Source organism: Luteibacter sp. (genome assembly GCF_036499525.1).
Taxonomy (GTDB): domain Bacteria; phylum Pseudomonadota; class Gammaproteobacteria; order Xanthomonadales; family Rhodanobacteraceae; genus Luteibacter.
In genome coordinates this window covers 1-52,205 of sequence record NZ_DASYDO010000076.1, presented here as the reverse complement: position 1 = coordinate 52,205, position 52,205 = coordinate 1, and the positions used below count along the sequence as shown (strand labels likewise).

54 protein-coding genes and 4 pseudogenes are annotated in these 52,205 nt (G+C 64.3%); 25 read left to right on the top strand and 33 right to left on the bottom strand.

Going from position 1 to position 52,205, the window contains the following annotated elements; translation table 11 throughout:
• Together VGM71_RS16495 and VGM71_RS16490 are read right to left on the bottom strand one after the other, a co-directional pair.
• Positions 1 to 396 (bottom strand): annotated as a pseudogene (locus tag VGM71_RS16495) (IS30 family transposase); the annotation flags it as partial.
• A 92-nt stretch (positions 397 to 488) separates the two neighbouring features.
• Complete coding sequence (locus VGM71_RS16490) at positions 489 to 1,061, bottom strand: hypothetical protein (protein WP_331547160.1); 573 nt, start codon at positions 1,059 to 1,061, stop codon at positions 489 to 491.
• A gap of 643 nt (positions 1,062 to 1,704) precedes the next feature.
• On the opposite strand from VGM71_RS16490, the gene VGM71_RS16485 reads away from it, so the two are divergent.
• Positions 1,705 to 1,956 carry a glutathione binding-like protein gene (locus VGM71_RS16485; RefSeq protein ID WP_331547162.1) on the top strand — a complete coding sequence of 84 codons (252 nt, stop codon included), beginning with the start codon at positions 1,705 to 1,707 and terminating at the stop codon, positions 1,954 to 1,956.
• A 178-nt stretch (positions 1,957 to 2,134) separates the two neighbouring features.
• Here the strand turns inward: VGM71_RS16485 and VGM71_RS16480 are convergent, their stop codons facing one another.
• The 4 genes and pseudogenes from VGM71_RS16480 to VGM71_RS16470 all read right to left on the bottom strand — a co-directional run bounded on the left by VGM71_RS16480 (position 2,135) and on the right by VGM71_RS16470 (position 3,845).
• Positions 2,135 to 2,926, bottom strand: coding sequence for a thiamine pyrophosphate-dependent enzyme (locus VGM71_RS16480; protein WP_331547158.1), 792 nt, complete (start codon positions 2,924 to 2,926; stop codon positions 2,135 to 2,137).
• Positions 2,927 to 2,950: 24 nt separating this feature from the next.
• A pseudogene (locus tag VGM71_RS17720) lies at positions 2,951 to 3,106 on the bottom strand (thiamine pyrophosphate-binding protein); the annotation flags it as partial.
• Entirely contained in the window at positions 3,040 to 3,225 is a 186-nt protein-coding gene (locus tag VGM71_RS16475) for a hypothetical protein (RefSeq protein ID WP_331547156.1), read from the bottom strand. The gene VGM71_RS16475 and the pseudogene VGM71_RS17720, both read right to left, overlap by 67 nt.
• A gap of 278 nt (positions 3,226 to 3,503) precedes the next feature.
• The gene (locus VGM71_RS16470; RefSeq protein ID WP_331547154.1) at positions 3,504 to 3,845 is read right to left on the bottom strand and encodes a hypothetical protein; all 342 of its coding nucleotides are present in this window, start codon (positions 3,843 to 3,845) and stop codon (positions 3,504 to 3,506) included.
• A gap of 625 nt (positions 3,846 to 4,470) precedes the next feature.
• On the opposite strand from VGM71_RS16470, the gene VGM71_RS16465 reads away from it, so the two are divergent.
• Positions 4,471 to 4,767: a helix-turn-helix transcriptional regulator gene (locus VGM71_RS16465; protein WP_331547152.1), complete on the top strand. Its 297-nt coding sequence runs from the start codon at positions 4,471 to 4,473 to the stop codon at positions 4,765 to 4,767.
• On the opposite strand, the pseudogene VGM71_RS16460 reads toward VGM71_RS16465, so the two are convergent.
• From VGM71_RS16460 to folD, 4 genes and pseudogenes are all read right to left on the bottom strand, one after another.
• A pseudogene (locus VGM71_RS16460) lies at positions 4,721 to 5,623 on the bottom strand (site-specific integrase). The gene VGM71_RS16465 and the pseudogene VGM71_RS16460 overlap by 47 nt on opposite strands.
• A 292-nt stretch (positions 5,624 to 5,915) precedes the next feature.
• Positions 5,916 to 7,472, bottom strand: a complete 1,557-nt coding sequence (guaA, locus tag VGM71_RS16455; RefSeq protein ID WP_331547150.1) for a glutamine-hydrolyzing GMP synthase — start codon at positions 7,470 to 7,472, stop codon at positions 5,916 to 5,918.
• Positions 7,473 to 7,560: 88 nt separating this feature from the next.
• Positions 7,561 to 9,015: an IMP dehydrogenase gene (guaB, locus tag VGM71_RS16450; RefSeq protein ID WP_331547148.1), complete on the bottom strand. Its 1,455-nt coding sequence runs from the start codon at positions 9,013 to 9,015 to the stop codon at positions 7,561 to 7,563.
• A gap of 46 nt (positions 9,016 to 9,061) precedes the next feature.
• Positions 9,062 to 9,916 (bottom strand): bifunctional methylenetetrahydrofolate dehydrogenase/methenyltetrahydrofolate cyclohydrolase FolD, encoded by an 855-nt coding sequence (gene folD / locus VGM71_RS16445; RefSeq protein WP_331547146.1) that lies wholly within the window; start codon positions 9,914 to 9,916, stop codon positions 9,062 to 9,064.
• 54 nt (positions 9,917 to 9,970) lie between these two features.
• Here folD and VGM71_RS16440 point away from each other — a divergent pair, with 54 nt between their 5' ends.
• Entirely contained in the window at positions 9,971 to 10,570 is a 600-nt protein-coding gene (locus VGM71_RS16440) for a GNAT family protein (RefSeq protein ID WP_331547144.1), read from the top strand.
• Between the two features lie 110 nt (positions 10,571 to 10,680).
• Here the strand turns inward: VGM71_RS16440 and moeB are convergent, their stop codons facing one another.
• The 8 genes from moeB to ndk form a co-directional block, all read right to left on the bottom strand.
• On the bottom strand, positions 10,681 to 11,850 hold the full coding sequence (moeB, locus tag VGM71_RS16435; protein ID WP_331547142.1) for a molybdopterin-synthase adenylyltransferase MoeB: 1,170 nt from the start codon (positions 11,848 to 11,850) through the stop codon (positions 10,681 to 10,683).
• 25 nt (positions 11,851 to 11,875) lie between these two features.
• Positions 11,876 to 13,273, bottom strand: a complete 1,398-nt coding sequence (der, locus tag VGM71_RS16430; protein WP_331547140.1) for a ribosome biogenesis GTPase Der — start codon at positions 13,271 to 13,273, stop codon at positions 11,876 to 11,878.
• A gap of 21 nt (positions 13,274 to 13,294) precedes the next feature.
• Positions 13,295 to 14,494 (bottom strand): outer membrane protein assembly factor BamB, encoded by a 1,200-nt coding sequence (gene bamB / locus VGM71_RS16425; protein WP_331547138.1) that lies wholly within the window; start codon positions 14,492 to 14,494, stop codon positions 13,295 to 13,297.
• A complete protein-coding gene (locus VGM71_RS16420) occupies positions 14,491 to 15,141 on the bottom strand; it encodes a YfgM family protein (protein ID WP_331547136.1) in 651 nt (216 codons plus the stop codon). Before VGM71_RS16420 ends, bamB begins: the two co-directional genes overlap by 4 nt.
• A gap of 140 nt (positions 15,142 to 15,281) precedes the next feature.
• Positions 15,282 to 16,250 (bottom strand): helix-turn-helix domain-containing protein, encoded by a 969-nt coding sequence (locus tag VGM71_RS16415; protein WP_331547134.1) that lies wholly within the window; start codon positions 16,248 to 16,250, stop codon positions 15,282 to 15,284.
• An 89-nt stretch (positions 16,251 to 16,339) separates the two neighbouring features.
• Positions 16,340 to 17,110, bottom strand: coding sequence for a type IV pilus biogenesis/stability protein PilW (gene pilW, locus VGM71_RS16410; RefSeq protein WP_331547132.1), 771 nt, complete (start codon positions 17,108 to 17,110; stop codon positions 16,340 to 16,342).
• The gene (rlmN, locus tag VGM71_RS16405; protein ID WP_331547130.1) at positions 17,100 to 18,224 is read right to left on the bottom strand and encodes a 23S rRNA (adenine(2503)-C(2))-methyltransferase RlmN; all 1,125 of its coding nucleotides are present in this window, start codon (positions 18,222 to 18,224) and stop codon (positions 17,100 to 17,102) included. The genes pilW and rlmN overlap by 11 nt, the downstream gene beginning before the upstream one ends.
• An 8-nt stretch (positions 18,225 to 18,232) precedes the next feature.
• Positions 18,233 to 18,658 (bottom strand): nucleoside-diphosphate kinase, encoded by a 426-nt coding sequence (ndk, locus tag VGM71_RS16400; RefSeq protein WP_331547128.1) that lies wholly within the window; start codon positions 18,656 to 18,658, stop codon positions 18,233 to 18,235.
• 242 nt (positions 18,659 to 18,900) lie between these two features.
• Here ndk and VGM71_RS16395 point away from each other — a divergent pair, with 242 nt between their 5' ends.
• The 4 genes from VGM71_RS16395 to VGM71_RS16380 are packed head-to-tail and all read left to right on the top strand — an operon-like array spanning position 18,901 to position 24,196.
• Positions 18,901 to 19,563 carry a TetR/AcrR family transcriptional regulator gene (locus tag VGM71_RS16395; protein WP_331547126.1) on the top strand — a complete coding sequence of 221 codons (663 nt, stop codon included), beginning with the start codon at positions 18,901 to 18,903 and terminating at the stop codon, positions 19,561 to 19,563.
• A gap of 33 nt (positions 19,564 to 19,596) precedes the next feature.
• The gene (locus VGM71_RS16390) at positions 19,597 to 21,966 is read left to right on the top strand and encodes a 3-hydroxyacyl-CoA dehydrogenase/enoyl-CoA hydratase family protein (protein WP_331547124.1); all 2,370 of its coding nucleotides are present in this window, start codon (positions 19,597 to 19,599) and stop codon (positions 21,964 to 21,966) included.
• A gap of 53 nt (positions 21,967 to 22,019) precedes the next feature.
• On the top strand, positions 22,020 to 23,228 hold the full coding sequence (locus tag VGM71_RS16385) for an acetyl-CoA C-acyltransferase (RefSeq protein WP_331547122.1): 1,209 nt from the start codon (positions 22,020 to 22,022) through the stop codon (positions 23,226 to 23,228).
• 38 nt (positions 23,229 to 23,266) lie between these two features.
• The gene (locus VGM71_RS16380) at positions 23,267 to 24,196 is read left to right on the top strand and encodes an MBL fold metallo-hydrolase (protein WP_331547120.1); all 930 of its coding nucleotides are present in this window, start codon (positions 23,267 to 23,269) and stop codon (positions 24,194 to 24,196) included.
• A gap of 122 nt (positions 24,197 to 24,318) precedes the next feature.
• Here VGM71_RS16380 and VGM71_RS16375 read toward each other — a convergent pair whose 3' ends face one another.
• Together VGM71_RS16375 and VGM71_RS16370 are read right to left on the bottom strand one after the other, a co-directional pair.
• Positions 24,319 to 24,654 carry a tRNA-binding protein gene (locus VGM71_RS16375; RefSeq protein WP_331547118.1) on the bottom strand — a complete coding sequence of 112 codons (336 nt, stop codon included), beginning with the start codon at positions 24,652 to 24,654 and terminating at the stop codon, positions 24,319 to 24,321.
• A gap of 1 nt (position 24,655) precedes the next feature.
• Entirely contained in the window at positions 24,656 to 25,930 is a 1,275-nt protein-coding gene (locus VGM71_RS16370; RefSeq protein ID WP_331547117.1) for an FAD-binding oxidoreductase, read from the bottom strand.
• A gap of 107 nt (positions 25,931 to 26,037) precedes the next feature.
• Here VGM71_RS16370 and VGM71_RS16365 point away from each other — a divergent pair, with 107 nt between their 5' ends.
• On the top strand, positions 26,038 to 26,562 hold the full coding sequence (locus VGM71_RS16365) for a 3-hydroxyanthranilate 3,4-dioxygenase (protein ID WP_331547115.1): 525 nt from the start codon (positions 26,038 to 26,040) through the stop codon (positions 26,560 to 26,562).
• A gap of 93 nt (positions 26,563 to 26,655) precedes the next feature.
• Here VGM71_RS16365 and VGM71_RS16360 read toward each other — a convergent pair whose 3' ends face one another.
• Positions 26,656 to 27,204: an NUDIX hydrolase gene (locus tag VGM71_RS16360; RefSeq protein ID WP_331547113.1), complete on the bottom strand. Its 549-nt coding sequence runs from the start codon at positions 27,202 to 27,204 to the stop codon at positions 26,656 to 26,658.
• Between the two features lie 150 nt (positions 27,205 to 27,354).
• On the opposite strand from VGM71_RS16360, the gene VGM71_RS16355 reads away from it, so the two are divergent.
• The 3 genes from VGM71_RS16355 to VGM71_RS16345 all read left to right on the top strand — a co-directional run bounded on the left by VGM71_RS16355 (position 27,355) and on the right by VGM71_RS16345 (position 31,555).
• The gene (locus VGM71_RS16355; RefSeq protein WP_331547111.1) at positions 27,355 to 28,320 is read left to right on the top strand and encodes a transporter; all 966 of its coding nucleotides are present in this window, start codon (positions 27,355 to 27,357) and stop codon (positions 28,318 to 28,320) included.
• Positions 28,321 to 28,536: 216 nt separating this feature from the next.
• Complete coding sequence (locus VGM71_RS16350) at positions 28,537 to 30,027, top strand: amino acid permease (protein WP_331547109.1); 1,491 nt, start codon at positions 28,537 to 28,539, stop codon at positions 30,025 to 30,027.
• A gap of 88 nt (positions 30,028 to 30,115) precedes the next feature.
• Positions 30,116 to 31,555, top strand: a complete 1,440-nt coding sequence (locus VGM71_RS16345; protein WP_331547107.1) for an amino acid permease — start codon at positions 30,116 to 30,118, stop codon at positions 31,553 to 31,555.
• Between the two features lie 298 nt (positions 31,556 to 31,853).
• Here VGM71_RS16345 and VGM71_RS16340 read toward each other — a convergent pair whose 3' ends face one another.
• Positions 31,854 to 32,186: a high-potential iron-sulfur protein gene (locus VGM71_RS16340; RefSeq protein WP_331547105.1), complete on the bottom strand. Its 333-nt coding sequence runs from the start codon at positions 32,184 to 32,186 to the stop codon at positions 31,854 to 31,856.
• A 134-nt stretch (positions 32,187 to 32,320) separates the two neighbouring features.
• On the opposite strand from VGM71_RS16340, the gene VGM71_RS16335 reads away from it, so the two are divergent.
• Genes VGM71_RS16335 through VGM71_RS16320 form a run of 4 tightly spaced genes read left to right on the top strand, consistent with a single transcriptional unit; the run spans position 32,321 to position 35,292 of the window.
• Positions 32,321 to 32,965, top strand: a complete 645-nt coding sequence (locus tag VGM71_RS16335) for a methylthioribulose 1-phosphate dehydratase (RefSeq protein WP_331547103.1) — start codon at positions 32,321 to 32,323, stop codon at positions 32,963 to 32,965.
• Positions 32,962 to 33,531: an acireductone dioxygenase gene (locus tag VGM71_RS16330; RefSeq protein WP_331547101.1), complete on the top strand. Its 570-nt coding sequence runs from the start codon at positions 32,962 to 32,964 to the stop codon at positions 33,529 to 33,531. Before VGM71_RS16335 ends, VGM71_RS16330 begins: the two co-directional genes overlap by 4 nt.
• Before the next feature lie 53 nt (positions 33,532 to 33,584).
• The gene (gene mtnC, locus VGM71_RS16325; RefSeq protein ID WP_331547099.1) at positions 33,585 to 34,268 is read left to right on the top strand and encodes an acireductone synthase; all 684 of its coding nucleotides are present in this window, start codon (positions 33,585 to 33,587) and stop codon (positions 34,266 to 34,268) included.
• Positions 34,252 to 35,292, top strand: a complete 1,041-nt coding sequence (locus VGM71_RS16320) for a C13 family peptidase (RefSeq protein WP_331547097.1) — start codon at positions 34,252 to 34,254, stop codon at positions 35,290 to 35,292. The genes mtnC and VGM71_RS16320 overlap by 17 nt, the downstream gene beginning before the upstream one ends.
• A 35-nt stretch (positions 35,293 to 35,327) precedes the next feature.
• On the opposite strand, the gene VGM71_RS16315 is transcribed toward VGM71_RS16320, so the two are convergent.
• The 9 genes and pseudogenes from VGM71_RS16315 to VGM71_RS16275 all read right to left on the bottom strand — a co-directional run bounded on the left by VGM71_RS16315 (position 35,328) and on the right by VGM71_RS16275 (position 43,345).
• Positions 35,328 to 36,131, bottom strand: coding sequence for an amidohydrolase (locus VGM71_RS16315; RefSeq protein WP_331547095.1), 804 nt, complete (start codon positions 36,129 to 36,131; stop codon positions 35,328 to 35,330).
• Positions 36,119 to 37,264, bottom strand: coding sequence for a pyridoxal phosphate-dependent aminotransferase (locus VGM71_RS16310; protein WP_331547093.1), 1,146 nt, complete (start codon positions 37,262 to 37,264; stop codon positions 36,119 to 36,121). The genes VGM71_RS16315 and VGM71_RS16310 overlap by 13 nt, the downstream gene beginning before the upstream one ends.
• A 9-nt stretch (positions 37,265 to 37,273) precedes the next feature.
• On the bottom strand, positions 37,274 to 38,302 hold the full coding sequence (locus VGM71_RS16305) for a LysR substrate-binding domain-containing protein (RefSeq protein ID WP_331547091.1): 1,029 nt from the start codon (positions 38,300 to 38,302) through the stop codon (positions 37,274 to 37,276).
• 299 nt (positions 38,303 to 38,601) lie between these two features.
• The gene (locus VGM71_RS16300) at positions 38,602 to 38,760 is read right to left on the bottom strand and encodes a hypothetical protein (protein WP_331547089.1); all 159 of its coding nucleotides are present in this window, start codon (positions 38,758 to 38,760) and stop codon (positions 38,602 to 38,604) included.
• A gap of 47 nt (positions 38,761 to 38,807) precedes the next feature.
• Positions 38,808 to 39,620, bottom strand: a pseudogene (locus VGM71_RS16295) (ribonuclease H-like domain-containing protein); the annotation flags it as partial.
• Positions 39,621 to 39,787: 167 nt separating this feature from the next.
• Positions 39,788 to 42,208: a DEAD/DEAH box helicase gene (locus VGM71_RS16290; protein WP_331547085.1), complete on the bottom strand. Its 2,421-nt coding sequence runs from the start codon at positions 42,206 to 42,208 to the stop codon at positions 39,788 to 39,790.
• 66 nt (positions 42,209 to 42,274) lie between these two features.
• Positions 42,275 to 42,529, bottom strand: coding sequence for a hypothetical protein (locus VGM71_RS16285; protein WP_331547083.1), 255 nt, complete (start codon positions 42,527 to 42,529; stop codon positions 42,275 to 42,277).
• Between the two features lie 103 nt (positions 42,530 to 42,632).
• A complete protein-coding gene (locus VGM71_RS16280) occupies positions 42,633 to 42,872 on the bottom strand; it encodes a hypothetical protein (protein WP_331547081.1) in 240 nt (79 codons plus the stop codon).
• A gap of 68 nt (positions 42,873 to 42,940) precedes the next feature.
• Entirely contained in the window at positions 42,941 to 43,345 is a 405-nt protein-coding gene (locus tag VGM71_RS16275; RefSeq protein ID WP_331547079.1) for a hypothetical protein, read from the bottom strand.
• 116 nt (positions 43,346 to 43,461) lie between these two features.
• On the opposite strand from VGM71_RS16275, the gene VGM71_RS16270 reads away from it, so the two are divergent.
• Positions 43,462 to 43,851, top strand: coding sequence for a hypothetical protein (locus VGM71_RS16270; RefSeq protein WP_331547077.1), 390 nt, complete (start codon positions 43,462 to 43,464; stop codon positions 43,849 to 43,851).
• 13 nt (positions 43,852 to 43,864) lie between these two features.
• Here VGM71_RS16270 and VGM71_RS16265 read toward each other — a convergent pair whose 3' ends face one another.
• The gene (locus VGM71_RS16265) at positions 43,865 to 44,209 is read right to left on the bottom strand and encodes a hypothetical protein (protein ID WP_331547075.1); all 345 of its coding nucleotides are present in this window, start codon (positions 44,207 to 44,209) and stop codon (positions 43,865 to 43,867) included.
• Between the two features lie 55 nt (positions 44,210 to 44,264).
• Positions 44,265 to 44,987: a murein L,D-transpeptidase catalytic domain family protein gene (locus tag VGM71_RS16260; RefSeq protein WP_331547073.1), complete on the bottom strand. Its 723-nt coding sequence runs from the start codon at positions 44,985 to 44,987 to the stop codon at positions 44,265 to 44,267.
• A 121-nt stretch (positions 44,988 to 45,108) separates the two neighbouring features.
• On the opposite strand from VGM71_RS16260, the gene VGM71_RS16255 reads away from it, so the two are divergent.
• The 9 genes from VGM71_RS16255 to VGM71_RS16215 all read left to right on the top strand — a co-directional run bounded on the left by VGM71_RS16255 (position 45,109) and on the right by VGM71_RS16215 (position 51,850).
• The gene (locus VGM71_RS16255; RefSeq protein WP_331547071.1) at positions 45,109 to 46,824 is read left to right on the top strand and encodes a L,D-transpeptidase family protein; all 1,716 of its coding nucleotides are present in this window, start codon (positions 45,109 to 45,111) and stop codon (positions 46,822 to 46,824) included.
• 94 nt (positions 46,825 to 46,918) lie between these two features.
• A complete protein-coding gene (locus VGM71_RS16250) occupies positions 46,919 to 47,281 on the top strand; it encodes a hypothetical protein (protein ID WP_331547069.1) in 363 nt (120 codons plus the stop codon).
• Positions 47,282 to 47,409: 128 nt separating this feature from the next.
• A complete protein-coding gene (locus VGM71_RS16245) occupies positions 47,410 to 47,847 on the top strand; it encodes a low affinity iron permease family protein (protein WP_331547066.1) in 438 nt (145 codons plus the stop codon).
• Positions 47,848 to 47,887: 40 nt separating this feature from the next.
• The gene (locus tag VGM71_RS16240; RefSeq protein WP_331547064.1) at positions 47,888 to 48,628 is read left to right on the top strand and encodes a 2OG-Fe dioxygenase family protein; all 741 of its coding nucleotides are present in this window, start codon (positions 47,888 to 47,890) and stop codon (positions 48,626 to 48,628) included.
• A 100-nt stretch (positions 48,629 to 48,728) separates the two neighbouring features.
• Positions 48,729 to 49,247, top strand: coding sequence for a hypothetical protein (locus VGM71_RS16235; protein WP_331547062.1), 519 nt, complete (start codon positions 48,729 to 48,731; stop codon positions 49,245 to 49,247).
• 203 nt (positions 49,248 to 49,450) lie between these two features.
• The gene (locus tag VGM71_RS16230; protein WP_331547060.1) at positions 49,451 to 49,810 is read left to right on the top strand and encodes a 2-hydroxyacyl-CoA dehydratase; all 360 of its coding nucleotides are present in this window, start codon (positions 49,451 to 49,453) and stop codon (positions 49,808 to 49,810) included.
• A 53-nt stretch (positions 49,811 to 49,863) separates the two neighbouring features.
• Entirely contained in the window at positions 49,864 to 50,673 is an 810-nt protein-coding gene (locus VGM71_RS16225; RefSeq protein ID WP_331547058.1) for a CHAD domain-containing protein, read from the top strand.
• Positions 50,674 to 50,744: 71 nt separating this feature from the next.
• Complete coding sequence (locus VGM71_RS16220; RefSeq protein WP_331547056.1) at positions 50,745 to 51,467, top strand: DUF1080 domain-containing protein; 723 nt, start codon at positions 50,745 to 50,747, stop codon at positions 51,465 to 51,467.
• Between the two features lie 137 nt (positions 51,468 to 51,604).
• On the top strand, positions 51,605 to 51,850 hold the full coding sequence (locus VGM71_RS16215) for a hypothetical protein (RefSeq protein ID WP_331547054.1): 246 nt from the start codon (positions 51,605 to 51,607) through the stop codon (positions 51,848 to 51,850).
• Positions 51,851 to 52,205: the final 355 nt, after the last annotated feature.

The window sequence follows — 52,205 nt, the reverse complement described above, 5'->3', positions numbered from 1 at the left end:
GCCCTGCCGCAGCGAGGCGACCAGCTCCTTGCGCAGTTCACCACGTGGAATCAGATAGATCGCGTTGTAGATGGTTTCGTGAGACACACGCAACGCCTGGTCATCGGGAAAGGCAAACGACAGTATCGCGGCGATCTGCTGAGGCGACCAGCAGGCGCGCAACAGGTCCTGTACAACGTTCCACAACGCGGGATCATCCAGTTTACGAACGACGCGGGGTTTGCGCCGGCAGGTCTTTGTGTGGCGGTGCGCAGCCTGAGCGTGCTCGTCGTTTTCGATCGGCTCACTTCTATCCAGCTTCGCACCGGCGACGTACTCGAAATATTTCTCCCGAGCGCTTTGCAATGCGTCTGCCTCGAGAGAGAGCATGGTTTCTTTGATGATGTTCTTGTCCATCGTTACCTCATTGAGGGAGCTCATCCCTCTCGTTGCAATTCGAGCGGCAGGCCCTTTGGCCCGGTCTAGCTATCGCGCGGGAATCTGTCGCTTCATTCGTTGTCGGGGACTTCTGCGTCCTGATAGGGGATCCGGTTCAATCTCGAATCCCTCAGAATGCTGGTAACGAGCCATACGTAGCTCTGCTCGGCGGTATCGAAACCGAGGATCGAAAAAGACTGCCCGAATGGGCATTCGGGAAAGTCGGGAAATCCGATACGCAGGACATAGCGTTCGGGATCTTCATCGAACTCCCCCTTGTAGACCTTGCGGAGCCCGTAGCGGCTCGGGACATCGCTGTCGTCGACGGGGGTTGTCAGCCGGTTTTTCGAGAGCTGCTCGGACAGATCACGATTGCAGATCTCATCGAAAATGTCGAAGGCGTCGATCAACAGACCTTTGTGGCGAGTTTTTCGATCCGAAATTGCATAAATGTTGGAGGCGTCGCCCGCATCGGGTCCGCTTTCAAGGCGCAGAGCCGCGTCAACCTCGATATCGCTGGGGTTCATCGTCGAATTCAGCGCCAGATCGACGAGATGACCGTCCTTGATGCGGTATTCGCGGTCGTAGCCTTTCTTGACGAAATCTGAGACCGCTTCCACGACGTCCACTACTTCTAAACTCATCTGCGATTCCTCGGCTCGTTTTGGGGGGGCGGGTAGGTCTTCGACTTTCTCCGTGGAAATATCCCGCCGTTATGGATTCCATTCCCGTACGTTGACTTGGGCCGCGGCGGCGACGGCTGCCGCTCCCATCCCATCCATCCACATGCTGCGCAGGTGCTTCGCGGCTCAAGATGAAATCCGAGCGGACCGATCGCCGAAGTCTTCGGCGCGGAGCCAAGGAATGGAAACGATAACAACCTGACATTTCTAAAACGTGGCGGTCGAGAATAACCTCTCCCAGGCCCCCACCAGACGCGTCAGGCCGTCGCAAAACAAAGCAAAGATGAGTGCATGGCCTGGCCGTCTGAGTGCCCCACACGGTGAGTTCGGCTCCCCGCATGATCGACGCGTCTCACATTGTAACAAGCACATAGGAGCTGTGGCATGCCGTTCCGCGTTATTACCAGGACGATACACGCCTACCTGATAGACTACCCGACCGCGCTTCTTTTGATCATTGCGCCGTTCGTGCTGAATCTTGGTGCGGGCAACCCCGTGGCAATACGCGGCTCCAGCGGGGCTCGATTATGCCGTCAATCGTTACAGGCGGGAGGCGGAGCGTCACTATCAGGTCCTGAACGATCACTTGGAGGGCCGAACCTAGATCGTCGGAGATAGCTATACCATCGCTGACATGTCGGCGTGGGGATGGCTCGATCGCGCCTCGCGCGTGCGGAAAGACGCGGACGACCCCTTGGCCCCGTTTCCCAACCTGAAGCGCCTCTTCGAAACCGTCGACGCCCGTCCGGCCGTCGCTCGCGCTAGGGCGGTCGGGACAGGTCACGAGTTCAAGAAGATCAACGATGAGGAAACCAAGCGCGCGCTCTTCCCCTCAAACTATCCACCTGCGGCGTGAGCGGACCGAACGTCTTCGGAGATCGCCATGACAACTCCCGCTGAATATACGCCCCCGCGATTATAGACCTGGAACAAGCCGAGGGGCGGCTCCGAACTCAGTGCTGTCCATCCACCACCCTGCTCATTTCATGTGCCAGCGAGCTTGTCCGCAAATGAAGCGGCCGGTCGCGCGCGCCCTAACCGCCCGATACCGCGGCGATCGCTTCCTTGATTTTGGCAATTGCGTAACTCCCAACCTGCTCGAGCTCGACATGTGGCAAGTTTGGCATCTCGTCAGGTGCAACGCTGCAGGCAACGATCGCCGGACCCGGGCAGGCGAACGCCTCAATCAAAATCGCCTCGAGCAACGCTGGATCGCTCACTGTGAAACCCTGCGCGCCGCAGGCGCGCGCCAGCGCTGCGTAATCCGGATTCGAGAACTCGATTGCTTCGCGAAACGGGAGAATTCCTACGCTTTCCGCCTCGAGCGTGATAAGCCCGAACGCCGCGTTATCGAAGATCACGATTTTCACTGGCAGATGGTGGTGAACGGCCGTAAGGAATTCGCCCGTCAGCATGTTGAAACCGCCATCGCCGATAAGGGCAATGACTTGTCGCGACCGGTCTAGCGCCTGGATTCTGAATGACGTTCCCGTGCGCCGGCAAGAAATTCGAATGACGACCGATTCCGCCGCGTCTATTCGGCGCATAACCGCATCGATCTCGTGATCGTCCGGAGCGATCTCGGCCCGCGGATGCAGCGTCGCCACGCTCGGCACGGCATGCTCGACCTTGCTGGACAGCACATCCTGGGGAAGGGTCAGATGTGCAACCCTGGGACCCGCGTACGCAGACGCAATCGTTTGGTGAATCACGCCAGGCGCCTGCGCCGGCGCGGTGATCGTCTGTGTGTTGAGCGATACGTCCCGGAAAAGCAGATCAGGCTCTGTCGATTGGTGGTAGTCGATGCCTTTCAGGCGTCGCGGCATCTCACCCGACAATGCCAGGACAGGAGCGTGGTCGCGTGCGGCCTCGTAGAGACCTGCGACGAGGTGGGTGCTGCCGGGTCCGGTCGTCCCTGCGCATACCGCGAGACGGCCGGTCAGCTTCGCCTGGCCCGCCGCAGCCAGCGCGGCGCCTTCCTCGTGCCGGACACCGACCCACTCCAGCTTGCTCTGCCGGACGGCATCCCCAATGGGTTCAGCGAGTCGCCTATCAGGCCAAAGATCTGCTTGACGCCGATTTCCTCGAGCACATTGACGAGTGCCTCCGCGACGGTACGCGACATGTGCCGCCTCCTCGTTTGGCCCGCCTCCTCGAACTGACCGCCGGGTACGGGCGATTGCCACGGCGTCACTGCACATTCCATTTGGCCACGCCGTCGCCGACTCGGGGACGATCGGCGCTGTGCCTGCGATCATGGGGGCCTACCGCTCCGGCGGAACACCCTGGTTCGTCGTGATCGCCCCCGATGGCCGCGTCGTGGCTTCCTGGTCGCGGCCGATGGGCTCGCCCACGCGTTCCAGGCGCTCTTCGCCTAATGAGCAGCTGACGCGAAATGCCAGCTCACGCCGGTCCCAGTGTGTATCGACCATCGAATGTTGTTCCTTGGTTTGCGTCCGCGAACCTGATCCCGGTGGCATCGCCGTCAGGACCGCGGATCCATGAAACATCGTAGGTGGCGTAGTACGACGGCGGCCAGAACGACTGGAACCGCCCGTTATCGTCCACTTTCCATTCTCCAGGCGTCGGTGTCCCGTTCTCCGTGTAGACGGTGCGCCCATCGGGAGTGAACACCTGCGTCGCGCCGTCGTCGTAGGTGAACGGTGCTCGCGTCAGTGCGGCGGGGATGTCGGCCGGGTTGATACGGTCGCCGTCCGTGATGGATGGTCTTTCTTTGGTGGACATGTCCTTCACCTCCTTGAAATTAGTCGGGCACTCGCCCGCCAACCTCAGGACGCCAAAGCACAAGTGGCTCGCAGGATTGGCCAGGAAAGATGTTCGACGTTAGCAGAATGGATTGCCGTCGTCCATCTAACGGCGGGCATCGTTTTAATAGCGACAGGTAATTGGAAGTCGAACCGTGCCGCGCCCGATCTTGGCTTCTCGCGCGAGCCTGCTGCCGCCGTTGCTGACGCGATCGCTACCGGAACCTTCGACGTTATCCGCCACTTCAAATTTTTGGCAAAGACCTGAGACGAACAATCGTCTGGTCGTTTGGGACGGCCACGCTCAACGCGTGAAGGTTTGAGATGGTGCGGGCGGTCGGACTCGAACCGACATATCCGTGAAGATGGTGGATTTTGAAGGGAGTCGTGTTTATAAGAAGCGTTGCCGTTGCCGTAGTCGGTGCTTCATCAGATCCTGATTTCCGTGATCCACGCACCTGTGCGGCACCTAGTACAACGACGACGTCACCGTCCTATGTGTACGCCATAGCCCGCTATTTCCCGATTGATTGTCGTGAGGGCTTCCACCGTTCGCGACCTATTGCTTTCTATCTCCTCACCCGCACGTCAAGAGGAGTTGCAACATGAACGCGACGGCCAACCCACACATCGGAAAAACGATCAGACGACAGCAGTTGCGTGAGATAGTGCCGTTAGCTGACAGCACGATCTACGAAATGGAACAGCGGGGGGAATTTCCGCGACGCTTCGCTTTGACCCCACGATGCGTGGTTTGGGATCTGGGCGAGGTTCAGGCGTGGCTTGCGGCCCGTCGCTCAAAACCAATTCTCCGTGCGCCCGGCCCCGACGTGAAACAACGTCGAGCCCGCCCGGTCAAAGAGCAGGATCGGGCGCCAGGATCGGCATCGACGGCGGGATGAGCGTTGCCATCGACCCAGGCGTCCAAAATGTCCGACCACTCTTGCATCATGTGCCTTCGCTGTACCTCATACTCGGCTTTGTTGTAGACGCCGCGCGACGAGCGCCCGTCCCTTCGTCCCAAACTGCATCCTGCAGTTCGCTCTTCCGCACCATCATGAGGAGATAGAGCCGCATTCCCAGACGGATCGTGGGAAGCGTGGCGACGTGCTCGAGCTGCTTCAGCATCACCCGAATTTCAGAGGGCCAAAGCGAGCGGTCCTTCGGCACAAAAGTGGCGATTGACGCCGGCCCCACTTCGTCGGCTGGGTTGGCGACCTTCTCACCATGCAGGATGGCGAAGCCGTAGATCTGCTTCAGGATGTCTCGCACATGGATAGCCGTCGCCGGGGCACCACGTTCAACGATACCGCCGCAATGGGCTCTTAGATCGTCTGGCGTGATCTCAGTCAGGAGACGATTTCGCAGACGGGCAGAAGCTCTCTCTCGAAAATGGAACGCCGCATGGCACGCGTGCTGTCTGCCATCGGCGCGGTGGTGAGCCACTTCTCCCCGAACTCTCCGAAACTCTTGGCCTCTTTCCAGCGGCGCTTATCGCGCTGCTCCTCTATCGCCGGCGATCGCCCTTCGCCAACAGCGCCTAGCGTCGATGCACTTCTCGCGCGCTCGGGCAAGCGAGATGCCGTCTCGTCCGTACCTGCCCAGATAGACGGTCTCCCGGCGGCCGTTGAGCCTGTAGTCCAAGCGAAATGAGATCGCGCCACTGGGCATGACGCGCACATACATGCCGTCCCGGTCGGCGACTTTGTAAATCTTCTCTTTTGGTTTCAATGCCTTGAGGGTGGCGTCCGTCAGCATCACTACTGCCTCCTGAAAAGTACCGTCAGTACAAATTCGAGGCTCAGTGACGGATATTTACCATTTAATTCAATGGTTTAATACGAAAAAGTACCGTCACGAGCCTCATTGCCCCTGACGGTACTTTCAAAAATGCGGCTAAGCAATATGCCCGAGGTCCGTCAGGCGAACCGCCAGCGCCAAACTTTACCCACCGATAGCTGCCGATCGTTATCGGCAGAAATTATTTTTTATTTTCAGTGGCTTACGTCTTACCATGGCGTAAATTCGGCGAGGTTTGGATGGGCCTGAATCACTCCCACTCAATCGTAGCCGGCGGCTTCCCCGAAATATCATAAACAACACGAGAAATACCACGTAACTCATTGATAATACGAGTAGAACACTTATCAAGGAAATCATACGGCAAATGCGCCCAGTGCGCCGTCATGAAGTCGATCGTCTCCACGGCACGCAGCGCAATCACCCACTCATAGGCACGGCCGTCGCCAACGACGCCCACCGACCGCACCGGCAGGAACACAGCAAACGCCTGGCTCACCCGGTCGTAGAGACCGTGGGCACGAAGTTCCTCGATGAAGATCGCATCGGCACGCTGGAGCAGATCGACGTACTCCGGCTTTACCTCGCCAAGCACGCGCACGCCCAGGCCCGGGCCCGGGAACGGATGGCGGTACACCATCTCGCGCGGCAGGCCCAGTTCGACGCCGATACGCCGCACTTCGTCCTTGAACAGTTCGCGCAGCGGTTCGACCAGCTTGAGCTTCATATGCTCCGGCAGGCCGCCCACGTTGTGGTGGCTCTTGATAACGTGCGCCTTGCCCGTCTTGCTGCCGGCCGACTCGATGACGTCCGGATAAATGGTGCCCTGGGCCAGCCACTTCACGCCCTCCAGTTTCGTCGACTCCTCGTCGAACACCTCGACGAACAGCCGGCCGATCACCTTCCGCTTGGCCTCCGGATCTTCCACCTCGGCCAGCGCATCGAAGAACCGCTGCCTCGCATCCACGCGAATGACGTGCACACCCATGTGCTCGGCCATGGTCGCCATGACCTGGTCGCCTTCCTGGTAGCGCAGCAGACCCGTGTCGACGAAGACGCAGGTGAGCTGGTCACCGATGGCCTTCTCGAGCAGCGCCGCCACCACCGACGAATCGACGCCACCGCTGAGTCCCAGCAGCACGCGATCGTTGCCGACCTGGGCGCGCACGCGCTCCACGGCATCGCCGATGATGTGCGCGGCATCCCACAACGTGGCCGAGCCACAGATGTCCACGGCGAAGCGACGCAGCAGTTCCATGCCGCGCTTGGTATGGGTCACTTCCGGATGGAACTGCAGGCCGTAGAAGCGGCGGTTCTCGTCGGCCATGCCGGCCAGCGGCAAGCTCGACGTGGAAGCCGTCACGGTAAAGCCCTCGGGAATCGCGGTTACGCGGTCGCCATGCGACATCCACACGCCGAGCGAATCGCCGTCCTGCACCACGGTTTCGAACAGGGAGCAGCTGCCGAAGGTGATCGTCGCCGGGCCGAACTCGCGATGGTGTCCCGCTTCGACCTTGCCGCCGAGCTGCTCGGCCATGGTCTGCATGCCGTAGCAGATGCCCAGCACGGGCACGCCCAGTTCGAACACCACCTGCGGCGCGCGGGGGGATTCGTCCTCGGTGACCGATTCGGGGCCACCCGAGAGGATGACGCCGCGCGGCGCGAAGCCGCGGATGTCTTCCGGCGCATGATCCCACGCCCATACTTCGCAATAGACGCCGATCTCGCGAATGCGGCGGGCGATCAGCTGCGTGTACTGCGAACCGAAGTCGAGGATGAGGATCTTGTCGCTATGGATGTCTGTCATCGTGGCGGCCTGCGGTTGTGTAGCTGAAAAAGCAGAACGCCCACTTGCGGCGGGCGTCCTGGTCACCTGGAACGCGTGCCCGGAGGCATCAGTCCAGGCGGTAGTTCGGTGCTTCCTTCGTGATCTGGATATCGTGCGGGTGCGCCTCGCGCACACCGGCACCGGTCACCTTCACGAACTGGGCCTTGGCGTGGATCTCTTCAATCGTGGCGGCGCCCATATAGCCCATCGAGGCACGCAGGCCTCCGATCAGCTGGTGGATGATGTTACGCATCGGGCCGCGGTACGGCACACGTCCCTCGATGCCTTCCGGCACGAGCTTGTCGGCGTCCGCCTCGTCCTGGAAGTAGCGATCCTTCGAGCCCAGCTGCATGGCACCGATGGAACCCATGCCGCGGTAGCTCTTGTACGAACGACCCTGGAACAGCTCGACCTCGCCCGGCGCCTCTTCGGTACCGGCGAACATGGAGCCGAGCATCACCGAGGACGCACCGGCGGCGAGCGCCTTGGGGATGTCACCCGAGTAACGGATGCCGCCATCGGCGATGAGCGGAATTTCGCCCTTCAACGCGGTGGCCACCAGGTCGATCGAGGTGATCTGCGGCACGCCGATACCGGTGACGATACGCGTGGTGCAGATGGAGCCCGGACCGACGCCGACCTTCACCGCATCGACACCGGCGTCGAGCAGCGCACGCGCCGCCTCTCCCGTGACGATGTTGCCGGCGATGACCTGCACCTGCGGAAAGCGCTTCTTCACCCAGCCCGCACGGTCGATCACGGACTGCGAATGGCCATGGGCCGTGTCGACCACGATGACGTCCACGCCGGCTTCGACGAGTGCTTCGATGCGCTGCTCGGTGTCGCCGGACACGCCGACCGCGGCGCCGACCACGAGGCGCTCGTGCGAGTCCTTGGCGGCGTTCGGATTGTCGCGGGCCTTCTGGATGTCCTTCACCGTGATGAGGCCACGGAGCTGGAAGCCGTCGTTGACGACCAGGACTTTCTCGATGCGGTTCTTGTGCAGGAGCTGCAGCACTTCGTCGTGCGTCGCACCCTCTCCCACGGTGACCAGGCGGTCTTCGCGGGTCATGATGTTGCGGACGGGATCGTCATGCTTGCGCTCGAAACGCAGGTCGCGGCTGGTGACGATGCCGACGAGCTTCTCGCCGTCGACCACCGGCACGCCGGAGATGTTGTGCGCGCGGGTGAGCTGGAGCACTTCGCCGATGGAAGTATCGGGGCGCACGGTGATGGGGTTGCGGATGACGCCGGCTTCGAACTTCTTCACAAGGCGCACTTCGGCGGCCTGCTGCTCGAACGACATGTTCTTGTGGATGATGCCGATGCCGCCGTTCTGCGCCATCGTGATGGCGAGACGGGCCTCGGTGACGGTGTCCATGGCGGCGGACACGATGGGGATGTTCAGGCGGAGACCGCGCGTGAAGCGCGTCGAGGTGTCCACATCGCGCGGCATGACCGTGGAGTGACCGGGAACCAGAAACACGTCGTCGTAAGTGAGTGCCTCGGCAAGGATGCGCATAGCATTAGTCCCGCGAGTAAATCGCGACATTATAGCTTGCGTGTCGTTACCCGTCGATGGCTTCGGCGGCTTCGAAGGTGTTTTCCATCAGCGTCGCGACGGTCATCGGCCCGACGCCGCCCGGCACGGGCGTGATCCACGAGGCGCGTTCCGCGGCCGGTGCGAACTCCACGTCGCCCACGAGGCGGCCGTCCTCGAGCCGGTTGATACCGACGTCCACGACCACGGCGCCCGGCTTGATCCATTCGCCTTTCACGAGTCCCGGCTTGCCGGCTGCCACGACGAGGATGTCTGCCTGCCTCACGAAGCCTGCGAGATCCTGCGTGAACTTATGGCAGCAAGTTACTGTACTGCCTGCGATCAGGAGCTCGAGAATCAGCGGGCGGCCGACATGGTTGGACACGCCCACGATCACCGCGTGACGACCACGCACCGGTCGATCGGTATGGCCCAGCAACGTCATCACACCCTTGGGCGTGCACGGCCGCAGACCGAAGCGGCGCAGCGCGAGGCGGCCAACGTTCACCGCCTGGAAGCCGTCCACGTCCTTGCCGGGATCGATGCGATCGACGAGCGAGTCCTCGTCGATGTGCCGAGGCAGTGGCGACTGCACCAGGATGCCGTGCACGGCGGGATCCGCGTTGAGCTTGTCGATGAGGGCGAAAAGCTCCTCCTGCGAGGTCGACGCAGGCAGGTCATATCCGAAGGATTCGAAGGCCACCTGCTGGCACGCGCGGCGCTTGTTCTTGACATAGACCGCCGACGCGGGGTCGTCACCCACGAGGACCACGGCCAGTCCTGGCGCACGCCTGCCTTCTGCCACGCGCTTCTTTACGCGACGGGCGATGTGCTCCAGGAGTTCATTGGCGATGCGCTTGCCGTCGAGAATGCGTGCGGTCATGGAATATCGCCGTGCGGAAAGCAGCGCATTATCGCTGATCGGTAGAATGCCTGCATGACCATCGATACCCTTCCCTATCCGGCCGACCTGACCGACGGCGTGGTTTCGTTGCGCGCGCATCGCCGCGGGGATGCCGAAGCACTGGCCGAGGCCGTACGGGAATCCGTCGATACCGTGGGCCGGTGGCAGGACTGGTGCCATGCCGGTTACGCCATCGCCGATGCCGAAACCTGGATGGAGTCCGCCCGGAAGTCCTGGCTACTGGCCGATGGGTTCGAAATGCTGATCGTGGATGCCGCAAGCGACAGGGTCCTTGGCGGCATGGGTGTCAACCAGCGAAACAAAGAACAACGGTTTGCCAACCTCGAACAACGGTTTGCCAACCTCGGGTATTGGGTGAGGCAGTCGAAACAGGGCCGTGGCGTGGCGACCCGGGCCGGGCGCCTGGCGATCGGCTTTGCGTTCGCGGCGGTGAAGGTCGCCCGGCTGGAAATCGTGGTCGCGGAGCACAACCTGCCGAGTCGGCGGACAGCTGAACGGCTTGGAGCCTCTTTTGAAGGAATGCTTCGTAAGCGCTTGGTTGTTAAAGATGAATCGCTGGATGCAGCGATGTATTCGGTGGTTCGGGGCGACCCAGGGGTGAGCGCTTCGTAGGAGCGCGCACTGCGCGCGACAGATTTTGAGGCTATACCTCGGAGCTGGCGCGCAGGCTTGCGGACTGGGGCGAAAATCTGTCGCGCGCAGGGCGCGCTCCTACAAACGGCTTAGCCTGTCGCGGCGCACAGGCGCTCGAGGTCCGCATAACCATCGAACCGCGCCTCGGCGCCGCAGCCCGGGCAGTGCGGGTCGCGGTGAAGCGTGAATTCGCGGAAGCGCATTGCCAGGGCGTCATAAGTCAGCAGGCGCCCTACCAGCGGCTGGCCGATGCCGAGCAGCAGCTTCAGTGCTTCGGTCGCCTGCACCATACCGACCAGTCCCGGCAGCACGCCGAGCACACCTGCCTCGCTGCAATTGGGCGCATCGGCCGCCGAAGGCGGCTCCGGGAACAGACAGCGATAGCACGGCGAATCCTCGCGACGCGGATCGAATACGCTCGCCTGGCCAGTGAACCGTTCGATGGCCGCGTAAACCATCGGAATGCCAATCCGGCGCGTCGCCGCGGCCAGCAGGTAACGCGTGGCGAAGTTGTCCGCGCCGTCGATCACGACATCGTGGTCGCGAATCAGCGTCTCGACGTTCCCGGCCCGCAGGCGATCGGTGACCACCTCGACCCGAACGCGCGGATTCAAGGCGGCCAGTGTCATGCGGCTCGATTCCGCCTTGCCAAGCCCGACGCGCGAATCGGCATGGATCACCTGCCGGTGCAGGTTGGACCGCTCGACGCGATCGTCGTCTATCAGGGTGATGTGCCCCAGGCCCGCGGCGGCAAGATAAAGCAGCACCGGCGCGCCCAGACCACCGGCGCCGATAACGACCACCCGCGCGGCACCAAGCTTCGCCTGCCCCGCTTCGCCGACCTGCGGCAGTAAGACCTGCCGTGCGTATCGCTCTGCCGCATCCGAGTCGAGTACACCTGCGGTCACCGGCAATCCGGCAGCCTTCCAGGCGCCCATGCCCCCGGCGACGGACGACACCCGTCGATAGCCCATCCGCTGCAATGCCTCGGCGGCGAGTAGCGAGCGCTGCCCGCTACCGCACAGCACCAGGATCTCGCGCTGCCGGTCTGGCTCGGCCTGTTCGATGCGAAGTTCGAGGAAGCCGCGGGAAAGTCCCAACGCCCCGTCCGGCGTACCGGTGGCGCGCTCGCTGTCCTCGCGGACATCGATCAGCAAGGCGCCACCCCGTTGCCGGGTCGATGCCTCGCTAGCCGCCACCTCGCCCACCCTCGAGCGAATGTCGGCAAGCCAGCGATCGTGGTTGAGGTTCTCGGTCATGCCCGGCTCCTCGACGAAGCGACCTTTATTTCTCGCGGCGCTTCGCGTTACGGATCATGCGCTGGCGGCGACGCTGCTGCCCTTCCGTCAGGACGTTCTTGCGCCCGGCGAAGGGATTCTCGCCGTCGCGGAAATCGATGCGGACCGGCGTGCCCTCCAGGCGGAAGCGCTTCCGGAAGAAACCTTCCAGGTAGCGACGATACGCCGGCGCGATGTGCTTGGTGCGGCTACCGTGGATCACGATGGTGGGCGGGTTCGAGCCGCCCGGATGCGCATAGCGCAGCTTCGGCGCATGACCGCGGACCAAGGGCGGCTGGTAGGCCTCGTAGGCCTTCTCCAGCGTACGCGTGAGTTCGCTGGAGGAAAGCTCTTTCGTCGCTGCGGTATGGGCGCGGATCACGGCCTTCATGAGCTCGCGCAGACCCGACCCGTGCAATGCGGAGATGAACACCGTCTTCGCCCACTCGGCGAACTGCAGGCGGCGCTCGAGCGCCTTCTGCGTCTGCTCGCGCTGGTAGCTGTCCATGCCGTCCCACTTGTTGACGGCGATGACCAGCGCACGGCCTTCCTCGATGGCATGGCCGATAAGCGTGAGGTCCTGGTCGGCCAGGTTTTCCCGCGCATCGATCATCACGACGGTGACCTGGGAGGCAGCAATGGACTGCAACGTTTTGATAACGCTGAACTTCTCTACCGCCTCCTCCACGCGTGAGCGGCGCCGTACACCGGCGGTATCCACAAGCGTGTAACGGCGGCCGTCGCGCTCGAGCGAGACCCGGATCGGATCGCGGGTGGTTCCCGCCACGTCCGACACGATGAGGCGGTCTTCGCCTAGCAGGCGATTGATGAGCGTGGACTTGCCCGCATTCGGCCGGCCGACGATGGCCACGCGGATGCCCTGGTCTTCGAGGGCGGGATCGTCGTCGCGATCGTCGGGAAGGTACGGCAGCGCCTTCGCCACCAAGGTGTCGACGCCGCGGCTGTGCGCAGCCGACGCTGGCAAGGTTTCGGCGATGCCGAACGAGGCGAATTCACCCAGCGCGACGGCTTCGTCCACGCCGTCGGTCTTGTTGACCACGACGAGGATGGGCTTGCCGCTGCGGCGGAGTTCCGTGAGGATCGAGGCATCGAGCGGCAGGACGCCCTCGCGCGCATCGACGACGAATACGAGCAGGTTGGCTTCGGCGATCGCCGCGCGAACCTGCAGGGCGGTAAGTCCTTCCATACCTTCATCGCTGCCTGACAGGCCACCCGTGTCCACGACCACGAAGGGCCGGGGACCGAGGCGACAGACACCGTAGTGCCTGTCGCGGGTGACGCCGGGCATATCGGCGACGAGGGCGTCCCTGCTGCGCGTCAACGCGTTGAAGAGGGTCGACTTACCGACGTTGGGGCGGCCGACCAGGGCGACGACGGGCAACATGGGGGTACATCATTCCTTGGATCAGTTTGCCGGGATGCGGTAGGCGCCGATATGGCCCTCTACATCCTCGACGTAAACAGTGTCACCCACCACGAGGGGCTGGGCACGAATGGCTTTCCTGGACAGACGCTCACGGGCGACGATCTTGCCGTCGCTGCCGTTGAGCCAGTGGATGTGGCCGTCGAGGTCGCCGACCACCACGTAGTTGCCCTGCACCGCCGGACCGGTGATCCAGCGGTATTTCAGGGCGCCCTGCTTCCAGATGTTGGCGCCGCCGGACTTGTCGTAGGCAACGACCTGGGACACGTCATCCACGCCAAACACGGCGTTACCGTGAACGTCGAGCGAGGTGAAGGTGGAGAGCGCGTGGTTCCACAGCGGGCGGCCGCTGGGGCCGTCGATCGCGGTCAGCTGGCCGTGATAGGCCGAGCCGAACAGCGTGCTGCCGTCGAGTACCAGCGCACCGTCCGCGTCGGACAGGCGGTCGATCTCGGTGCGGCCTTCACCCGTGGCGAGGGTCTGTTCCCAGAGCTTCTCGCCGGTGTCGAGGCGAAGGGCCACGAGCTTGCCGGCATCGCTGCCGAAGAAGACCACGCCGTTGGCGACGAGCAGGCGACCGTTGCCACGCAGGCTGAGCAGGGGCACCAGCGCCTGGTCGTACACCCAGCGGCGCTCGCCGGACTTGGTGTCGATGCCGTACACGCGGCCATCATTGCAGCGGACAACCACGAGGTCGCCGACGATCACCGGCGCGGTGATGACCTCGGAAGACATCTCCACGGCCCAGCGGCGTTCGCCGTCCTTCGCGTTGATGCCGTACAGGTGGCCGTCTAGCGTGCCGATGGCGACCAGGTCGCCGGCAGCACCCGGACCCCCGGAGAAGCGCGCATCTTCGCGCTTCGAGTCACCCCAGCCGAACCAGCCGTGCTGGCGCGTGCTCTTGGACCACAGCTTCTTGCCCGAAGAGGCGTCGAACGCAGCGATCTTGCCGTCGGTGCTGGCGGCATAGAGCACGCCGTCGGACACCACTGGGCGCATGCGCACACCGGACTCGGCGGCACCGTCACCGATGCTGGATTTCCATACGCGATCGACCTTGAGCGTGGGCTCGAATTTCTTGTCAAGCGGGGTCGGCGGTTCGACGTTTTCCTTCTTGAAAGAGTGGCAGCCGGCCAGTACGACCAGCGATGAAGTCAACGCGATTGCCCAGAAACGTTTCATGCACCCTGCTTCCCGGCCACGGCCAGATCATCAAGTTTGGTTTGGACCACACCGCGCTGCGGTGCACTGTCGCCCATGGCGGCGATGGCGGCCTGGTAGGCCTTGCGCGCATCGTCGGGACGACCCAGCTTGACCAGCGCATCGCCGCGGAGTTCCTGTACGAGCGCGACGAATGACTTGCCCTGCATGGCGTCGAGGGCGGCAATGGCTTCCTGCGGCTTGCCCTGCGCGTATTTCAGCTGGGCATCGCGTAGCTCGACCAGCGCCTTCAGCGAGGGATCCTTGGCGTGGGCCTTGGCCCAGTCCAGGTCGCCGGAAGCCTTGTCGAACTGCCCGGCCATGACGTTGCGCTGCGCGCGCTCGCCAGCGGCGAACACCGACCACGCAGTGTCCGAATAGTCTTTCAGGAGGGTTTCGGTGCGCATGTCGATCTCGTTGCCGCGACTCTGCGCGACGGCAAGCTGCAACGCCGAATACTCAGAAGCGGCAGCCTGCTCGTGGTTCGCGCGGTGCGACTTCCACTGCTGCCAGCCGAAGATCATCGCGAGGCCCAGACCGATGCCCACGGCAATGGAAACGCCGTTCTTGCGCAGCCACTGCTGGACGCGTTCGCCCTGTTCGTAATCGTCGTATACGTCGAATGCCATGCAATCACCCACTGCGCTCCGCGCAGCAAATCGAGGGAGGGAACGAGCCCGCGCCAGCCATCGGCGATGGCGGCACGGGTCAATAGGCAAGGATACCCGAAAAGCACGGGCGGGCGGCGCCGCGCGGTGCGCCGCAGGGATCAGAAAGCGACCGGCGAGGCCTTCCCGTCGCGAATATCGACGCGGAAACGGGCTACGTTGGCGCGGCGAAACGCATCGAGCTGCACGGACTGGCCATCGATGGTCACCTGCGCACCGGTGGCGTTGCCGATGCGCACGTCGAGTCGGGAATCGCTGCGATATGACTTCTGCGTACCGGCCGGCAGGATGCCGTATTCCAGGCGCGAGCCGTCGGCGGCGGTGACTTCCACCCAGCTGGCAGACGGAAGATTCAGCGTGAGGCTGTGATTGCCCTGCCCGGTGCCGGCATCCGGCGCGGGAGCCACCGAGGCCAGGGGTGCCTTGTTCGCCGTGGCGTGGTCCAGAGGCGGGAACATGGCCATGGAAGCCATGAGAGGCTGCTGGTCCTCGGGGCGCTGTTCGGCGGCGGCCGCCGGTTTGGCGTCAGTTGGCACCACCACACTGGCGGCGGCACTGGACGAAGACGCGGCGGAGGCGTCCTGCTGCGCCACCGGCGTGGCATCGAGCGGCGACAGGCGCGCCATATCGCGGTCGAGCGTCCCACGCACGCCCAGCCACACCATCGGCACCACGATCACCGCCGTCAGCACCACGTAGGTGGCTGCGGTGAGGTAGCGCTCGAACAGGTATCTGGAATGAGAGACCCCGCCGGTGACCACGAGCTCCGGCTGACGCGGCGTGAGGCGGGAAAGCTCGGCTGCGATGGCCTCTTCGTCGACGCCCACGTGGCGGCCGTACTTCGTGAGGTAGCCAGCCAGGTAGACCTGGTAGTCAATGCCGCCGTATTCCCCGGCCTCGAGTTGGCGCAGGAGGCGAGTGGGCAGCCGCAGCGCCTGGCCGCAGGCCTCGACGCTATAGCCACGGGCCTCCCGGGCGGCACGCAGGCGCGCACCGAAACCGGCGGTGGGAGCTGGGTGGTCGATCAGCACCCGGCCCTCGGCGGTGGGAACGTCGAGCTGGGGATCCATGGCGTGTTCCCTGTCTGCGTTCGGCTCGAGCCCCGCGAACATGTCCTGTTCGCGTCCGTCCCGACCGGAAGAATTCGAAGATACTGGGGTCATTGACGTGCGGTGGCTTCGAGTGCGCGCGCGGGATCCGAATCCGGGAACCTTTCGCGCAGGCGCTTGGCGTAGTCCTGGGCACCCTCCCCGTTGCCCAGACGGAGCTCGATATCGTGACCGAGCTTCAACGAATCCGGGCTTGGCGCCCCCAGCGCCTCATAGCGCTGCAGGAAGGCACGCGCCCGGAATGCATCGTTCTTAAGGTACAACACATGCGACATCTGATACAGGGCGTCGGCGTTATTCGGATTGCGGTCTAGCGCCTTCCGGAAATACCCCTCCGCCGCCTCGTAATCCTGCGACTGCATCTGGCAGGTGCCGGCATTGGTCAGCGCGAGATCCGGCGTTTCGTAGAACGGATCCGCAAGCGCATGATCGAAATAAGGTTTTGCCTCTGCCGCACGATGTTCCTTGCACAGGAAGACGGCAAGGTTATTGTTTACCGAGCCCTTTTTCGGGTCGAGTTCCACGGCCTTGCGGTAGTGCAACTCGGCGCTGGCCGGATCGTTGATGCGCTCGTAAAGCACGGCGATGACGGTATGTGCCGGAACGTACTTCGGATCGAATTGAAGCGCTTTTTGCAGTTTTTCCATGGCGCCCTTCAGGTCGCCGCTTTGCATGTAGCGCTGGCCCAGTTCCGTATGGACCTCGGCCCCCTTGGCACGATCGTCGGCAGCCGACGTAGGCCGCAGCCCCGAGCCGTCCCCCACGCAGCCGGTGCACGCTAACGCGAGCCCCACCAGCAACCCCCACCGCTCAAGCCGCATTCACCACTCCCTCTCCGAGTTTCTTGCGGAATTCCGCCTGACGGCGGGTACGGTCCACGACCTGCCCTTTCAGCTGCCCGCACGCGGCGTCGATGTCGTCGCCACGGGTGCGGCGGAGCATCGTGAGCACGCCGGCGTTGAGCAGCTGGGTCTGGAACGCACGGATCTCGTCCTGCCCCGAGCGCTCGAAGCGTGTGCCGGGGAACGGATTGAACGGGATCAGGTTGACCTTGTTCGCCCCTGGCAGGCGGCGCATGAACTTGATGAGCTGGCGCGCGTGCTCCGGCTGGTCGTTCACGCCCTTCATGAGCGTGTACTCAAACGTGATGGACGTGCGCGGCGCGCGCTGGATGTAGCGTTCGCAGGCAGCCATCAGCTCGGCCAGCGGGTAGCGCTTGTTCAGCGGTACCAGTTCGGTGCGCAGTTCGTCGTTGGCCGCATGCAGCGACACGGCGAGTGACACGTCGCTTTCGGCGGAAAGCTTGTCGATCATCGGCACGAGGCCGGCGGTGGACAGCGTGACTCGCTTGCTCGCCAGGCCGAAGCCAAGGTCGTCGCGCATCAAGCTCATGGCCTTGACCACGTTGTCGAAGTTCAGCAGCGGCTCGCCCATGCCCATCATCACCACATTGGTGATGCGGCGCTGCTGGTGCGGCACGTTGCCGAGGTGTTTGGCCGCGACCCAGACCTGGCCGATGATCTCGGCCGTGGACAGGTTGCGGGAGAAGCCCTGGGTGGCCGTGGAGCAGAACTGGCAATTCAGGGCGCAACCGACCTGCGAAGACACGCACAGCGTGCCGCGGGTGGGCTCCGGGATGTACACCGTCTCGATGGCGTTGCCGCCATCCATGCCTAGCAGCCACTTCTGGGTACCGTCGATCGCCGCCTTTTCGAACACGGTTTTCGGCGGACCCACGTAGCAGCTTGCACTCAGCTTTTCACGCAACGCCTTGCCGACATCGGTCATCTTCTCGAAATCGCTTTCGAGACGGTGGTAGATCCACTTCATCACCTGCTCGGCGCGATACGGCTTCTCGCCGAGCTGGGCGAAGAAATCGCGCAACCCCTGGCGGTCGAAGTCGAGCAGGTTGACCTTTTCGGCGGGCGTGTTCACGGCGTTACTCAGTGAGAAACGACTTCCGTCGTGCGGAAGAAGTAGGCGATCTCGACGGCGGCGGTTTCAGCGGCATCGGAACCGTGGACCGCGTTGGCGTCGATCGATTCGGCGAAGTCGGCGCGGATCGTACCCGCCGCGGCTTCCTTCGGATTGGTGGCACCCATGAGGTCGCGGTTCTTGAGGATGGCGCCCTCGCCTTCCAGCACCTGGATCATGACCGGGCCCGAGACCATGAAGTCGACCAGCGACTTGAAGAACGGACGCTCCTTGTGCACGGCGTAGAAACCCTCGGCGTCGGCGCGGCTCAGCTGCGCCATGCGCGCGGCCACGACCTTGAGGCCGGCCTTCTCGAACCGGGCAAGGATTTCACCAACGACGTTCTTCTTGACGGCGTCCGGCTTGATGATCGAAAGGGTGCGCTCCAGCGCCATACGGGTGCTCCGGGAATGGAATGAAAGACAGAAAGATGCCGGCGCCCTTGGGGCGCCTGGTGCGAGTTTACGGCTAAAGCCGTCCTGAATGACTGACTTAGCACATGAAATCTTGACAGATTCTAGCTCAAGCGCAAGCCGTTTGCAGGCGTGTGCGGTCGCACATTGACCCACCGCGCGAAGGAGGCGTACTCTCAAACGTACGTTTGATTCAAACCATTCCGCCTGCGGAGTCCGCCGACATGACGAGCGCCCCCTACGCCTCCCGCGAACACAGTACGAAAGAGCGGATTCTCGGCGCTGCCGAGGCCCTTTTCGCCACCCATGGCTTTGCCGGTGCCTCGCTCCGCCAGGTCACTGCGGCGGCGCGGGTGAACCTCGCCGCCGTGAATTACCACTTCGGCTCGAAGGACAAGCTCATCGAGGAGGTGTTCCGGCGCCGGCTCGACGAACTCAACAGCCGCCGCCTGGCTGCCTTGGGGAAAATCACTGGCCAGGACGAAACCCAGCTCGAAGACATCCTCGACGCTTATATACGGCCGGCGCTGGACCTGTCCCGCACCGACGGCGGCGGTGCCGCCTTCGTACGCGTGCTGGCCCGGGCCTATGCCGAGCACAACGAAACCCTGCGCCGTTTCCTTTCTGACAATTACGGCCACGTGCTGCGCCAGTTCGCGGCCGAATTCGGCCGGCTGCTGCCAAGCCTTGCCAAGGAAGAGATCTACTGGCGCCTGGACATTGTCACCGGCGCCCTGACGTATGCCATGGCCGACTTCGGCATCATCCAGCGCAAGAGCGACGTTGCCGAGCGCGACCACCGCGAGGCCGCCGCCGATCATCTCATCAGCTTCGCCGCCGCCGGCCTGCGCAATCCTTCCGTTTCGACTTCCCCGGCCACCCGCTGACGGGGGACGATCATTGAGCCATCGGAGATCACCATGACCGCAACACCGTTACGCATTCGCAAGGCCGCGGTACTCGGCGCCGGCGTCATGGGCGCGCAGATTGCCGCTCACCTGACGAACGCCAACGTGGAAACCGTGCTGTTCGACCTTCCGGCGAAGGAAGGCCCGAAGAGCGGCATCGCCATCAAGGCGATCGCCAACCTGGCCAAGCTCTCGCCCGCGCCCCTCGCCGAAAAGGCCCTGGCGGCCGCGATCGTGCCGGCGAACTACGAGGATGACCTGGCCCTGCTGGCCGACGTCGACCTGGTGATCGAGGCTATCGCGGAACGGATGGACTGGAAGCTGGATCTTTATACGAAGATCGCCCCGCACGTGTCGAAGACGGCCGTGCTGGCCAGCAACACCTCGGGCCTCTCGATCAATGGCCTGGCCGAGGCGCTGCCAGAGGAGATGCGCCACCGATTCACCGGCGTGCACTTCTTCAATCCACCGCGCTACATGCAGCTCGTGGAACTGATTCCCACGAAGCTCACGGACAAGACCGTGCTTGAAGGCCTCGAAGCCTTCCTCACCACGACCCTGGGCAAGGGCGTGGTGTATGCCAAAGACACGCCTAACTTCATCGGCAACCGTATCGGCGTGTTCTCGATGCTGTCCACGATGCACCACACGGAAAAGTTCGGCCTGGGCTTCGACACTGTCGACGCCCTGACCGGCCCGGCTATCGGCCGGCCGAAGAGCGCCACCTTCCGCACAGCCGACGTCGTGGGCCTGGACACCCTCGCCCACGTCGTGAAGACGATGAGCGACACTCTGCCCGACGATCCCTGGCACACGTATTTCCAGGCGCCGGCATGGCTGAAGGCGCTGATCGACAAGGGTGCGCTCGGCCAGAAGACCGGTGCAGGGGTCTACCGCAAGGCCGGCAAGGACATCGTGGTGCTCGACCTGCAGAAGCAGGATTACCGTGTTTCCGAACAGAAGGCTTCCGACGAGGTGTCGGCCATCCTCGCCATCAAGGATCCCGCCGAGAAGTTCGCGAAACTGCGCGCCTCGGCCGATCCGCAGGCGCAGTTCCTGTGGGCCATGTTCCGCGACCTGTTCCACTATTCCGCTTATCACCTTGCCGACATCGCCGATACCGCGCGCGATGTCGACTTCGCCATCCGCTGGGGTTACGGGTGGAAGTCCGGTCCCTTCGAGATCTGGCAATCCGCCGGCTGGCAGCAGATCGCGGGCTGGATCGCCGAGGACATCGCCGCCGGCAAGACCATGAGCAGCGCCCCGTTGCCGGCCTGGGTCACCGACGGCCGCAAGGGCGTGCACGGCAAGGCCGGTTCGTATTCGGCCGCCGCGGGCGCCGAAAAGCCGCGTTCCGGCCATCCGGTCTACCAGCGCCAGGCCTTCCCGGATCCGATCCTGGGCGAGACCTTCGACCAGGGCAGCACCGTATGGGAAAACGACGGCGTGCGCCTGTGGCACGCTGGCGACGACATCGGCGTGATCTCGTTCAAGACCAAGATGCACACGGTCAACGACCAGGTGCTCGACGGCATCCAGCACGCGATCGGCCTGGCCGAGAAGCAGTTCCGCGGCGTGGTGCTGTGGCAGCCGTCCGAGCCGTTCTCGGCAGGTGCCGACCTCAAGGGCGCACTGGGCCTGCTGCAGGCCGGCAAGCTCGCGCAGTTCGAGGCCATGGTCGCGAACTTCCAGGCCACCAGCATGCGAATCAAGTACTCGCTGGTGCCCGTGGTTGCCGCGGTGCGCGGCCTCGCCCTCGGCGGTGGTTGTGAGTTCCAGATGCACTCGGCGCGCACCGTCGCGGCGCTGGAAAGCTATATCGGCCTGGTCGAGGCCGGCGTCGGCCTGCTTCCGGCCGGCGGTGGCCTCAAGGAACTGGCCGTGCGCGCCGCACAGGCCAATCCGGAAGACCCGTTCGAATCCCTGAAGAAGGTGTTCGAGACCGTGGCGATGGCGAAGGTGTCCACGAGCGCTCTCGAAGCGAAGTCGCTGGGCCTGCTGCGCAAGGACGATATCGTCGTCTTCAACAGCTACGAATTGCTGCACGTGGCGAAGGCCCAGGTGCGCGCCATGGCCGAGTCGGGGTACCGTCCGCCGATGCCTGCCCGTGCCATCCCGGCCGCCGGCGACACGTCTACCGCCACCTTCAAGGCATCGCTCGCGAACCTCGCCGAAGGCTATTTCGCTTCCGCGCATGATATCGAGATCGCCGGCCGCATCGCCGACACGCTCTCGGGCGGGAAGATCGAGCGTGGCTCGCTGGTCGACGAGGCGTGGCTGCTCGCGCTGGAACGCCGCCATTTCGTGGAACTGGCGCAGACAGAGAAGACCCAGGCCCGTATCGCGCACACGATGACGACGGGGAAGCCGCTGCGTAACTGACGCGCCCAGCGCTCTTACGGTAGCCGCCCTCCCTACTTAAAGGAAACACTTCCATGAGCAAGCAAGTGCAAGACGCCTATATCGTCGCCGCCACCCGCACCCCGGTAGGCAAGGCGCCGCGCGGCGTGTTCCGCAACACCCGTCCGGACGACATGCTCGCCCACGTCATCCGTGCCGTGCTTGAACAGGCGCCGGGCATCGATCCGGGCATGATCGCGGACGCCATCATCGGCTGCGCCATGCCGGAAGCCGAGCAAGGCATGAACGTGGCGCGCATCGGCGTGCTGTTGGCCGGCCTGCCCGAGCAGGTGCCGGGTGTCACTATCAACCGTTTCTGCTCGTCCGGCGTGCAGGCCATCGCCATGGCCGCCGATCGCATCCGCCTCGGCGAAGCCGACCTCATGCTCGCCGGCGGTACCGAGTCGATGAGCATGGTGCCAATGATGGGCCACAAGATCGCCATGAACCCGGCGATCTTCGAGAACGACGAAAACCGCGCCATCGCCTTCGGCATGGGCATCACCGCTGAGAAGGTGGCCGAACGCTGGAAGGTGAGCCGCGAGGACCAGGACGCCTTCGCCCTGCAGTCGCACCAGCGCGCCATCGCCGCGATCGCCGCCGGCGAGTTCAAGGACGAGATCACGCCGTTCCAGCTCGACGACCGCTACCCGGACCTCAAGAACCACAGCGTCCGCGAGGACCGCCGCATCATCGAGATCGACGAAGGTCCGCGCCACGACACGTCCCTGGACGTGCTCGGCAAGCTGCGCCCGGTGTTCCGCAACGGCCAGTTCGGCGGCTCGGTCACGGCGGGCAACTCCTCGCAGATGTCCGACGGCGCCGGCGCGCTCCTGATCGCCAGCGAGAAGGCCATCAAGGATTACGGCCTCACCCCGCTCGCCCGCTTCGTCGGCTTCTCCGTGGCCGGCGTGGCACCGGACGTGATGGGTATCGGCCCGAAGGAAGCGATTCCGAAGGCGCTGAAGCAGACCGGCATCACCCGGGACCAGCTGGACTGGATCGAGCTCAACGAGGCCTTCGCGGCCCAGGCCCTGGCGGTCATCCGCGACCTCGGCCTCGACCCGGCCAAGGTGAACCCGCTGGGCGGCGCCATCGCCCTCGGCCACCCGCTGGGCGCGACCGGCGCCATCCGTGCCGCCACGCTGATCCATGGCCTCCGCCGCCGCAAGCAGAAGTACGGCATGGTCACCATGTGCATCGGCACGGGCATGGGCGCCGCCGGCGTATTCGAAGCCCTGTAACGTACGCATCGTTCATGGCCTTGGGGTAACCTGAGGCCATGCACGGCATCCACACCATCGATACCGGCTTCGGCCGTCCCTCCTTCGATGCGGCCTACCTCGTGGTCGAACGAGGTCGCGGAGCCTTCATCGACAGCGGCACCGCGCACTCGTTGCCGCGCTTCCTCGAAGCGATGGAAAAGGCCGGCCTGGAACCGAAGGACATCGACTGGGTGATCCTCACCCACGTCCACCTCGACCATGCCGGTGGAGCTGGCGCCCTGATGAAGCAACTGCCGAACGCCATGCTCGCCGTTCATCCGCGAGGCGCACGGCACATGATCGATCCGTCCATCCTCATCGCGGGGGCCGCGGCCGTCTATGGCGGCGAGGACGTCGTTCGGCGCGACTACGGCGACATCCTTCCCGTCCCGGAAACCCGCGTCATCGAGGCGGACGACGGTTTCGTGGTCGACCTGGCCGGGCGTGCCCTGCTCTGCCTCGACACGCCGGGGCATGCCCGCCACCATATCGCGGTGCACGACGAACGGGCGAATGCGTTCTTCACCGGCGACATCTTCGGACTGTCGTATCGCGAACTGGATTCGCCCGGCGGCGCCTTCATCATACCGACCACCTCGCCGGTACAGTTCGAACCCGATGCCGCCCATGCGTCGGTCGACCGCCTCCTTCGCTACGAGCCGGAGGCGATGTACCTCACCCACTTCGACCGGGTGACGGGGGTGAAACGGCTCGCCAACGACCTGCACGAGACGATCGATGCCATGGTCGCCATCGGGCGGCGGCACGCCTCTTCGCCGGATCGCGAACAGCGCATCGCCTTCGATTTCATCGATCTCTATGTGGACCGCGCCCACCGCCAGGGCGTTGCATTGACGACCGCCGAGATCGTGAAGGTGCTGGAGGTCGACATCCGGCTGAATGCGCAAGGCGTCGTCGTGTGGCTGGACCGGGGCAGCCCCCACTAGCGAGCCCGTCGTAGGAGCGCGCCCTGCGCGCGACATATTTTGAGGCCGTGACTTCCTGCTGGCGCGTGAACCTCGGAACTGAGGCGAAAAGCTGTCGCGCGCAGGGCGCGCTCCTACGTCGATCAGGCCAGCCTTGTGCCGTTCGGCACCGCCCGCTCCGTCGTCGTGATCACCACACCCTCATCGGTAGGGAACCCGGTCAACAGGAACTGTGACCGGAATGGCCCGATCTGTTTCTCCGGAAAATTGATCACGCCGACGATCTGTTTCCCCACCAGCTCCGCGGCGCTGTAGATCGTCGCCACCTGGGCGCTGGTCTTCTTCTCCCCGTGCGGTCCGAAATCCACCCAGATCTTGTACGCGGGCCTGCGCGCCTCCGGAAATGCCTCGGCGCGAACGATCGTTCCCGCCACCAGCATCACCTTCTCGAAATCGGCCCAGCTGATTTCCTCGCTCATTTCATCCTTCCAATCGCGACTTGAACCAGTCGCGCAGTTCGTATTTCCAGTAAGTGCCTTGCGCAGCCAGGTACCCGAAGGGCCGATGCACAGGATCCAATCCGAACCCGGCATAGGCATCGAGCGTCGAATCGCCCGTAGCGATGGCCTCGGCCAGGGCCTCGCCTGCGGCACAGGTCGGGGCCAACCCGTGGCCGCCGAACGCCTGCGCGTACCAGAGGCCGTTGCCGTGCGTACCGACCTGCGGCATCTCGTGGCGCGCGTAACTCATCAGACCCGACCAGGCGTGCTCCACACGCACATCCTTCAAGGGGGGAAACACCCGCGCAAGATCGCGCTTCAGCAAGCGCTGCACGGCACGGGGTGAGCGGTCGCGGATGGAGATGCGGCCGCCCCACAGCAGCCGCGTATCCGCGAGCGGCCGGTAGTAATCGAAGGCGAAGCGGGTGTCATAGACCGCCGCATTCGTGCGCAGGCACTCGCCAAGACGCTCACCCAGCGGTTCGGTCACCATCACGTACGTGGCGATGGGAAGCACGGCCCTGTCGATGCGGCGATCCAGGCCGGCAAGGTATCCCCCGCAGGCGAGCACGACGTTTGCCGTCTCCAGTTCGGCATCGCCCACGCGAAGCACCCAGCGCGGTCCACGCCGCTCGAGCATGCGCACGCGTGACGATTCGTGGATGCTCACTCCTGCACGTTCCGCTGCCCCGGCCAGGCCTCGGGCGTAAGCCAGCGGATCGATATGCAGGGCATTCCGTTCGTAAAGACCGTCGTGGTAGCGGGGGCTGTGCACGAACTGGTGCATGGCGTCCTCCGGGATCCACTGCCAGTGGGCGCCGTACTGTTCCGCCAGCAGGCGCTGCCGGGACCGCAGCACCTCGGCGTCACGGAACCAGTTGGCCCAGACCACCCCGGCGTCCATGGCATCGCAATCGATGGCGAGGCTGGATATCCGTTCGCGGATGAGGTTCACCGCGTCGACCGTCCGCGCGTACAGCGCGCGCGCCCGCTCCGCACCCGCCTGCTCGAGCAGCGTCTTCTCTCCGAGGGAGTAACCGGCGAAGACGAAGCCGCCGTTACGCCCCGAAGCACCGAAGCCGATCCCTTTCGATTCAAGGAGGACGATGTCGCGTACGCCCCGCGCCGCCAGGCCCAATGCCGTGTTCAGGCCCGCGAAGCCACCACCCACGATCACGACCGCGGCTTCGCGACGGCCTTGCGGCGGCGGGCGAAGCGCGGGGGCGGACGTTCGGTCGTGGTACCACGATGGCATGCGGCCGTTTCCTCGAAGCCAAGGACGCCGTTGTACAAGACCGCACGGCGGGGCGAAAGGTCCGTTCGTCGGGGTATGATCCTGTCACGTCCCAACCCTGGCACTTTATGAGCCTGCCGCCACCCATCGACCTCGAGCGCTGGATCGACGACAACCGCGCCCTGCTCAAGCCTCCCGTCGGCAACAAATGCATCGTCGACGGCGACTTCATCGTGATGATCGTCGGGGGGCCCAACGCCCGCACCGACTACCACTACGACGAGGGTCCGGAGTTTTTCTACCAGATCGAAGGCGAGATGCTGCTGAAGGTGCAGGACGAGGGCCAGGCCAGGGACATTCCGATCCGGGCCGGGCAGATGTTCTACCTGCCGCCCCGCGTGCCGCATTCGCCGCAACGGATGCCGGGGTCCATCGGGCTGGTGGTCGAGCGGCGTCGCATGGCTGGCGAGAAGGACGGCCTGATGTGGTTCTGCCAGCAGTGCAACCACAAGCTCTACGAGGAATACTTCCCGCTGGACAGCATCGAGACCGATTTTCCCCCGGTGTTCGAGAAGTTCTACCGGTCGATAGAGGCACGCACGTGCACTCGTTGCGGCGCGGTGCATCCGGCGCCCGCCAGGTACGCCGACTGACGCCACTCGTATGAGCCGCTATCGCGGCAAGAAACTTACGAAGCAATGATGCGGTAAGGCAAGGGGATGCGGTAAGGCCAGACCCCTCGCCGCCTAGTGGCTCCTACGCAACCACTTCGTAGCCATCCTGCGCAACGATCCTTCCAGTGTTGCGTCGGCCGCGATGTCGGTAATGGCACGCCAGTCCAGTTCCAGCGATTCCTCGTTCACGATGAAATCCTCGCTACCCCGGGCGATCACGGCATAGCGGACGTCGTAATGCCAATGCTCCGGCTCCTGCCCGCGCGCCGGGATGATGTGCCGGTCCACATCGAAGATCTCCGGAAGCACCTCGAGCTTACGAAGGCCGGTTTCCTCTTCGGCCTCGCGTAATGCCACGTCAGGCAGGTCCGGCTCGCCGTCGGCATGCCCACCGGGCTGCAACCAGCGGCCGAGCTTGCGATGCAGCATCAAAAGCGCGCGTTCGCCGTCCGCGCTGACCAGCCACGCGGAGGCGGTGAAGTGTCCTTCCAGGGTCTCGCGATGGAAAGGCTGGACTTGGTCGCGAACCCACGCAGCGAAGTGACGTACCTCGCCTTCCTCCGGCCAGCGGGCGGCATAGCGGTCCAAAGCCTCGATCAAACACTGTCTAGCGGCATCCATGGAGAGCAAACCTACAGAAGAGCCCGACATTTTCGCACGCCTTTTTCGGATTGGTCCTATGTCGCTGCCAGTGGATGCTTGCCTACGATGTCAACGGGCGCACGACGCGCTCCGCCCGCAGCCCCCGCTGTGCAATGCAAGGAATCGCGCATGTCGCAGAACCTGAAATCCGCCATCGCCTTCGCGATGGCATGCGCCGCCCCCGCCGCCGCGTCGGCCGCCGCTCTCCCGGGCGAAGCCAACTTTACCGGGCCGCTCGTCACGCCGGCGGTCAACTCCCTGCCGGCCGGCATGATCAACATCGAGCCGTACCTCATCCATACCAATACCCGCGGCAACTACGACAACATCGGCGACCGCCGGCAAAGCAAGCCCACGGTGCGCCAGTGGCAGGTTGCGGTGCCAATGACGTACGCGCTCACCGATACGAACTCGGTGCAAGTGATCCTCAACGCTTCGCGCACGTCCGGCAACGGCCGGCACACCGATGGCCTGCGCATGGGCGACACCACCGTCCGTGTACAGCAGAGGTTGCGCGGGCCGGCTGCCGACGGCACCGGTCTCGTGCTCGCAATGGCGGTGGCGCAGCGCTTACCCACGGGCAGATACCACCAGATCGATACCAATCCCCTGAATGGCACCGGCAACGGCGCCATGCGTACTACGTTCGCCTTCGGCGCCCAGCGTCTCCACTGGCTGGACAGCGGCCACGCCATCCGCTGGCGTGGCCAGGTCGCGTGGAGCCCGTCGCCCGGCCGCATCCGCGTGCGCGACAGCAGCGTCTACGGCACCGAATCCGGCTTCCGCGGGTACGCGCGCCTGGGTCAGGCGTGGAACGCGTCGGTCGCTGCCGAATACGTCCTCAACCCGCGCTGGGTGCTCGTCGGCGAAGCGATCTGGAACCGCGCGAGCGCCATCGACATCTCCGGCGCCATCGGTGGTGCGCCGCGTCAGGCCCGTCGCCTCGCGCCCAGCCATGACGTCGGCCTGGCACCCGCCGTGGAGTACCACTTCTCGCCAAACATGGGCCTCATCGCCGGCGTGCAGTTCACCGTGGCGGGCCGCAACACGGACGATTACGTGGCGCCGCAGGTGGCGCTCAACATGGTCTTCTGAAGCACCGCGATACGAGATGCACAACCGCCGCAAGTCATGGTCGACACTTCCGCCCCTCGCATGCAATGCCTTGGCAGGCCTCGCATTGCAGCTTGTACGGCCAAGCCCCACTGGGCTATGGTGCCGTGCCAGAGCTTCCGGGCAGCGGCGTGTCCACCGTAAGCCACGCGGCGGTCCCAATAATAAAAGGCTACATTCCGGCAGTAGGGGTTATACATGTTGAAACACCTGTTCGCGACGCATCCCATTGAGGCCGCGCCGCACGTCGACGCTGGCGAACACATTGAAACCGGCGCGCATGGAAGCAGTGAACTCAAGCGAGTACTCACGGCCAAGCACCTCGTCCTCCTGGGTGTCGGCGCCGTCATCGGCGCGGGTATCTTCGTCATCACCGGCCAGGCTGCCGCGCTGCATGCCGGCCCCGCGCTGGTCATCAGCTTCCTCATCGCCGGTTTCGCCTGCGCCCTCGCCGGCCTCTGCTACGCCGAGTTCGCGGCAATGCTTCCGGTCTCCGGCAGCGCCTATTCGTATTCTTATGCGACTCTCGGCGAATACGTTGCCTGGTTCGTCGGCTGGAACCTCGTCCTCGAGTATCTCTTCGCCGCGGCAACCGTTGCCGCGGGCTGGTCCGGCTACTTCAACGAGCTCCTCGGCATGCTCGGGCAGATGAGCGGCACCAACCTCGCCCTGCCGCCCTCGCTCGCCTCGGCTCCGTTCCAATTCGTCGAAGGCCACATCCAGGCCACTGGCACGCTGATCAACCTGCCGGCCGTGGTCATCATCGCGGCGCTCTCGGGCCTCTGCTACGTCGGCATCACGCAGTCCGCCTTCGTCAACTCGATCATCGTGGCGATCAAGGTCACCGTGATCCTTCTGTTCCTCGCCTTCGCGATCCAGGTCATCAACCCGTCCAACTGGCATCCGTTCATTCCGAAAGCGGAAGGTCCGGGCGCGTTCGGCTGGGGCGGCATTTTCCGTGCGGCGACCATCGTGTTCTTCTCGTACGTGGGCTTCGACGCGGTGTCCACCGCCGCCGGCGAAGCGAAGAACCCGCAGCGGGACATGCCCATCGGCATCCTCGGTTCGCTGGCCATCTGTACCGTGCTGTACATTGCCGTGGCGCTCGTGCTCACCGGCATCGCTCCGTTCCGCATGCTCAACACGCCGGAGCCGGTCGCGACCGCGCTGGGCCTCTATCCGCACCTTTCCTGGCTGAAGGCGATCGTCGTGCTCGGCGCGATCACCGGCCTGTCCTCCGTCATCCTCGTGATGCTGATGGGCCTGCCGCGCATCTTCTTCTCGATGGCGAAGGATGGCCTGCTGCCACCGACCCTGGCGAAGGTGCACCCGAAGTTCCGCACGCCGCACATCGGCACCATCATCGTCGGTGTCGCCGCGGCCGCCATGGCCGGCCTGTTCCCGGTGAGCGTGCTGGGCGAGCTGGTGTCGATGGGTACCCTGCTCGCGTTCGCCACCGTCTGCGTGGGCGTGCTGATCCTGCGCTACACCCGTCCGGACCTGAAGCGCAGCTTCCGCGTGCCGCTCGTGTGGCCGATCTGCATCACCGGCGCCCTCGCCTGCGTCTACCTGTTCTGGCAGGCGTTCGAGGAACACTGGCGCCTGATGATCGGCTGGATCGCGATCGGCCAGGTCATCTACTTCGGCTATGGCTACGCGCACAGCAAGTTGCGCAAGTCCCTCGGCTGATCGAACCTCGCAGGCGAAAGGCCGGCGGACGTCCGCCGGCCTTTCGTTTTGCGGCTATCCTTTCCCGTACACCACCTCCAGGCTGTCCATGCTCCAGCAGTTACTCGCCAAGAAAGCACCCCAGGCTGAACCCGACGACGCGCATGGCCCCGCCCTGCGACGCACTCTCGGGCCTTGGGGTCTCACGGCGCTGGGCATCGGCGCGGTCATCGGCGGCGGCATCTTCGTCATCACCGGCGTCGCGGCGGCGGAACACGCCGGCCCCGCCATCATCCTGTCCTTCATCCTCGCGGCGATCTGCAGCACCTTCACGGCGCTCTGCTACGCCGAGTTCGCCTCGATGATTCCCGTGTCCGGCAGCGCATATTCTTACGCTTACGCCACGCTTGGCGAAGGCGCGGCCTGGTTCATCGGCTGGAACCTGATCCTCGAATACGGCGTGTCCGCCTCTGCCGTAGCGGTGAGCTGGACAGGCTACTTCGTCAGCCTGCTCGACCACATGGGCATCCACATTCCGCCGGCGCTCACCAACGCGCCCGTGGATTGGGTTGACGGACACATCGTCCTGACCGGCGCGCTGCTCAATCTCCCGGCCGTCGGCATCACGCTGGCGCTCACCTGGGTCTGCTACGTGGGCATCAAGGAGTCCACGGGCATCAACATGGCCATGGTGCTGCTGAAGACGGCGCTCATCATCCTCGTCATCATCGTAGGCGCCAGCCACATCGACATGGCCAACTGGCATCCGTTCATCCCCGCCAATCAAGGCGGCGACAAGTACGGCTGGCACGGCATCCTGCGTGGCGCCTCCATGGTGTTCTTCGCGTACATCGGCTTCGAGGCCACGTCCACGGCGGCGCAGGAAGCGAAGAACCCGCAGCGCGACATGCCCATCGGCACGCTGGCCTCGCTCGCCATCTGCACCGTGCTCTACATCGCGATGGCAGCTGTCCTGACCGGCCTCGTCCCGTTCGCCCAGTTGGGTACTTCCGAGCCCGTCGTCACGGCGATCCGCCAACATCCGGAACTTGGCTGGCTGCGCGGTATCGTCGAGGTCGGTGCGCTGATCGGCTTGTCGTCGGTGGTGCTGGTGATGATCATCGCCCAGCCGCGCATCTTCATGATCATGGGACGCGACGGCCTCATGCCGAAAGTGTTCACCACGATCCATCCGAAGTACCGCACGCCGCACATCAATACCGTGATCACCGGTTTGGGCATTGCGTTCCTCGCCGCCGTGTTCCCGCTCAACGTGCTTGGCGACCTGACTTCGATGGGCACGCTCATCGCCTTCAGTGCCGTGTGCGCGGGCGTCATGATCCTGCGCAAAACGGCGCCGGACCTTCCGCGTACCTTCCGCGTGCCCTGGGCTTCGGTAACGTGTGTACTTGGCATCCTCAGCTGCATCGGACTGCTTTGGTCTATGGGCGTACGCAACTGGGTGCTGATGGGCGTCTGGACGGTGTTGGGCGTGGTCGTGTACCTCATTTACGGGTACCGGAACAGCAAGTTGAGGCGCCGCGCCTGATCCGTCACGGACTTCCCCTCGAAAGTTCGAGCCCAGTCCAGGTGCCGTCTATAACTGATTGATTCTTAATAGAAACAATCCAACAAAATCCCGTCATTTAATTGCCATTGGCCGGTCGCCTGCGGAGGGGAGTATGATCCCCAGTCCGAGGGTAAGTCACTTGGCAGTGGGCCCCGGATTGCCGCCCAGCGCGTCAGGCGGGTCAGCTCCTCAGTCTGGCGCGCTCGGGCTGCATTTTATGGTTCGACTTGAAAGGCCAGCTCTTTGCTGGCCTTTCGTTTGTCCGTCCGTGCTTCGCTCAGATCATCACGGCGTGCGAGACACACCAGCCCTTCGAGGACACGGCTTTGCCGGGGAACAGCGGGCACGGGCCCCAGGCCGCGCCAGCCGTACCCTGGTAGAAATTGCAATTGAAACAAGCATCTTTTGGATCTTTCTTGCCCACGGCTTTACTCGAGTCCTCGGTGTACTTCAGGGCAGAGGCCGTCGGGTCGGAGGGCGAGAGGTGCGGCAAGTCCTGGGCCAGCGCCATGCGCGGCAGCGTGCCGAGGACGGTTGCGGCGGCCACGCCACCGGCAGCGACCTTAAGAAAGCGGCGGCGTCCCTCATCGTTCTGATCGTGTTGCGACATTGCATGACTCCATTGACGGTTAAGTACCTGCCGAAATCGTACCTCCATAAACGAAAGGCGAGTGGTTCGCATTTAACAAAGGGCTGTCATAGGCCCATGCTATAGTCGTAGCCTGTTTGGACGTCCAAATCACTATGCCGAAGACTTCCCCGCCCGTCGCGGCCACCCTGCTGGCCGAACGCTCCGATGCCATTGCCGAAGCCGCCCGCGAACTGGCTGCCTTTGGATGGACGCCCGCCACCAGCAGCAATTTTTCGATGCGGATCGACGACGATTTCGCCGCGATCACGATATCGGGGCGCGACAAGGGCCGTCTTGGCCGTGATGACATCATGTTGATCGACATGCAAGGCAAGGCCGTGGGTTCGGATCACCGGCCATCGGCCGAAACGGGCCTGCATACCCAGGTCTACCGCCGTTTCCCCGAAGCCAACGTGGTGCTCCACACGCATTCGCGCACACAGAGCGTCGCTTCACGGCTGTTCGCGTCGGAAGGCCGCGTGCGCCTGGAGGGTTGGGAACTACAGAAGGCCATCGCCGGTTACACCACGCACGAAAGCGTGCTCGATATTCCCGTCTTCCCCAACACCCAGCAGATGCCCGAACTCGAGGCCCGGGTGGATGCGTGGATCGATGCCGGTAAGCCACTTTACGCCTACCTGATCGACGGCCACGGCATCTACACGTGGGGCCGCGACATGGCCGAAACGCGCCGGCACCTCGAGGCGCTGGAATTCCTGCTGGGCTGCGAACTCGACCTGAGGAGGCTTTCCCCATGAGCCGTCTGCGCATCTACGACGACACCCGTAACGACACCCCCATCGCGGTACACGAGGACCACGCCGCCATTGCCGCTGCCCTGAACGCCGTCGGCGTGCGGTTCGAGCAATGGGAAGCGAACCAGCCGATCACGCTGGGCGCGACCCAGGAAGAAGTGATCGCCGCCTATCGTTCCGACATCGACCGGCTCATGAGCGAGAACGGCTACCAGGCCGTCGACGTCATCAGCCTGAAGCCAGATCACCCGGACCGCGCGGCCTTCCGCCAGAAATTCCTGAACGAGCACACACATAGCGAAGACGAGGTCCGCTTCTTCGTCGCGGGTGCAGGCCAGTTCACCCTGCACATCGATGGCAAGGTCTACGAAGTGCTGTGCGAGAAGGGCGACCTGATCGGCGTGCCCGACGGCACACCGCACTGGTTCGACATGAGCGAATCGCCCTACTTTGTGGCCATCCGCCTGTTCACCAACGTGGAAGGCTGGGTTGCCAGTTTCACGGGCGAGGACATCGCCGAACGCTTCCCGCGGATGAGTCCGCACGGGTCGGCGGCCGCGGTTTCGTAAGCGCGTCCCGTCGTTTATCCTGCGGAGCTAATCCGCCCCGCAGGCTTCCCCGCATGTCCGACATCCGCGCCATCCTCACCGACATCGAGGGCACCACCAGCTCGATCGACTTCGTGAAGGACGTGCTCTTTCCCTACGCCCGCCTCCACTTGCCGGCGTACGTCGAGACGCATGGCGAGGAACCCGAGGTGGGGCATTGGCTGCACGAAGCCGCCAGGGAAGCAGGCCTCGTCGAGGCCGGCCGTACTGAAATCATCGACCTGCTCATCCATTGGATCGACATCGATCGCAAGTCCACGGCGCTCAAGGCCCTGCAGGGCATGATCTGGCGCGAGGGCTACGAATCGAAGGCGTATGTCTCGCACATATACCCGGAAGTCGCCGGTCGCCTCCAGTCGTGGCACGACCAGGGACTGAAGCTCTACGTCTACTCGTCCGGCTCCGTACCGGCGCAGAAGCTGCTGTTCGGCTACAGCGAAAGCGGCGACCTCACCCCGCTTTTCTCTGGATATTTCGACACGCAGACTGGTCACAAGCGCGAGGCGGAATCCTATCGCCGCATTGCCGGGGCGATCGGCCTGCCGCCGGAGCAGATCCTGTTTCTGTCCGATATCCGCGAAGAACTGGATGCCGCCCGCGCCGCGGGCATGCGCACCACCCAGCTCGTTCGCCCGCCCCAGGCCCTGAGTGAGAACGGCCACCCTGCCGTGGCCGACTTCGATGCCATCACAGCTTGATCCCCGGCGCCGCACGGCGATCTACGCCCTCACGGCCTTCGCCGCCGGCGTGCTCGTTACCGTCGGCTTGTTTCATTACGGCCACGCCTCGCTGACGACTGCTCCTCGGGCGGCCACGGCTTCACCCGCGTCTGCACTGTCGACAGCCGCGCTACCGGGTAGCGCCGCAACGGCAGAAGACCAGGGCGCGGTCGACGCGGACATGGCGGATGCCTGGCCCGACGACGCACCGACACCGGAGCAGGTCTTCACGGCGCAGCCAGAAGCGATGCGCCGGGCAGTCGGGGCACTCGCCCCGCGCACGCCGGGCAAGACGAATGTGTACGCCATTGCCTTTGGCGCCGACGGTACCGAAGACGTCTTTCGCAACGAGGCAGAGTACGTCGACGCGTTGATGACGACGCGCTTCGGCAGCCCCGGCCACACGCTCGTCCTGGAAAACAATCCGGCGACGCTTTCGAAGCGGCCCCTGGCAAGCTGGACCAACCTGGAAGCCGCACTCGACGGCGTCGCCAGGGTGATGGACCCGAGCCAGGACGTGCTGTTGCTCTACCTCGCCACCCACGGCGGCAACGATCATTCCCTGCTGGTGGACATGGACCCGATCCCGCTCGACCAGCTGGATCCCGACGGCCTGGCCGACATCCTCGCCAGGCGCCCGTTCCGCTGGAAGGTGGTGGTGGTGAATGCCTGCTATTCGGGCGGGTACATTCCCAAGCTACGCGGCGAAGGTACGCTCGTGTTGACCTCGGCCCGCACGGACCGCACCTCGTTCGGCTGCGGTGTCGACTCGGACATCACCTACTTCGGCCGTGCCTGGCTGGCCGAAGGATTGAATGCCACGCCGGATTTCATAGAGGCATTCGGGAAGGCCCGGGTGGAGATCGATGGGTGGGAGAAGCGCGATTCGCTCGAGCCCTCGGAACCGCAGATCGATATCGGGGCCGGGATCGAGAACAAGCTGGAGGCCTGGCGGAAAGGAGCTTCGATCGGGCCGGCGGTGCCTTTCAAGGCTGCGAACTGACATCGAAGCGATTGCATGAACGCGCAGGCGCGCTCCTACACGGAAACATCCAGCGAAAACCGGTCGGCATCCATCCACGCCGGAAAACGCTCGCGGTGCGCCTTCAGCGGTGCCGGGTCGAGCACCATCGTCACTACCTGCTCCTGCGCGCCCAGCTCTATCAGCGCCTCTCCCACGGGATCGATCACGGCGCTGTCGCCCGCGTAAGGGAGATCGTTGCCATCCACGCCCACGCGATTCACGCCGATCACATATGCCAGATTCTCGATCGCGCGGGCGCGCAGCAGTGTGCGCCAGGGCTGGCGGCGCGGTGCCGGCCAGTTGGCCACGAACAGGGCCAGGTCGTAATCCATGCCGCCGGCCGCCTCTTCCCGGCGGCCATTGCGCAACCACACCGGGAAACGCAGGTCGTAGCAGACTTGCGGCAGGATGCGCCAACCCTTCAGATCCACGATAAGCCGGTCGTTGCCGCCGCCGTATCGCGTGTGCTCGCCAGCCATGCGGAACAGGTGGCGCTTGTCGTACCACGCCATGTTGCCGTCCGGGGAGGCCCATATCAGGCGGTTGTAGACCGTATTGTCCTCGCGGATCACCAGGCTGCCGGTGAGCGTGGCATTCACCTCTCCGGCAAGCGCGCGCATCCAGGCAACGCCGGGGCCGTCCATCGCTTCGGCGTTCGCCAGCGTGTCGTTGGTGAAGCCCGACAGGAAGGTTTCCGGCAACACGATGAGATCGCTCGGCGCGGCGTTGCGCACCAGGCGACCGTAATACTCGCGATTGGCGGGTGCGTCGTGCCAGCGAGTGGCGCCCTGAATGAGGGAAACGGTCAGAGTTTGCACAGGAGCTCCGCGGCGGCTTGCATGGTGGCGTCATTCTTCGCGAAGCACAGGCGGACCAGCCGGGTGTCCGGCGTGCTCTCGTAGAACGGGCTGAGCGGAATGACGGCGACACCGCCTTCGCGTACCAGCCATTCGCTGAAATTGATGTCATCGACGTCGCGGATGGCGCTGTAATCCACCAGCTGGAAATAACCGCCGGGCACATCGAGCAACGTCAGGCGCGACGGCGCGATCAACTCGCGGAAGCGGTCGCGCTTGGCCTGGTAGAAGGCCGGCAGTTCCAGGTAGTGCTCCGGTGTGGATTCCAGGAACTCCGCGAACGCCCACTGCGCAGGACTGAACGTGCAGAAGGTGAGGTACTGGTGCACCTTGCGGAATTCGGCCGTGAGGGCCTTGGGCGCGACGGCATAACCGACCTTCCAGCCGGTGCAGTGGTAGGTTTTGCCGAAGGAAGACACCACGATGCTGCGCGCGGCCAGTTCCTCGTGACGCAGCACGCTCTGGTGTTCGTGGCCATCGAACACGATGTGTTCGTAGACCTCGTCGGAAAGCACCACGATGGACGTGTTGCGCACGATTGCCGCCAGTTCGTCGAGGTCGGCGCGGGATAGCACGGCGCCGGACGGATTATGCGGCGAGTTGACGAGGATCATGCGCGTGCGCGGCGTGATCGCTTCGCGCACCCGCTGCCAGTCGATGGCGAACGCCGGCAAGGTCAACGGCAGGTGCACCGCCGTGGCGCCCTGCAGTTCGATCGCCGGCTCGTAGCTGTCGTAGCACGGGTCGAAAACGATCACCTCGTCGCCTGCCCGCACCACGGCGGCGATGGCCGAGAACAAGGCCTCGGTGGCGCCGGATGTCACGGTGACCTCGGTGTCCGGGCTCACCCGGTGGCCATAGAGGCGCTCGGTCTTGATGGCGATCTGTTCACGCAGCTTCGCGATGCCCACGCCGGGCGCATACTGGTTCCTGCCTTCGGCCATGGCACGCGTGATCGCTTCGCGCAAGGCTTCCGGCGGTTCGAAATCGGGAAAACCCTGGCCCAGGTTCACTGCCTTGTGTTCCAGCGCCAGCTGGCTCATGACGCTGAAGATGGTGGTGCCGACCTTGGGAAGCTTGGTTTCGAGCTGCATCGACCGCCCTTATTCGTTTGGACGGCCAAATGCCGCCGAATGGTCCGATCCTACCATGCGCGAGCGGCGGATCGTCGCGGCCAGGTCGGGATTCGCCGCGACCTTCTCGCAGTCCTTGTGGAACTCGGCCTGGGCCTTGGCGAGGCGTTCGGCCAGGAAGTCCACGAAGCTGCGAACGGCCGGGAGCAGCCCGCGACGGCTGGGATAGACGAAGTGCAGCGTGCCCTGCGCCGTGCTGTACTCGGGCAGCACCCATTCCAGATCGCCGTTCGAGATCAGCGGCCCGCAATAATCTTCGGGCAGCAAGGCTACGCCGCAACATTGAACGGCGGCGGCGATCAGCACGCTGAAGTCGCCGCTCACCAACCGGGGCGTCATTTCCACCGCGGACTTCTTGCCGCTGCGGTCGACGAGTTCCCAGACCTGGGCGCCCTCGTGCTCGAACATCGACAGCGCCGGCAGCTTGGCCAATTCATCCAGCGTTGCTGGCCGGCCATTGGAGTCCAGGAACTTCGGGCTGGCCACCAGCAGGCTGCGCGCATAACCAATGCTGCGCAGGACCAGCGTAGCGTCCGTGTCCAGCTTCTCGCGCACGCGGATGGCGATGTCGTAACCCTCGCCGATGAGGTCCACGCGGCGATTGGTGGCGGTGACGCGCACCTGCACCTTCGGGTGCTCGAGCAAGAAGGCGGGAAGCATGGGTCCGAGCACATTCTGAGCGATCGAGACCGGACAACTCAGCCTGATCACGCCGCGCGGCTCGGTTCGCAACTCGTCCACGGCATCCTGCGCGGCACGCGCCTCCTCCAGCACGGCCCGGCAATGCTGGTAGAAGCGCTCGCCAATCTCGGTGACCACGAAGCGCCGGGTGGTGCGCTGGAGCAGGCGTACGCCAAGGCGATCCTCCAGCTGGGCGATGCGCTTGCTCAGGCGTGACTTTGGGATGCCCAAGGCCCTGCCGGCCGCGGAAAAGCCGCCATGCTCGACCACCGCAGCGAAGAAATACAGATCGTTGAGGTCCTGCAGCGCGCCTTCCATCGGGGGTACCCGTCGTTTCGTCTACGAAACAATCAGTCTACTCCAAGCGGACTAATCAAGGATTGTCTGCGATGTATCGCTGTCAAGAACGTGACGATGGGTGACCGCTTAAGGGCCGCGTGCCGCATGCGTTATGGGGAGCTTTGCTTCCCCGGTTTGTCCTTCGGCATGTTCTGGTGCTCCTGCGGATGTCCCTCCCCCGGAATCTTCGGTTTACCGTGCGAGGGTTTCGGGTTGTCTTCCCGGTAGCCCGGGGTCGGCTGCTTACCGTCGTTCGTCACGAGATCACCTCCGTTGGCTCAGGAGCGCTGCTGGCATGCGGCATGGCCGCATTCGCAGGTACCGCCCACGTTCTGGCTTTCCGCCGCCATGCGGCAGCTCTCACTGCAAAAGTCCTGCGAAATGGAAACCTGGCAATTGCAACCGTCGTGGTCGCAGGGCTTGGTCGCTTCGTTCATGCTATCGCTCCGTGCCGTTACGCAGGAAAGCGTGCGCGGGGCGACGTCTATTTTTCGTTACTGGCTGGCGAAACATTCTGAACATCGAGCATGGCCCAGCCATGTGCGTGGACCAGCAGGCCACTCAGACTACGTACGTCCTGCAGGTTGTGCTCCGCGACACGGACGAGGTTCGTCGACGATCCGCCACGCAGGTAGGTGAGCCACGCGCGTGGCGCCTCCGAACCCGGGAGGTCGTCTTCGCGCACGATACGCAATAAGTTGCGCTCGGCTGTCTGCATGCGGCAGTTCTCCCACACGCTTCGGTAGCGGCGGCGCATGGGATGCAACAGGTCGACGTGGAGCAGGCCCTTCAGCGGATTGTCGAGTCGGGCGAGGCGGTAGCGCGTGGCGAGCAACGGCGCGTCGTAGGATTTGCCGTTGTAGCTGACCAGGACCGTGTCCGTGTCGATCCACCCGGCGAAGGTGCAGAGCATCGCGGACTCCGCCGCCATGGTCGTGATGTAAAGCTGGCGGACGCGAAGCGCACTGTCGTGCCAGTCGGCTGCGCCGATCATGAAGGCGCGCGTGCCGGTGCCACCGGCAAGACCGGTCGTTTCCGTGTCGAAGTGCAGGAGGTGCTCGCGGCGGGCCGTGGCAAGCCGGGCAAAGGTAAGGTCGAGCTCGGCGGGCGGCTCGGACCAGTCAAAGCGGTGTTCCAGGTAGCGAAGGCCTGGGGCGATTTCCTCCCCGGGAACGTCGCGAGTGTGCGGGCGCGGGGATGTAACCGGTTGGGCGATGCGTTCGCGGACGCCGGCCATGCGGCGGAGGGCGGCCAGGTTGGAGGTTGTAGGAGCGAGCCCTGCTCGCGACGCCTTTGAGGCAGTGAGCTCAGGCCCCCATGCTGCAGAAGCGCCCGCGACGTCTCGCGAAAAGATGTCGCGAGCAGGAGAAGCGCCTGCGACGTCTCGCGAAAAGATGTCGCGAGCAGGGCTCGCTCCTACACCGGCCTGGCGGCGAAGCGCCGCCAATTTCGAAGCAAGATCGCTCATGCCACTGCGGCACCCAGCAGGCGAAGCACGCGCGTAGCCAACGCACGCGGCGTTTCCTCCCGGCCTTCGTCGGCAGCAAGCACCGGCCCGACGCATCCCGGGCACCCGGCTTTGCAGGCGCAGCCTTCCACCGTCGCCAACGCATGCCCGAGCAGCTCCGGGGCACGCTGGAACAGCGGCTCGCTCAATCCCACGCCACCGGGGAAATTATCGTAGAGGTACACCGTGGGCAGGAAGCGTTCGAGCGCATCGGGCAGCGCCAGCCCGCCATCGGGCGCACGCAGTTGTCCGCGCCCAGTGGCACCCACCTGCGCCGACCATCCGCCGTCGCCGGAACCCACCGCCTTCTGCAGGTCACGCGGCTCGGCCATGACCGCAACGACGGCCGCGGTATGCAAGGCGTATGCGGCGCCGAGGAACCCGTCCAGCGCGTGCTGGCGCGAGCGGAATGCTTCGTCGAGCACTGTCTGAGGCAACTGCCACCACACGGCCGTGGTGTGCAGCTCCTGGTCGGGCAGGTTCACGGGCCCGTATCCGATGTTCTCGTGTGTGTAGTAGCGGATCTTCTTGTACCCGGACACACGTCGCACGACATGCACCTCGCCATGGCGCGCACTACCCTTGCCGGCATCCGTACCGTCGAAGCACTCCAGTTCCTTGAGCTTGGTGTAGTCGATGGCATCGGTGTAGTAATCGACGCGCGTGCGCGTGCAGTAAGCCTTGCGCCCTTCCCAGTCGAGTTTTTCCACCTGGTAAGGCACCGACTGGATCATGTGGATCGCGCCTTCGTACAGCGTGAGCGCCGCCGCCGAATAGTCCACCTCGGCGATGATCGTCTGCCTTCCCTCGGTGCGATCCACCACCACGAAGTTGCCGTCAGCCACCGAGCGCAGGCTCACGGCGTTGGCCGGATAGCTGTCGGCGATCCATTCCCAGCGATCGCCTTCGCGGTGCAGCACCTCGGACTCCGCGAGCACCTGCAGGTAATCGCCCGCATCGTCGGGTCCGAAACGGTCGCCGGCAAGGAATGGCAGTTCGAACGCCGCGCAGCGGATATGGTCGAGCAGGATCAGCGGCTGGTCGGGCTGGATGCGCGCGTGTTCCGGGCTGGCCTCGGTGAGGAACGCCGGATGCCGCATGAGGTACTGGTCCAGCGGTGCACTGCTCGCCACCAGCACCCCCAGCGAAGGTTGTTGCCGGCGCCCTGCCCGGCCAAAGCGCTGCCACGTGGCTGCGATCGAGCCGGGGTAGCCGTTGAGCACCACGGCATCGAGACTGCCGATGTCCACGCCCAGCTCGAGCGCCGAGGTGGACACGATGCCGTCCACGTTGCCCGCGCGCATCTCGCGCTCCACCTCACGGCGTTCCGTCGGCAGGTAGCCGCCGCGGTAAGCGCGGATTCGCGGAGGCTTGCGCGTGTCATGGTCGAACACATCCTTCAGGTATTTGGTGAGTACTTCGACCATCAGCCGCGACTGGGCGAACACCAGCGTCTTCATCTTCGCCTTGATCGCCACGCGCGCGATCAGGCTGGTCTGCGATCGGGCGGACGCGCGAAGGCCGAGGTCCGGGTTGATCACCGGAGGGTTCCACAGCAGCACGTGCTTGTCTCCGCTGGGCGCACCGCTGCGGCTCACCGTGACGACGTCATCCTCGATCAGCGCCTGCGCGTGTTCGGTGGCGTTGCCTATCGTGGCCGAGCAGAGAACGAATTGCGGGCGCACACCGTAGAACGCACAGATGCGCTTCAGCCGGCGCAGCACGTTGGCGAGGTGGGAGCCGAATACGCCGCGATACGTGTGGATCTCGTCGATCACGACGTAGCGCAGGTTCTCGAAGAACTGCGCCCACTTCGTGTGATGTGGAAGGATGGCCTGGTGCAGCATGTCCGGATTGCTCACCACCACGTCGCCGTGCAGGCGGATGGCTTGCCGGGCGTCCCCCGGCGTATCGCCGTCGAAAGTGAAGGCTTTCACGCCCAGCTCGCCCGCACGATTGATGTCGAGCAACTCGGCCACCTGGTCCTGCGCCAGCGCCTTGGTCGGGAACAGGTAAAGCGCCTTCGCGCCGGCTTCGATGACAGATGACAGGACCGGCATCGTGTAGCACAGCGTCTTACCCGAAGCCGTCGGCGTAGCGACGAGCACGTTCCGGCCCGCGCGGGCCGCCACCCAGGCTTCCTGCTGATGGCTGTAGAGGCGGTCGATGCCTCGCGCGGACAGCGCCCGCGCGAGGCCGGCGGGCATGTCGTCCGGCAAGGGCGCATAGATACCCTCGCGGCCGAACACCGTGAAGGCCGAGCAGACCCGGTCACCGTATTTGTCGGTCAGACGATGCGCCAGCGTCTGGCCGTCGTGACGAGTCGCAAGGACAGCGTCGGCCTCATCGGCGAGGAGGGCTTTCAGATAGGCGGCCATGGCGATCGTCGCGGCAGAGAGACGCCTGTTATCCCTGTCCGCCGTCTCAGATCCTGCGACGGCCGCCTAGGTCACTTCGCTGTCGGCACCGGCGTCGGCATCCGCGGCATCCGCGTTGGCGAGTCGCCAGACGCCCGACTCATCCTCGACCTTGATCTCCACCTCCTGCCCCTGCTGGTTCCGAATGGCAGTGGTGAGGGCCAGCGCGTGCCGGATGGCTTCTTCGCGCGTGTCAAATTGCCCGACGAGGTCGGCATTGCGCCGCAGGCTCCACTTCCCGCGGGACGATGCGTTGAACGGTACGTAGAGGATCGTGCGCAAGGAAAACCGCTCCATCGGGAGGGCCCCCTCGGCCCTCGTGGGGATGAAGCTAGGTGCGGCACCGTCGTGGTCGCGTTATGGCGAAGTCGCCAGCGCGGTCACGTCAACGGGAACAGGCGCGGTGGGCATCGTCCAGCCATTCGGCATGGCGCGACCCTTTTTCCATGGCGGCATCCACCGCTGTCCGTTCATCGGAAAATTCGTCCAGAAGAGTGATCATCACGAAATCCCGCGGGCCGGCGTGGCTCACGGGTTCGACGATATAGGCGGCTTTCCAGACGCCCGGGCGGGTCGTCAGGGTACGTACTTCCACCGAATGCTGGCCTACGGTACGTCGATGCATACAGCCCCCTGTATGGCCTCGTGGCGACGACCGATTCTTGCGCCGTCGCCGTGCGAATAACAAGTGGCTCACGGTTTCGGGGCGTCGGCCGCCGCGATGTCCGAACCGCTGGCTGGAATCGAGAAGTTCTTCGTCTCGCCCTGGCCTACGCCCGCATCAACGTCCACGCGGTCTGCGCTGCAGGCGCCGTGGGGCATCATGCCCAGCTTGCGCGCGCCCGAAGGGACGCGGAGGACGAGCTGCTCGCCGATCTCCATGTCCGCGACGACCTTGTCGTCCACATAGATGGCGCTGGAGCAGCCCGCGCCCCAGAGCCCCTGTGCGCGCACGATGTTCAAGGTGGCATCGCCCGCCTGCGGGTCCTGAAAGTCGAACACGGTGCTGGACGGTACGTCGTGGATGCCCACATGCCGTTCGTTCTGGGTGGCGCAGCCGGCAAGCAGGACGAGGCAGGCGATGGCGAGATGGCGCATGGAAAGACTCCTATGGGACCCGGGCAGCATTCGTTCCGCGATGTCGACGAGGGGTGAAGCCAGGCCATTTGGCCGTGATTCGCCCAAGCCGCTCGCAGGAGGCTAGACTGACTCGCATGATCGCCAAACGCCATCCGCCGCCCATCGCCCTGGTTTTCGACCGTGCCCACCTGGTGGCGGAAACCATCGCGATGGTCCTGGACGACGCGGGTTACATGGCGCACGCCGCCGTTACCTACAGGGAGGCCAAGCGCGTGTTTCACGACTTGCCGGAATTGTCCCTGCTGGTCATCCATGCGGACACGCCTGGCGAGCGCAGGGGCGGCGCGCTGTTGCAGGCCGCGCTGCGCGAGCGGCCCGCCACGGCCATGGTCGTCGTATCCAGCCGCATGCCGGAGGACCTGGAGCCTTTTCCGCTATCGGCGGTGTTCCTGGAGAAGCCCTTCGACAGGGCCCAGCTGCTCGACGCGGTGGCGCGGGCCCGTTCCTCGCGACCGCGCGCGTGACTTATCGCCCCGATCAGAGGCAGGAGATGGCCTCGTCGCGGAAGCGGCCGTCGTAATCCGGGTTGTCCTTGTTGCGCTTCTGGATTTCGTACATCACGACCTGGGCGCCGGCGCCGTTGGCGGTGACGTCCAGGCGCTCGTGCTTGCCGCCGTCGTTCGCCGTGACCCGGCCCTTATCGTCCTTGGCGTCGCCCTTCGCGTCCTTGGACAGGGCCTGCCACTTCGGCTCCACGCACTGCACATAGGCCGTCACGCTCTTGCCCGTCTTGCTGCTGAGCTTGGGCAGGGTATCGGTCATGCCGCTGGTGGCGCAGCCGGCGAGGATGGTGCAGGCGGCGATCGCAAGAACGTGTTTCATGCTGGATTCCACGGTTAGGTTCCGGGAATTCTAACGCGACGAAGCGCTTAAGCGATCAGCTACCCGCGCGGGCAAGCGCGTGAGCTTCGGCCGTGGCGAGCTGGCCATTGCGGCACTGGAGGTAATGGGAGGACGCAAGCCAGCGTTTGTCCGGATAGTAGGAGAACACCATCTGCCCACCCTTCAGCGCGTCGATCAGCTTGCGCGCGATGGCTGTGCGCACGGCCGGGCAACCCCAGCTGCGACCGATGCGTCCCGCCACCTTCGCCACGGCGGCGTTCACGTACGCCGCACCGTGGATCACGATCGCCCGGGCCATCGCCTGGTCGTTCACTCCCGGCTCCAGGCCGTTCATGCGTAATGAATAGCCATTCTTTCCGGTATAGGTATCCGACGTGCGGAAGAGGCCCAGGCTGGATGCGAGGCTGTTCGGCGCATTGGAAAATTGCGTGGATTGTGCGTCGCCGCTGTTCTTCCCGTGGGCAACCAATTCCTGGAAGAGCAGTTTTCGGTTCACGGTGTCGAACACCCACAGGCGCGGTTCCGACGACGGCTTCGAGTAGTCGATCACCGCCAGGCGATCGGCCGGCTGGCCGCTCTGGGTCTGTGCGCATTCGGCAGCTTTCACCGCCAGGCCGATGACATGCGGATCGGCGGAGGGTGCCAGACGGACCAGCGCATCGCCAAGGGAGTCGGCGGCATGGACGGGAAGAGAGAGGAAGAGCAAGGCGCCGAACAGAGGCACCGATGCGAAAAGCGTCCGAAGCGATCGAATCATGCGGCAAGCCGTATAAGCACCAACGGGCATCCTAACGTGCTGGTCATTTATTGACCACAAGGACGTCACATCGGCGCCCTTCAGATAGGTAAAAAACGTGAAGGATCGATAGGCAGAAACTATGGAAAAGTTGTTACGCGCCCTTAGCAGTGTCATCTGGTTGAGTGCCCTGCCCCTTCCGGGGGCTGCACAGGATCTGCCACCGGCAGCCTCGGCGGCGGCACCGCCCCCGATCGTGGCCCCGGCGGCGGCTACGAGCGTGCCCATCCCGCCCTCCGCCGACGATCCACTGGCCCAGGCGATCTTCGCACGGCTGCAGCAGATGACGCCGCTGGGCGGCGGCTCGCTTCCCCGCCAGGAGGCGGCCCTCGGCAAGGCTCTCGCCGATTTCTACGCGCAACGCCAGTACGTCGCCTCGTGGTCGGACGAAACCAATATCCGGCAATTGCTGGCGGGGCTCGCCTCCGTGGAGTCCGATGGACTCCTGCCGGAGGATTACCACCTCTCCGAACTGCGCATGGTGGCCGAGGCGTTGAAAGACCCGGGCCTTTCCCAGGCCGCGCGCGCTGAATTCGACGTCTCGGCCACCAGCGCATACATCACCGCGCTCGTTCAATTGGCCCGCGGCAAGGTCGACCCTTACCGCCTCGATCCCACCTGGAACGTCGACCCGTCGGAAATCGACCCGCAGCAGGGCATGGCCATGCTGCAGACCTCCATCGAGGAACGGACCGTCGACCAGGCCTTCGCGATGGCGCGACCGCAACATCCGCTTTACACGAAGCTCCGCGATGCGCTGGCCCAGCTTCGCGCCACCGCCGCGGATGGCGGTTGGCCAACCGTCCCGGATGGACCGGCCTTGAAGCCGGGCATGAAAGATCCGCGCGTCGTCGACTTGCGCGCCCGGCTCGTCGCGGGCGGCTATCTCGATCGCACGCTTGCCCAGGGCGACCGCTTCGACAATCCTCTAAGGGACGCCGTCCGGCGGTTCCAGACGGATCAGTACCTGGACACCGACGGCAGCGTCGGCGCCGACACGCTCGCCGCGCTGAACGTGCCCATCGCCACACGGATCGGCCAGGTCCGCGCCAACCTCGAGCGTGCCCGCTGGTTGCTGCATTCGCTCCAAGGCACCTTCGTCGTGGTGGATGTGGCCGGCTACAAGATCAGCTATTACCGCGACGGCCAACCCGTATGGCAGTCGCGGGTGCAGGTGGGCAAGCCCTACCGCAGCACGCCGATCTTCCGCTCACAGATCACCTACGTCACGTTCAATCCCACCTGGACCATTCCGCCGACGATCCTGAAGAACGACGTCCTGCCTAAGATTCGCAAGGACCGGGCTTACCTGGCCGACAACCGCATCCGCGTGCTCGACCGCGGCGGCAACATCGTCCCGGCTTCTGGCGTGAACTGGGCCCATCCGCGCGGCATCACGCTGCGCCAGGATGCCGGACCGGGAAATTCTCTGGGCCAGGTAGTCATCCGCTTTCCGAATGCCTTCGCCGTCTACCTGCACGACACGCCGCACCAGGAACTGTTTGAGAAGGCCCGGCGCGATACGAGTTCCGGCTGCATTCGCGTGGAGCATCCGCTCGAGCTGGTGGAGTTGCTATTCAACGATGACGAGAAGTGGAACCGGCAAGCCATCGACGAGCGCATCGCGACGAAAACGACACAAAATGTCACCCTGCCCACGGCAATCCCGGTACTGCTTGCCTACTGGACTGTCGATATCGGCGAGGATGGAAAGCTCGCCTATAAGCCCGACGTCTACCAGCGCGATGGAGCACTGGTCGCCGCGCTGGACAAGCCGCAGCCGCTACGCGCGCCATGAATCACGACGAGCGCCGACTCGCACGGTCGGCGTTCACGGGCATCGTCATCCATGGGAGGCGGGGCATAACTCCGGGACCTCCAACGGAGTAGCCATGATCACCTCCATCCTCCGCCCCACGCATTCCGCCGCCGCATCGAACCGCCGTGCGCCCACGCTCCCCATGAGCCCACGCTTCGGCAAGACAACCATCCGTCCGCCGTACCGCAACCCCATCCTCAGGTCCGTCAACAAACCCGCCGCGATGCGCAAGGAAGACAAATGCATTACCGAAGTGATGAAGCGGCTCTGCGTCACGCTGAAAAAGGCGTTGACGCCTGCGATCAACGGCAACCTCCGCCAGCGCGAAAAAGACATCACCGATGCCCTGGACCGCATCCGCCTGCACAACCTCGAAGCCGGCAAGGCGAAGCGGCCAACGCCTGAGCCGTACAAACCATTCAGGGGTCGGGCATGACGGGCGCGCCTAAAGAACGCTGAACGCCTTCGCTCGTGCTTCACGGACCGCGAAAGACGCTTTACTCGTTGTGGGCGCTTCGGCGCATTCGCGAAGTGAACGCCCCAGGCACTGAAGGAGACATCGACATGGCACAGAACAGCAGGGATCAAAGCGTCTTCACCCGCATGGCGATGGGCGTAGCCAAGGCTTCCGGAAAGCCGGCCACGTTCGCGATTGCGGTGCTGATCGTCGTCGTATGGGCGGCGAGCGGACCGCTGTTCGGCTTCGGCGACACCTGGCAGCTGGTGATCAATACCGGCACGACCATCGTCACCTTCCTCATGGTGTTCCTGATCCAGAACACGCAGAACCGGGATACCGAGGCCATCCAGATCAAGCTGGACGAACTCATCTACGCCCTCGAGGGGCCCAACGCGGCGCTCCTGGACCTGGAAGAGCTGGACGAGAAGACGCTGGACGAGATCCGCGCGACTTACATAAAACGTGCGCTGGACGCACGCAGGAAGCTGGGTTGCGAAGACTCGCCCGAGCGCGAAGCGGATTCCTCGCACGCCGGCGGTTAGCTGTAGAAGCCCGAGAGCCGTGTGGCCGTATACTTCGCGGATGAACGCCCCCAAGGTAGCGACCGAAACTTCCCTCCATGACCAGGTGTGCGACGAGGGCTTTGCCTTCGTGCACGCCCCCGACATGCGCGCGCTGGTGGAGCACCTCGCTCCGCTATCCGATTGGGACGCCTTCACCGCCAGTTGGGGTGCCCTGGAGCCGGACACCTACCTCGCCGCCACGGGCCGCTTCCGCCGTCGCCGGCACGCCACCTTCGCGGCTTCCCGCTTCGGCCCCGTCGAAGCCCAGCCACACCAGGCTCACTTCCAGACGCTCGCCTACAACACCTTGCAAGGCGACATCGCGCGCTGGTTCGAGCCCATCCTCCCGGAAATCGCTCATGGCGCCACCATGAGGGCCATCCTCGATTTCTGCCGCGACTTCTTCGGCGGCCTCTCGCCGGACGTTCCGCGCTGGCATGTGGAGGTCCACCAGTTCCGGATCGAAGCCACCGCGGGTGCCGCCGGCGAGCCGACACCGGAAGGCAGCCACCGCGACGGCGTCGATTACGTGTTGGTGCTGCTGGTAGACCGCGAGAATATCGCCAGCGGCACCACCACCATCCACGCGCCTGACGGCCGCGCGCTCGGGGAATTCACCCTTGCCCAACCCATGGATGCCGCGCTGATCCACGACCCGCGCGTCTTCCACGGCGTCACCCCTGTCACGCCCCTGGACCCGGACAAGGCCTCGCATCGTGACGTGCTGGTGGTGACCTTCCGCGCTGTCGAGACTGGCTGATTCCCTAACGGGCCACGCGTCCGTCGCGCCACCTGCACCATCGATTCACGCACGTCCCGGCGTACTGCGCGCAACGCAGACAGCGACCACCGGGACCGCCATGAAAGCCTCCGTTTACTGCATCACTCGCACCGTGGAACAGGCCGAGCACATCGTTCTCGAACTCAAGCAGGCCGGTTTCACCAGCGACGACATTTCCGCGTTGCTGCCCGATCGCCGTGGTTCCCGCGATTTCGCGCATGAGCACCACACCAAGGCACCCGAAGGTGCGACGGCCGGCGGTGTCGTCGGGCTGGGGCTTGGCGCCGGCCTGGGGTGGCTCGCCGGCATCGGCGCACTGGCCATCCCGGGCATCGGGCCCTTCATCGCCGCCGGCCCGATCATGGCCGCCCTCAGCGGCGCAGCGGTCGGCACCGCCACCGGCGGGATCATCGGCGCGCTGGTCGGCATGGGCATTCCCGAGTTCGAGGCCAAGCGTTACGACGCCAAGGTCCGCGAGGGCAGCATCCTCATTTCGGTGCATACCGAGAGCGGCAACCAGCGCGACGCGGCCCGAGAGATCTTCCGCCGCAACAACGCCGACGACATCGCGACCGGCTCCGAGGCTGCCGCCCCCTGATATCCACAGGCGCTGTGGAAAGCGACGGGACAACCATGTGGATAAGTCGCGTGCCCCCTTACGTGGCAGGGACTTGCATCGCATTGGTCACAACGTGCTCAAGCTGAGTCTCGGCCTGGAATTCACGTGGTGCGTCCGCTTATCTCAAGTGCTCGGCCGGCCACCGTGTCACAATAGGTGTTCCTCCGGTTCCAAGTATCGTGATGAATCCGTCCGGCAAATATGACTTCAGGCAATTCCAGGAGGAACTTGCCGCCCTCGATCGCCAGGCTGCCGAAAGCACGCCTGCCGCCAAGGCTCCCGTACCTGTACCCGTCCCTGCTCCCGTGCCGGCCGCACCCAAGCGCCGTGGCCGGCCACCCAAGGTCGATCCGCTCGCCGGCGCCAAGGTCGAATTCGAGGCCCTGCGTGTGCGCCACGGTCTGACCGTGGCCGATGTCGTGTCCTGGTTTCCCGCCGAGGAAGGTATCGCCTACCTGCAGGCACTGATCGCTGCGAGCGAACCCAAGCCGAGGCGCCGCCGAAAGACAGATGCCCCCACGGACGAGGCTGGCAGCGAGTAACGGTTGGCGGGCGTACGGATGACGCGTCCGGCCCGGTCTGTTATCTAAGGGGCATGAGCCCTGCCAAAGCACCGAGTATCGCGGCTATCCTCGCCTCGTCCGCGGCCAGGGAATGTCGCAAGGCCATCCGCTCCCTTTCAGACACGAAGGAGCGGCACCGGGGTATCCACGAGGCGCGGAAGGCCATCCGCCGCCTGAAGAGCCTGCTGGTGTTGGCGCAAGAGCCCTTCGCCGAGGCGATGCCAGGTATCGAGGCCACCCTCGGCCGCCTGGCGGCAAGCCTGTCGACGTTGCGCGATGCCTATGTGGCGCTGAACACGGCGCATTCGCTCGCGGGCCCGAGACCATCGCCTGAGTGGCAGCACGCTATCGAGAAGCTGGCGCATCGCAGCGAGGGCCGCCTGGCTACCGAGTTGCATGATGATCCGAACTTCCTCAAACGGCGCAGGCAACTGCGCGAACTGGCCGCGACGCTGGAAGGATTGCCCTGGCGAGCCATTCGCGTGCGCACGATCAACGAGGCATTGGAGCGGTCCGAGCAGCGCGTCGGCAAAGTCCACAAGCGCGTGAACAAATCCGCCACGCCTGCCAACCAGCACGACTGGCGACGCAAGGCACGCCGCCTGCGCATGCAGCTCGAACTTTGGCGAAGGGTCCGGAAGGCCACGGGAAAAGCAGGGCGTCATGCACCAGGCTACAAGGAGAAAACCCGCGACATGTCGAAGCTCTCCGATGTCCTGGGCACGAAGCAGGACCTCCGCGCCTTGCGCGTCACCCTTCGTTCGTTCCGCGAACCGGAAGCCGTCGCTCCTTTGCTCGAGCAGATCCGCCAGGAACTGAAGAAGCATCGCAAGAAATCGTGAAACGGACGCGGATGGAAGTCCAGACGGCCGAAACGCGGTACGCTCGCCGTCCCATCCCCGGAGTTTTCCTCATGATCCGCACGTCCCTGAAGGTCATCGCCGCCTGCTGCATGGTCGCCCTGCCCGCTTACGCCGGCGCAGCCACCACCTCCGATGGCTACACGCCGCTGTTCGACGGCAAGACCCTCACCGGCTGGCACTCGTTCGGGCAGAAGGGAATCGGCAAGGACTGGAGCGTGGTGGATGGCAGCATCGAACTCCACCGCGACCTCAAGGCACCGCGCGAAGACTTTGCGGACCTCGTCACCGACAAGGAATACGAGAACTTCGACCTCAAGCTCGAATGGAAGATGACCCCGTGCGCCGACGCCGGGATCATCTTCAACGTGCAGGAAACCCCGAAGTACCGCGAGACCTGGGAAACCGGCCCCGAGATGCAGATCGCCGACCTGGTCTGCACCAAGCCCGACAGCTACACGCTGTACGAGCGCTCGGGCGATCTCTTCGACCTTATTTCCTCACGCGTCGAGAACGTGAAAGAGCACGGTAACTGGAACGCGATTGAGATCATCATGGATCACGGCCACGTCCAGTTCTTCCAGAACGGCTACAAGACCGTCGATACGACCTTGTGGACGCCCGAGTGGGATGCCCTCGTCGCAAAGACCAAGTTCGCGAAGATGCCGGACTACGCCCGCTTCCACAAAGGTCGCATCGCCCTGCAAGGTGGTGAGGACAAGGGCATCGAGCCGATCCGGATTTCCTTCCGGAATATCCAGATCAAGGAGCTGTAGGAGCAGGCCTGTGGGAGCCGGCTATACCGGCGATCCCGCGGCAGCGGGCAAAGCTGCCGCGAGCACCCATCGCCGCTGAAGCGGCTCCCACAAAACGCCTAGAGCCTCATTTCCAAGGACCGGCCGTAAGGGTAGGAATGGCTACCAACCGATTAACCATCGCTTCAGAAATGCCTTTCAATCCTTCTGCACTGTATCGAGCCAATCTACTTTGGCCCTGGACGAAAACCATCTATACCGCGACGGACCACTTCCCCCGATTCGTCACGCCATTCCCACACACGATGACGCCGTTGAGCATCGAAATTCTCGACTATGACAACTCGCCCCCATTCCGCAGCCATGAAAGTGCCCGCAAGCGTGCCGTCCGCTGCTCGGCATGACTTGGACATCCCAGCCTGACCCCAAGCCTGGTACACAGTTTTCGCAGATGCGTCGCAGATATACGACGTCTCCCGGTCTAGCGCACCGCGATCATCTCCTCGCATACACGCTGCAAGACCAATGGCGCCAGCTACTATCAGTACTCTCGATGGCTTCATTTGTAGGGATCGGCTAAGTAAGGACTGGGAATGGGAAACTGAGCCTCAAATGGATCCCCCTGCGTCAGAATAGTTGTCGCCCCGATAGATCCATGAACGGGGGCGCAGATGAGAGAACGAATTGGCTCGATACGGACAAGCATTCAAAGGCCGGGCGGTAGCGCGCATGCTGCCACCGGAGAGCACGTCACCGGAG

What these genes read in the sequence shown, in the direction of transcription:
- VGM71_RS16305 (WP_331547091.1), bottom strand. Translation starts at nt 38,302, where the DNA reads ATGGAAGGCGCGCTGCAGGACCTCAACGATCTGTATTTCTTCGCTGCG.
- VGM71_RS16275 (WP_331547079.1), bottom strand. Translation starts at nt 43,345, where the DNA reads ATGCGCCATCTCGCCATCGCCTGCCTCGTCCTGCTTGCCGGCTGCGCC.
- VGM71_RS16235 (WP_331547062.1), top strand. Translation starts at nt 48,729, where the DNA reads ATGAAAGCCTCCGTTTACTGCATCACTCGCACCGTGGAACAGGCCGAG.
- VGM71_RS16330 (WP_331547101.1), top strand. Translation starts at nt 32,962, where the DNA reads ATGAGCCGTCTGCGCATCTACGACGACACCCGTAACGACACCCCCATC.
- VGM71_RS16310 (WP_331547093.1), bottom strand. Translation starts at nt 37,264, where the DNA reads ATGCAGCTCGAAACCAAGCTTCCCAAGGTCGGCACCACCATCTTCAGC.
- VGM71_RS16350 (WP_331547109.1), top strand. Translation starts at nt 28,537, where the DNA reads ATGTTGAAACACCTGTTCGCGACGCATCCCATTGAGGCCGCGCCGCAC.
- VGM71_RS16250 (WP_331547069.1), top strand. Translation starts at nt 46,919, where the DNA reads ATGATCACCTCCATCCTCCGCCCCACGCATTCCGCCGCCGCATCGAAC.
- VGM71_RS16240 (WP_331547064.1), top strand. Translation starts at nt 47,888, where the DNA reads ATGAACGCCCCCAAGGTAGCGACCGAAACTTCCCTCCATGACCAGGTG.
- pilW (WP_331547132.1), bottom strand. Translation starts at nt 17,110, where the DNA reads ATGCGGCTTGAGCGGTGGGGGTTGCTGGTGGGGCTCGCGTTAGCGTGC.
- folD (WP_331547146.1), bottom strand. Translation starts at nt 9,916, where the DNA reads ATGACCGCACGCATTCTCGACGGCAAGCGCATCGCCAATGAACTCCTG.
- VGM71_RS16365 (WP_331547115.1), top strand. Translation starts at nt 26,038, where the DNA reads ATGAGCCTGCCGCCACCCATCGACCTCGAGCGCTGGATCGACGACAAC.
- VGM71_RS16265 (WP_331547075.1), bottom strand. Translation starts at nt 44,209, where the DNA reads ATGAAACACGTTCTTGCGATCGCCGCCTGCACCATCCTCGCCGGCTGC.
- VGM71_RS16230 (WP_331547060.1), top strand. Translation starts at nt 49,451, where the DNA reads ATGAATCCGTCCGGCAAATATGACTTCAGGCAATTCCAGGAGGAACTT.
- VGM71_RS16245 (WP_331547066.1), top strand. Translation starts at nt 47,410, where the DNA reads ATGGCACAGAACAGCAGGGATCAAAGCGTCTTCACCCGCATGGCGATG.
- VGM71_RS16375 (WP_331547118.1), bottom strand. Translation starts at nt 24,654, where the DNA reads ATGAGCGAGGAAATCAGCTGGGCCGATTTCGAGAAGGTGATGCTGGTG.
- guaB (WP_331547148.1), bottom strand. Translation starts at nt 9,015, where the DNA reads ATGCGCATCCTTGCCGAGGCACTCACTTACGACGACGTGTTTCTGGTT.
- VGM71_RS16370 (WP_331547117.1), bottom strand. Translation starts at nt 25,930, where the DNA reads ATGCCATCGTGGTACCACGACCGAACGTCCGCCCCCGCGCTTCGCCCG.
- VGM71_RS16355 (WP_331547111.1), top strand. Translation starts at nt 27,355, where the DNA reads ATGTCGCAGAACCTGAAATCCGCCATCGCCTTCGCGATGGCATGCGCC.
- VGM71_RS16390 (WP_331547124.1), top strand. Translation starts at nt 19,597, where the DNA reads ATGACCGCAACACCGTTACGCATTCGCAAGGCCGCGGTACTCGGCGCC.
- VGM71_RS16220 (WP_331547056.1), top strand. Translation starts at nt 50,745, where the DNA reads ATGATCCGCACGTCCCTGAAGGTCATCGCCGCCTGCTGCATGGTCGCC.
- VGM71_RS16475 (WP_331547156.1), bottom strand. Translation starts at nt 3,225, where the DNA reads ATGTCGCGTACCGTCGCGGAGGCACTCGTCAATGTGCTCGAGGAAATC.
- VGM71_RS16490 (WP_331547160.1), bottom strand. Translation starts at nt 1,061, where the DNA reads ATGAGTTTAGAAGTAGTGGACGTCGTGGAAGCGGTCTCAGATTTCGTC.
- VGM71_RS16300 (WP_331547089.1), bottom strand. Translation starts at nt 38,760, where the DNA reads ATGAACGAAGCGACCAAGCCCTGCGACCACGACGGTTGCAATTGCCAG.
- mtnC (WP_331547099.1), top strand. Translation starts at nt 33,585, where the DNA reads ATGTCCGACATCCGCGCCATCCTCACCGACATCGAGGGCACCACCAGC.
- VGM71_RS16280 (WP_331547081.1), bottom strand. Translation starts at nt 42,872, where the DNA reads ATGCATCGACGTACCGTAGGCCAGCATTCGGTGGAAGTACGTACCCTG.
- moeB (WP_331547142.1), bottom strand. Translation starts at nt 11,850, where the DNA reads ATGACCGAGAACCTCAACCACGATCGCTGGCTTGCCGACATTCGCTCG.
- ndk (WP_331547128.1), bottom strand. Translation starts at nt 18,658, where the DNA reads ATGGCGCTGGAGCGCACCCTTTCGATCATCAAGCCGGACGCCGTCAAG.
- bamB (WP_331547138.1), bottom strand. Translation starts at nt 14,494, where the DNA reads ATGAAACGTTTCTGGGCAATCGCGTTGACTTCATCGCTGGTCGTACTG.
- VGM71_RS16260 (WP_331547073.1), bottom strand. Translation starts at nt 44,987, where the DNA reads ATGATTCGATCGCTTCGGACGCTTTTCGCATCGGTGCCTCTGTTCGGC.
- VGM71_RS16395 (WP_331547126.1), top strand. Translation starts at nt 18,901, where the DNA reads ATGACGAGCGCCCCCTACGCCTCCCGCGAACACAGTACGAAAGAGCGG.
- VGM71_RS16360 (WP_331547113.1), bottom strand. Translation starts at nt 27,204, where the DNA reads ATGGATGCCGCTAGACAGTGTTTGATCGAGGCTTTGGACCGCTATGCC.
- VGM71_RS16465 (WP_331547152.1), top strand. Translation starts at nt 4,471, where the DNA reads ATGAACGCGACGGCCAACCCACACATCGGAAAAACGATCAGACGACAG.
- VGM71_RS16345 (WP_331547107.1), top strand. Translation starts at nt 30,116, where the DNA reads ATGCTCCAGCAGTTACTCGCCAAGAAAGCACCCCAGGCTGAACCCGAC.
- VGM71_RS16380 (WP_331547120.1), top strand. Translation starts at nt 23,267, where the DNA reads ATGCACGGCATCCACACCATCGATACCGGCTTCGGCCGTCCCTCCTTC.
- VGM71_RS16225 (WP_331547058.1), top strand. Translation starts at nt 49,864, where the DNA reads ATGAGCCCTGCCAAAGCACCGAGTATCGCGGCTATCCTCGCCTCGTCC.
- VGM71_RS16480 (WP_331547158.1), bottom strand. Translation starts at nt 2,926, where the DNA reads ATGCCGCGACGCCTGAAAGGCATCGACTACCACCAATCGACAGAGCCT.
- VGM71_RS16335 (WP_331547103.1), top strand. Translation starts at nt 32,321, where the DNA reads ATGCCGAAGACTTCCCCGCCCGTCGCGGCCACCCTGCTGGCCGAACGC.
- VGM71_RS16420 (WP_331547136.1), bottom strand. Translation starts at nt 15,141, where the DNA reads ATGGCATTCGACGTATACGACGATTACGAACAGGGCGAACGCGTCCAG.
- VGM71_RS16320 (WP_331547097.1), top strand. Translation starts at nt 34,252, where the DNA reads ATGCCATCACAGCTTGATCCCCGGCGCCGCACGGCGATCTACGCCCTC.
- VGM71_RS16290 (WP_331547085.1), bottom strand. Translation starts at nt 42,208, where the DNA reads ATGGCCGCCTATCTGAAAGCCCTCCTCGCCGATGAGGCCGACGCTGTC.
- der (WP_331547140.1), bottom strand. Translation starts at nt 13,273, where the DNA reads ATGTTGCCCGTCGTCGCCCTGGTCGGCCGCCCCAACGTCGGTAAGTCG.
- VGM71_RS16470 (WP_331547154.1), bottom strand. Translation starts at nt 3,845, where the DNA reads ATGTCCACCAAAGAAAGACCATCCATCACGGACGGCGACCGTATCAAC.
- VGM71_RS16440 (WP_331547144.1), top strand. Translation starts at nt 9,971, where the DNA reads ATGACCATCGATACCCTTCCCTATCCGGCCGACCTGACCGACGGCGTG.
- VGM71_RS16255 (WP_331547071.1), top strand. Translation starts at nt 45,109, where the DNA reads ATGGAAAAGTTGTTACGCGCCCTTAGCAGTGTCATCTGGTTGAGTGCC.
- VGM71_RS16270 (WP_331547077.1), top strand. Translation starts at nt 43,462, where the DNA reads ATGATCGCCAAACGCCATCCGCCGCCCATCGCCCTGGTTTTCGACCGT.
- VGM71_RS16415 (WP_331547134.1), bottom strand. Translation starts at nt 16,250, where the DNA reads ATGGATCCCCAGCTCGACGTTCCCACCGCCGAGGGCCGGGTGCTGATC.
- VGM71_RS16385 (WP_331547122.1), top strand. Translation starts at nt 22,020, where the DNA reads ATGAGCAAGCAAGTGCAAGACGCCTATATCGTCGCCGCCACCCGCACC.
- VGM71_RS16340 (WP_331547105.1), bottom strand. Translation starts at nt 32,186, where the DNA reads ATGTCGCAACACGATCAGAACGATGAGGGACGCCGCCGCTTTCTTAAG.
- VGM71_RS16215 (WP_331547054.1), top strand. Translation starts at nt 51,605, where the DNA reads ATGGCTACCAACCGATTAACCATCGCTTCAGAAATGCCTTTCAATCCT.
- guaA (WP_331547150.1), bottom strand. Translation starts at nt 7,472, where the DNA reads ATGACAGACATCCATAGCGACAAGATCCTCATCCTCGACTTCGGTTCG.